Origin of the sequence: Paenibacillus segetis (assembly GCF_014639155.1) — a bacterium.
GTDB lineage: Bacteria > Bacillota > Bacilli > Paenibacillales > Paenibacillaceae > Fontibacillus > Fontibacillus segetis.
On the sequence record NZ_BMFT01000001.1, the window covers coordinates 3,375,402 to 3,433,072 of the forward strand.

The 57,671-nt window shown below is 43.0% G+C and carries 48 protein-coding genes (2 of these 48 cut by a window edge); 6 read left to right on the forward strand and 42 right to left on the reverse strand.

The window, feature by feature from the left end:
• The 6 genes from floT to IEW05_RS15860 form a co-directional block, all read right to left on the reverse strand.
• Nucleotides 1–1,008 carry the 5' portion of a flotillin lipid rafts scaffold protein FloT gene (gene floT, locus IEW05_RS15835; protein ID WP_188540902.1) on the reverse strand. The gene continues 552 nt to the left of window position 1, outside the view, so 1,008 of the gene's 1,560 nt are visible here — the first part of the coding sequence; it begins with the start codon at nt 1,006–1,008; its stop codon lies beyond the left edge, outside the window.
• Nucleotides 1,009–1,023: 15 nt separating this feature from the next.
• The gene (locus IEW05_RS15840) at nt 1,024–1,566 is read right to left on the reverse strand and encodes an NfeD family membrane protein (RefSeq protein WP_188540477.1); all 543 of its coding nucleotides are present in this window, start codon (nt 1,564–1,566) and stop codon (nt 1,024–1,026) included.
• A gap of 218 nt (nt 1,567–1,784) precedes the next feature.
• Nucleotides 1,785–2,948, reverse strand: coding sequence for an iron-containing alcohol dehydrogenase (locus tag IEW05_RS15845; protein ID WP_188540479.1), 1,164 nt, complete (start codon nt 2,946–2,948; stop codon nt 1,785–1,787).
• Nucleotides 2,949–3,109: 161 nt separating this feature from the next.
• Nucleotides 3,110–4,705, reverse strand: coding sequence for a UDP-glucose--hexose-1-phosphate uridylyltransferase (locus IEW05_RS15850; RefSeq protein WP_188540481.1), 1,596 nt, complete (start codon nt 4,703–4,705; stop codon nt 3,110–3,112).
• Between the two features lie 14 nt (nt 4,706–4,719).
• Nucleotides 4,720–5,709, reverse strand: coding sequence for a UDP-glucose 4-epimerase GalE (gene galE / locus IEW05_RS15855; RefSeq protein WP_188540483.1), 990 nt, complete (start codon nt 5,707–5,709; stop codon nt 4,720–4,722).
• A 2-nt stretch (nt 5,710–5,711) separates the two neighbouring features.
• Nucleotides 5,712–6,890, reverse strand: coding sequence for a galactokinase (locus tag IEW05_RS15860; RefSeq protein WP_188540486.1), 1,179 nt, complete (start codon nt 6,888–6,890; stop codon nt 5,712–5,714).
• Between the two features lie 176 nt (nt 6,891–7,066).
• Here IEW05_RS15860 and IEW05_RS15865 point away from each other — a divergent pair, with 176 nt between their 5' ends.
• The gene (locus IEW05_RS15865; RefSeq protein WP_188540488.1) at nt 7,067–7,921 is read left to right on the forward strand and encodes an AraC family transcriptional regulator; all 855 of its coding nucleotides are present in this window, start codon (nt 7,067–7,069) and stop codon (nt 7,919–7,921) included.
• Between the two features lie 55 nt (nt 7,922–7,976).
• Here IEW05_RS15865 and mgrA read toward each other — a convergent pair whose 3' ends face one another.
• The 3 genes from mgrA to IEW05_RS15880 form a co-directional block, all read right to left on the reverse strand.
• The gene (mgrA, locus tag IEW05_RS15870) at nt 7,977–8,981 is read right to left on the reverse strand and encodes an L-glyceraldehyde 3-phosphate reductase (protein ID WP_188540490.1); all 1,005 of its coding nucleotides are present in this window, start codon (nt 8,979–8,981) and stop codon (nt 7,977–7,979) included.
• A 101-nt stretch (nt 8,982–9,082) separates the two neighbouring features.
• Nucleotides 9,083–9,832, reverse strand: coding sequence for an NAD-dependent protein deacylase (locus IEW05_RS15875; RefSeq protein WP_188540492.1), 750 nt, complete (start codon nt 9,830–9,832; stop codon nt 9,083–9,085).
• A 68-nt stretch (nt 9,833–9,900) separates the two neighbouring features.
• Nucleotides 9,901–10,674 (reverse strand): HAD family hydrolase, encoded by a 774-nt coding sequence (locus tag IEW05_RS15880; RefSeq protein WP_229753397.1) that lies wholly within the window; start codon nt 10,672–10,674, stop codon nt 9,901–9,903.
• A gap of 225 nt (nt 10,675–10,899) precedes the next feature.
• Between IEW05_RS15880 and ilvD the strand changes: the two genes are divergently transcribed.
• Nucleotides 10,900–12,585 carry a dihydroxy-acid dehydratase gene (gene ilvD / locus IEW05_RS15885; RefSeq protein WP_188540496.1) on the forward strand — a complete coding sequence of 562 codons (1,686 nt, stop codon included), beginning with the start codon at nt 10,900–10,902 and terminating at the stop codon, nt 12,583–12,585.
• A gap of 110 nt (nt 12,586–12,695) precedes the next feature.
• Here the strand turns inward: ilvD and IEW05_RS15890 are convergent, their stop codons facing one another.
• From IEW05_RS15890 to cymR, 23 genes are all read right to left on the reverse strand, one after another.
• A complete protein-coding gene (locus IEW05_RS15890) occupies nt 12,696–14,141 on the reverse strand; it encodes a polysaccharide deacetylase family protein (protein WP_188540498.1) in 1,446 nt (481 codons plus the stop codon).
• A 160-nt stretch (nt 14,142–14,301) separates the two neighbouring features.
• Nucleotides 14,302–16,116 carry a peptidoglycan D,D-transpeptidase FtsI family protein gene (locus IEW05_RS15895; RefSeq protein WP_188540500.1) on the reverse strand — a complete coding sequence of 605 codons (1,815 nt, stop codon included), beginning with the start codon at nt 16,114–16,116 and terminating at the stop codon, nt 14,302–14,304.
• Between the two features lie 131 nt (nt 16,117–16,247).
• Nucleotides 16,248–18,419, reverse strand: a complete 2,172-nt coding sequence (locus tag IEW05_RS15900; protein ID WP_229753398.1) for a methyl-accepting chemotaxis protein — start codon at nt 18,417–18,419, stop codon at nt 16,248–16,250.
• A 239-nt stretch (nt 18,420–18,658) separates the two neighbouring features.
• The gene (locus IEW05_RS15905; protein WP_188540502.1) at nt 18,659–19,999 is read right to left on the reverse strand and encodes a peptidase U32 family protein; all 1,341 of its coding nucleotides are present in this window, start codon (nt 19,997–19,999) and stop codon (nt 18,659–18,661) included.
• A gap of 18 nt (nt 20,000–20,017) precedes the next feature.
• Nucleotides 20,018–20,953, reverse strand: coding sequence for a peptidase U32 family protein (locus tag IEW05_RS15910; protein ID WP_188540504.1), 936 nt, complete (start codon nt 20,951–20,953; stop codon nt 20,018–20,020).
• Nucleotides 20,954–20,968: 15 nt separating this feature from the next.
• Nucleotides 20,969–22,024, reverse strand: a complete 1,056-nt coding sequence (gene mltG, locus IEW05_RS15915) for an endolytic transglycosylase MltG (protein ID WP_188540506.1) — start codon at nt 22,022–22,024, stop codon at nt 20,969–20,971.
• An 86-nt stretch (nt 22,025–22,110) separates the two neighbouring features.
• Nucleotides 22,111–22,413, reverse strand: a complete 303-nt coding sequence (locus tag IEW05_RS15920; RefSeq protein ID WP_188540508.1) for a DUF1292 domain-containing protein — start codon at nt 22,411–22,413, stop codon at nt 22,111–22,113.
• On the reverse strand, nt 22,406–22,720 hold the full coding sequence (locus IEW05_RS15925) for a DUF1292 domain-containing protein (RefSeq protein WP_188540510.1): 315 nt from the start codon (nt 22,718–22,720) through the stop codon (nt 22,406–22,408). Before IEW05_RS15925 ends, IEW05_RS15920 begins: the two co-directional genes overlap by 8 nt.
• 12 nt (nt 22,721–22,732) lie before the next feature.
• The gene (gene ruvX / locus IEW05_RS15930) at nt 22,733–23,149 is read right to left on the reverse strand and encodes a Holliday junction resolvase RuvX (RefSeq protein ID WP_188540512.1); all 417 of its coding nucleotides are present in this window, start codon (nt 23,147–23,149) and stop codon (nt 22,733–22,735) included.
• A gap of 9 nt (nt 23,150–23,158) precedes the next feature.
• A complete protein-coding gene (locus IEW05_RS15935) occupies nt 23,159–23,419 on the reverse strand; it encodes an IreB family regulatory phosphoprotein (protein WP_127193925.1) in 261 nt (86 codons plus the stop codon).
• Between the two features lie 139 nt (nt 23,420–23,558).
• Nucleotides 23,559–26,183, reverse strand: coding sequence for an alanine--tRNA ligase (gene alaS / locus IEW05_RS15940; protein ID WP_188540514.1), 2,625 nt, complete (start codon nt 26,181–26,183; stop codon nt 23,559–23,561).
• Between the two features lie 422 nt (nt 26,184–26,605).
• Nucleotides 26,606–27,673, reverse strand: coding sequence for an AI-2E family transporter (locus IEW05_RS15945; protein ID WP_188540516.1), 1,068 nt, complete (start codon nt 27,671–27,673; stop codon nt 26,606–26,608).
• 220 nt (nt 27,674–27,893) lie between these two features.
• Nucleotides 27,894–29,120 carry an S-layer homology domain-containing protein gene (locus tag IEW05_RS15950; RefSeq protein ID WP_188540518.1) on the reverse strand — a complete coding sequence of 409 codons (1,227 nt, stop codon included), beginning with the start codon at nt 29,118–29,120 and terminating at the stop codon, nt 27,894–27,896.
• A 356-nt stretch (nt 29,121–29,476) separates the two neighbouring features.
• Complete coding sequence (locus tag IEW05_RS15955; RefSeq protein WP_188540904.1) at nt 29,477–29,686, reverse strand: YrzR-like zinc ribbon domain; 210 nt, start codon at nt 29,684–29,686, stop codon at nt 29,477–29,479.
• 14 nt (nt 29,687–29,700) lie between these two features.
• Complete coding sequence (locus IEW05_RS15960; protein ID WP_188540905.1) at nt 29,701–30,222, reverse strand: PRC-barrel domain-containing protein; 522 nt, start codon at nt 30,220–30,222, stop codon at nt 29,701–29,703.
• 86 nt (nt 30,223–30,308) lie between these two features.
• Nucleotides 30,309–31,460 carry a cysteine desulfurase family protein gene (locus IEW05_RS15965; RefSeq protein WP_188540520.1) on the reverse strand — a complete coding sequence of 384 codons (1,152 nt, stop codon included), beginning with the start codon at nt 31,458–31,460 and terminating at the stop codon, nt 30,309–30,311.
• A gap of 165 nt (nt 31,461–31,625) precedes the next feature.
• Nucleotides 31,626–32,975: a (Fe-S)-binding protein gene (locus tag IEW05_RS15970; protein WP_229753399.1), complete on the reverse strand. Its 1,350-nt coding sequence runs from the start codon at nt 32,973–32,975 to the stop codon at nt 31,626–31,628.
• Nucleotides 32,968–34,383, reverse strand: a complete 1,416-nt coding sequence (locus IEW05_RS15975; RefSeq protein ID WP_188540522.1) for an FAD-binding oxidoreductase — start codon at nt 34,381–34,383, stop codon at nt 32,968–32,970. The genes IEW05_RS15970 and IEW05_RS15975 overlap by 8 nt, the downstream gene beginning before the upstream one ends.
• Before the next feature lie 192 nt (nt 34,384–34,575).
• A complete protein-coding gene (locus tag IEW05_RS15980; RefSeq protein ID WP_373285839.1) occupies nt 34,576–35,412 on the reverse strand; it encodes a MurR/RpiR family transcriptional regulator in 837 nt (278 codons plus the stop codon).
• 75 nt (nt 35,413–35,487) lie between these two features.
• Nucleotides 35,488–36,540 (reverse strand): DUF871 domain-containing protein, encoded by a 1,053-nt coding sequence (locus IEW05_RS15985; RefSeq protein WP_188540526.1) that lies wholly within the window; start codon nt 36,538–36,540, stop codon nt 35,488–35,490.
• Between the two features lie 31 nt (nt 36,541–36,571).
• A complete protein-coding gene (locus tag IEW05_RS15990; protein WP_188540528.1) occupies nt 36,572–37,990 on the reverse strand; it encodes a PTS transporter subunit EIIC in 1,419 nt (472 codons plus the stop codon).
• Nucleotides 37,991–38,014: 24 nt separating this feature from the next.
• Nucleotides 38,015–38,902 (reverse strand): N-acetylmuramic acid 6-phosphate etherase, encoded by an 888-nt coding sequence (murQ, locus tag IEW05_RS15995; RefSeq protein ID WP_188540530.1) that lies wholly within the window; start codon nt 38,900–38,902, stop codon nt 38,015–38,017.
• 309 nt (nt 38,903–39,211) lie between these two features.
• Nucleotides 39,212–39,631, reverse strand: a complete 420-nt coding sequence (gene cymR / locus IEW05_RS16000) for a cysteine metabolism transcriptional regulator CymR (protein WP_188540532.1) — start codon at nt 39,629–39,631, stop codon at nt 39,212–39,214.
• A gap of 244 nt (nt 39,632–39,875) precedes the next feature.
• Here cymR and mnmA point away from each other — a divergent pair, with 244 nt between their 5' ends.
• Nucleotides 39,876–40,988: a tRNA 2-thiouridine(34) synthase MnmA gene (gene mnmA / locus IEW05_RS16005; RefSeq protein WP_188540534.1), complete on the forward strand. Its 1,113-nt coding sequence runs from the start codon at nt 39,876–39,878 to the stop codon at nt 40,986–40,988.
• A gap of 98 nt (nt 40,989–41,086) precedes the next feature.
• On the opposite strand, the gene IEW05_RS16010 is transcribed toward mnmA, so the two are convergent.
• On the reverse strand, nt 41,087–42,400 hold the full coding sequence (locus IEW05_RS16010) for a replication-associated recombination protein A (RefSeq protein WP_188540536.1): 1,314 nt from the start codon (nt 42,398–42,400) through the stop codon (nt 41,087–41,089).
• A gap of 349 nt (nt 42,401–42,749) precedes the next feature.
• Here IEW05_RS16010 and IEW05_RS16015 point away from each other — a divergent pair, with 349 nt between their 5' ends.
• Both IEW05_RS16015 and IEW05_RS16020 read left to right on the forward strand, forming a co-directional pair.
• Nucleotides 42,750–43,049, forward strand: coding sequence for a CD3324 family protein (locus tag IEW05_RS16015; protein WP_188540538.1), 300 nt, complete (start codon nt 42,750–42,752; stop codon nt 43,047–43,049).
• Between the two features lie 124 nt (nt 43,050–43,173).
• Nucleotides 43,174–43,860, forward strand: coding sequence for an HNH endonuclease (locus tag IEW05_RS16020; RefSeq protein WP_188540540.1), 687 nt, complete (start codon nt 43,174–43,176; stop codon nt 43,858–43,860).
• On the opposite strand, the gene IEW05_RS16025 is transcribed toward IEW05_RS16020, so the two are convergent.
• The 9 genes from IEW05_RS16025 to IEW05_RS16065 form a co-directional block, all read right to left on the reverse strand.
• A complete protein-coding gene (locus IEW05_RS16025) occupies nt 43,855–45,993 on the reverse strand; it encodes a HelD family protein (RefSeq protein ID WP_188540542.1) in 2,139 nt (712 codons plus the stop codon). The two genes, IEW05_RS16020 and IEW05_RS16025, sit on opposite strands and share 6 nt — an antisense overlap.
• A gap of 210 nt (nt 45,994–46,203) precedes the next feature.
• Nucleotides 46,204–46,788 (reverse strand): ArsR/SmtB family transcription factor, encoded by a 585-nt coding sequence (locus IEW05_RS16030; RefSeq protein WP_188540544.1) that lies wholly within the window; start codon nt 46,786–46,788, stop codon nt 46,204–46,206.
• Between the two features lie 92 nt (nt 46,789–46,880).
• A complete protein-coding gene (locus tag IEW05_RS16035) occupies nt 46,881–48,164 on the reverse strand; it encodes an MFS transporter (RefSeq protein ID WP_188540546.1) in 1,284 nt (427 codons plus the stop codon).
• Between the two features lie 174 nt (nt 48,165–48,338).
• A complete protein-coding gene (locus IEW05_RS16040; protein ID WP_188540548.1) occupies nt 48,339–49,094 on the reverse strand; it encodes a tRNA threonylcarbamoyladenosine dehydratase in 756 nt (251 codons plus the stop codon).
• A gap of 219 nt (nt 49,095–49,313) precedes the next feature.
• Nucleotides 49,314–51,095, reverse strand: coding sequence for an aspartate--tRNA ligase (gene aspS, locus IEW05_RS16045; RefSeq protein ID WP_188540550.1), 1,782 nt, complete (start codon nt 51,093–51,095; stop codon nt 49,314–49,316).
• Nucleotides 51,096–51,709: 614 nt separating this feature from the next.
• On the reverse strand, nt 51,710–52,957 hold the full coding sequence (hisS, locus tag IEW05_RS16050; RefSeq protein WP_188540552.1) for a histidine--tRNA ligase: 1,248 nt from the start codon (nt 52,955–52,957) through the stop codon (nt 51,710–51,712).
• Between the two features lie 620 nt (nt 52,958–53,577).
• Nucleotides 53,578–54,015, reverse strand: coding sequence for a hypothetical protein (locus IEW05_RS16055; protein ID WP_188540554.1), 438 nt, complete (start codon nt 54,013–54,015; stop codon nt 53,578–53,580).
• A 419-nt stretch (nt 54,016–54,434) separates the two neighbouring features.
• Entirely contained in the window at nt 54,435–54,884 is a 450-nt protein-coding gene (gene dtd, locus IEW05_RS16060; protein ID WP_188540557.1) for a D-aminoacyl-tRNA deacylase, read from the reverse strand.
• Nucleotides 54,885–54,929: 45 nt separating this feature from the next.
• Entirely contained in the window at nt 54,930–57,107 is a 2,178-nt protein-coding gene (locus tag IEW05_RS16065; protein ID WP_188540559.1) for a RelA/SpoT family protein, read from the reverse strand.
• Between the two features lie 263 nt (nt 57,108–57,370).
• Between IEW05_RS16065 and IEW05_RS16070 the strand changes: the two genes are divergently transcribed.
• Nucleotides 57,371–57,671 carry the 5' portion of a DUF4870 domain-containing protein gene (locus IEW05_RS16070; protein ID WP_188540561.1) on the forward strand. 47 nt of this gene lie beyond the right edge of the window, so 301 of the gene's 348 nt are visible here — the first part of the coding sequence; the start codon lies at nt 57,371–57,373; the stop codon falls past the right edge of the window.

Sequence of the window (57,671 nt, forward strand, 5' to 3'; positions counted from 1 at the left end):
CTTATCCGCCTCTGCCGCTTGCTCGACAGCATAACGATCGGCGTCAGCTTTCTTCTTCACTTCTGCATCGTATTGTTTCTCACGAACCATAATTTCTTTACCTTGCAAATCGATTTCCCGTTCCTTACGAACCAATTCAACCTTCATCTGTTCTTCTACCACAGTCTGCTTCGCACGGGCCTCTTGAATATGATAAGCCTGGTCTGCTTCGGCTTTCGCGGTATCCTGATCTCTCTTAAATGAAGCCACTTTAAGTTCTTTCTCTTTGGAAGCTTCCGCTATGTTCGTATCACGAAGCAACTCAGCTTTTTGTCCTTCCTCTTCAGCCAATGCCTTCTTAATCCGTGAATCCCTTACCGCATCCGCTTCAGCGATTTCAGCATCTCGCTTCACTGCTGCAATTCGCGGCTTACCAAGTGCTTCCAAATAACCGTGTTTGTCGCGAACGTCTTTTATGGTAAAGGAAACGATCTGTAGTCCCATCTTCTTCAGATCCCGTGCTGCAACACCTTGCACTTCCTGAGCGAACTTATCCCTGTTACGATACACTTCTTCTACGGTCATGGATCCAAGAATCGAACGAAGATGACCCTCAAGCACTTCCTGTGCTTCACCCTTAAGCGACTCGATCGGTTTACCCATAAACTGCTCAGCAGCCGTAGCGACGTCTTCAACAGAGCCACCTACTTTGATGATTGCAACTCCATCAGCCGATACGGGAACTCCTTGCTCCGTATATACCTCAGGTGTCATAACGTCTAATTTATGCGAAAGAAGCGACATGAACTCAGCTTTTTGGAAAATAGGCCAAATAAACGCCCCGCCCCCACGCACGATCTTAATTTTACGACCTGACTCATCATCGGAAATGTTTTTATTTCCCAGAAAAGATCCAGTGACGATCATAGCCTCGTCCGGGCTTACCGTTTTATAGCGAGCCCAGAAGGCTAGACCAAAAATAAGAATAACTACAATGACAATAACGGGAATCAACAAGAAATCAGGAATATCCGTAAACGACAATCACACCATCTCCTTATTATGTTCTTCTTCATAAAGCTCCGAAACTTGCACAATGCCTTCCTTCTCATCCACTACAACAACTAATGTACCGGCTGCAATTTCCCGGTGATCCCAGCTGGCTGCAATATGTAAGGTGTTGCCAGCTACAAACTTAACCATAATTTCTCCAAAACCTTGGCTTGGAATTGGCACCGTTACCTCGCCGAGTTTGCCGGGAAGCTCAGCTGCAGAGTAACCAGTCGAGTTCTCACTATTCTCCATTGGCTTGACATAAAGAAAATAAATGAGAATAGACAGGAACAGCGCTATGATGATAGCCAACGCATAAATAATGGGAGCGCCCAAATTAGTGTAACGGAACAGTAGAATACCTGCTCCTCCGAATGTCGTGATAGCCGAAGCTGAAATAATCGGCTTAAAGAAATCAACCGCGATTACATCAAAAATCCCGTCTATCCAACTTCCAATCAAGTCACCTAATACGAGGCTAACCACTGCGAATAGGCTACCGCCAACCAAACAGCCCCAGAACAACGATTCCATATCACTTCCCCCTTTCGGGCTGCCTATATCTATTATACGTAACAAATATTTCCTTGTTTCGTTTACTTTCGATTTTTAGCTTTTTGATCCGCTTAATTAAGGATTAATTTCCCCTATAAAAACAGGAACGATTCTAATTAAAAGCGACTCATAGGATATCGATCTATCCCATGAGTCGCTCTGATACAACTTTTGGCACTAGGCCTATTTAAATTTTCTTAAAGTGATTTTCGATAAATTTCTAGTACATCCTGTTTGTCCAAGGTTGCAAAATTTCCAAATGGACCAAAACGAACTGCTTTCTCGGCCATGATATCCAGCTTGCTATCATCAATCTCATAATCCGCAAGACGGCTTGGAGCGCCGATAGAATTCCAGAATGCTCGAAGCGCATCAATTCCCGCTTCTGCAATCTCAAGATCACTCTTACCCGCTGGATCAACACCAAATACACGAATAGCCAGACGTTTAAATCTGTCTACGTCGTGATGTAAATTGTGTCTCATCCAATTCGGGAACAAGATGGCAAGACCTCCACCGTGCGGAATGTCGTACACAGCTGAGACAGCATGTTCAATGTTATGTGTTGCCCAGTCGCCATTCAGCCCCATATTCAAAATACCGTTTAAAGCGAGCGTCCCGCTAAGTAGAATCGTCTCACGATGTTCGTAATTCTCTAGATCCGCGATTAGCTTTGGCGCCGTTTCTATAACAGTACGAAGAACAGACTCACAAAATTCATCCTGAACTAACGTATTCTTCTCTTTATGGAAATAGTGCTCGAAGACATGCGACATGATATCGACCATGCCATACACCGTCTGATCCTTTGGAAGGGTGAACGTATGTTCAGGATCAAGAATAGAGAAGGCAGGATAAGCAAGGATACTTCCCCAACCTAATTTTTCCTCGGTCACCTCATTAGAAATAACTGAATTCCCATTCATTTCAGAGCCTGTCGCTGCCATTGTTAGTACAGTTCCGAGAGGAAGAGCCTCTTTAGGAACTGCTTTACGTTCGGCAAAGTCCCACATATCTCCGTCATACTTAGCTCCTACCGCAATGGCTTTCGAGCAGTCAAGCACGCTCCCACCACCAACTGCAAGGATTAGCTCAATCCCATTTGTTTTGCATAGTTCCACACCTTTGTGGACCGTTGATAAACGTGGATTTGGCTCCACACCGGCTAGTTCTGTGACTTCCGTTCCAAGCTCACCAAGGATCGTAATAACTTTATCATACAGACCGCTACGCTTGATGCTTCCTCCACCGTAGACAAGAAGTATCTTACTTCCGTAACGTGGAATTTCTCTCTTCAGCGTCTCTAACTTCCCTTTGCCGAAGATCAGTTTTGTCGGATTATAAAATTCGAAATTGTTCATTCTCTAAAAACCTCCTATATCATTCAGTATTATACTTCAATATTAATAAATATCATGATCTCCCTCATTATACTTCGTTCAAGTAGACGAAACAAACCAAATACGAATTAGAAAAAATACCTTCAGGTTCACCTCGTATAGAGGGCCTGAAGGTATTCTTATTAGTTCACTTCATTTTGCTTTTCTGTATATCCAACCGAGTGTAGGAAACGGCGGAAAGCTGCTCGACCAGATTCAGTCACTTTGAACACACCTGCGTGTCCTAAGATTTCAGCGAACTTATTGCCAACTTCATTGCGCAATATAGCTTCGGCTTCTTCCTTAGGGAGAGATGTACCAAATCGGTTCACCAATTCTTTGATCCAATCACGATGAACGTCCAGGTGTGAGCCAGCTTCAGACACTGTTGCTTCGTACAACTCCACATCTCCGCTTAGTATTCCAGCGATGTCCGCTAACTCTTCCTTAAGGCGTCCTGGAAGGATTGCAAGCCCCATCACTTCGATCAAGCCGATGTTCTCTTTCTTAATATGATGCATTTCCCGATGAGGATGGTAAATCCCTTCCGGATACTGTTCATCGCACCGGTTGTTACGTAATACGATGTCCATTTCATAGCCACCATTTGCATCTCGGCGCATAATTGGAGTCACCGTATTATGTGGGATAGAGACATCATTATCCTGTGTAAAGGCAAGCACATTCGCGTCAGGATCACTGTACTTTTTCCACTTTTCATACAGATCATCTGCAGCATCAAGCACTACGGCCGGATCATGCCCATTCAGACGCAATACCGTCATTGGCCAGTTCACCATACCTACCTTAACACCCTCATATTGTTCATGCTGGAACACAGCTTCAATAGGTGCTTTCTCTAGTGGGAACGTATGTCTTCCACCCTGAAAATGATCATGAGTCAATATGGATCCACCGACGATAGGTAAATCCGCATTGGAGCCGATAAAATAGTGCGGAAACTGTGTGGTGAAGTCTAGTAGGCGTTTGAATGTATCTCTCGTCAGTTTCATAGGAACGTGATCGTGGTGAAAAACAATGCAATGCTCGTTATAGTAGACATACGGTGAATATTGGAAGAACCAGGATTCCTCGTTCAATTTAAGTGGAATAACCCGTAAGTTTTGACGCGCTGGATGGTTGATCCGCCCCGCATATCCAACGTTCTCCCGGCACAATTGACATTTTGGATATACAGGTGGGGGCAATAATTTCGCCATAGCAATCTCTTTGGGACTCTTCTCCGGTTTGGATAGGTTAATGGTTATCTCCATATCCCCATAAGCTGTAGGCTGTTTCCAATAGATATTATTAGCAACCCGGTCCATTCGAATATAATTGCTGTCTACAGAGAGTTTACAGAATGCATCTGTTGCTGCTTGAATGCCCCTCTCATTTGTCGTCTTCTGAAAAGACGCAATGACCTCCGAAGGTCGCGGTGTCAATAGTCCCATAATGCGAGCATCAAGTAAATCCCGGTAAGTATCTGTATTTTCTGGAATAAGCCCTATCGCAAATCCATAATCAATCAATACCTCAAGAGGTTGCTGTGGACTAGTTAGCGGCTCCAAATCTACAATCTCACCTATAAAAGGTTCATCCGAACCAAATAGCTCTAGCAGGAGATTACGTGAGTAATCCAAATCCCACCAATCAATTAGGCCTTGTTCCAGTGCATAATGAACGAGCTGCTCTATCGCAAGCAGTGCATCTAGTTTGTTATTCTCATTAGCTGTCACTATCGTTCACTCCCTTAATTTTCTCCATAACCGTTAGGATGATTGTTGTGCCATTCCCACGCGCTGCGAATAATGTCATCCAATTTATCTCGTTTAGGCTTCCAACCTAATACTGTTCTAGCTTTATCCGATGAAGCAATCAATACAGCGGGATCACCTGCTCGGCGCGGACTGATAACAACTGGGAAATCTCTACCTGTCACTTCACGAACCTTGGAGATAACCTCTTTCACTGAGAAGCCTTGACCATTACCTAAATTGAATACATTACTATCTCCGCCACCGATCAAATGATCAACGGCAAGTAAATGAGCATCCGCAAGATCGCTAACATGAATATAGTCACGGACACATGTACCGTCCGGTGTATTGTAATCATCACCAAATACTTGGATTGAAGGACGTTGTCCTAATGCCGCTTGTAAAATAAGCGGAATCAGATGGCTTTCTGGACGATGATCTTCACCGATCTTTCCACCCGCATGAGCTCCAGCGGCATTAAAATAGCGTAATGCTACGTATTTAATTCCAAGCACTTGATCGAACCAGGCCATCATCCGCTCCATAGTTAACTTGGTTTCACCATACACATTGGTAGGCTGAGTAAGATCCGTTTCTTCAATTGGCACTTTCTTCGGTTCGCCATACGTAGCAGCTGTGGAAGAGAAGACAATTTTGCGTACATTGGCAGCATCCATAGCTTCCAATAGACAAAGCGTACCGTAGACATTGTTATCGTAGTATTTCACAGGATTCTGCATACTTTCGCCTACCAGCGAATTTGCAGCAAAATGGATAACCGCTTCAATCTCATTCTCTGCGAACAATTTAGCTAGTAATTCTTTATCACGCAAATCGCCTTCATACAATTTACCACCTAGCAATGATTCTGCATGCCCTGATTGTAAGTTATCAATCACGACGACTTCTTTCCCTCTACTAAGTAGCTCTGCTACGGTATGGGAACCAATGTATCCTGCTCCACCTGTTACTAGAATTGCCATGGTTATTTGTCCTCCTTCATCTCATGAACTCCGTTACCTACACCACACACATAAAATTCGCCATTCAATCCTGTACGTTGTTCGTAAGCCTCACCAACATTTTGAACAAATTGCTCTACTGCATCCTCATGAACAAGGGATACCGTACAGCCACCAAAGCCAGCTCCTGTCATTCGAGCACCTAGCGTTCCTTCGATTTTACGGGCTTCTTCTACCATCACATCAAGTTCCATACAGCTAACTTCATATAAATCGCGCAGGGAATCATGAGAAGCATTCATCAATTGGCCAAAAGCCTGCAAATCGTTAGCACTCAATGCTTTTACTGACTCCAATACCCTTGCGTTCTCCTCTACGACATGCGTAGCACGTCTAACCAATATTTCATCTTCGATGGTATTCTTCAGCTGTTCAAAGCGCTCTGGCTTCAGGTGAGCCAAGTATTGCAGACTCGGTTCACTTTGCTTCAGAATCTCCAACGCCGCATCACATTGCCCGCGACGCTCATTATATTTGGAATCGACCAAACCTCTACGTTTGTTCGTATTACCAATGACAATTTTGTATGCTCCGGTCCGGAATGGTACCAGTTCGTATTCAAGTGTATCGCACATCAATAGAATAGCTTGATCTTGTGCCCCGTTCGCTACAGCAAATTGATCCATAATCCCACTGTTCACACCAACAAAGATATTCTCAGCTCGTTGAGATAAACGGGCAATTTCAACCGTATTGCATTCCTTGTCTTCCATCGAGAGTAACGCATACGCTGTAACAACTTCAATCGATGCCGACGAAGACAATCCAGCACCATTTGGGATTTCTCCATGAAATAGTAGGTCGTAACCAGAGGTCAAATTCACACCCAATTTGTTCAGTTCAACAATGACTCCAATCGGGTAATCTACCCATTCATCCATTTTGCTAGAACCAATTTCATCTAGATTTATTTCTGCACGATAAGGAAAATTAGTAGAAGCAAAAGTCACTTTCCGATCTGCACGTTTCCGAATAGCTAACGTTGTTCCGAACTCGAGCGCGGCTGGCAATACATAACCACCGTTATAGTCGATATGCTCGCCGATCAGATTAACCCGTCCAGGCGCATTAAAAATTCGTAAAAACTCATTATTTTCTCCATAACGTGATATAAACAATTGTTCCATTTCCAGCTTTTTCATTTAATTACACCCCATCATCATGGAATCTTAACTTCTTGTTCTCAGTATAAAGTTATCACTGGAATTTGGTAATGCACCTTTGCGAGTTCTATATGGATAAATGTGACTTGTCAGCGTACAATAGAATTGTAACAACGCGCGTGTTATCAAATACGATAGTAGGAGCCTAACCCATCATGCATGAATCATATAATGCCGCTGCTAACCCTGAAGTCTATGAATCAGGAGACCTGCACGTCCTATTCGTGGGCGAGAGTCAGACTCCTACCGAGCATAAATTAGGTCCTAAAGTGTATGACTATTTCCTATTACACTTTGTAGAGAATGGCAGAGGTCAATTTGTTAACGAATCCTCGGTCTATAAATTAACAAAAGGAGATTGCTTCCTTATACATCCGGAGCAACTGGTTAGTTATGCTTCCGATCCTATCGATCCTTGGCGGTACCGATGGATCGCCTTTACAGGAGATCAAGCAGCCGAACTCGTAAGACGTGCAGGATTCACACCACAGCTTCCTGTTTTCCATGCCGATCCTAGTAGCAACATTCCAGATTTGCTTCAAGGCATTCTCCAAGCCTTTAGAGGCAGTATGCCGAGTTCCCACCTGCTCTCCATCGGTTATCTCTACCAACTTATGGCCGAGGCAAAGGAGACGCTAGTCAAAGAATCTCCTCTCCCCTCCGGAGAATCTGGTGTTCAGAGAATTGTTAAGCAGATGATTCATTATATTTCCAGCCAATATGCTTATCCTGTCTCGATTGAACAAATGTGTACGAGTCTGGGATATAATCGCGCATACTTATCCCGAATCTTCAAGAAAGAGACAGGGATCACCCCTGTCACGTACTTACTTAAGCTGCGTATCGATAAATCACGCCAACTTCTACGTGGTCGTCCAGAATTATCGATTGAGCAAATTGCCTCATCCGTCGGTTTAACCGATCCGCTCTATTTCTCTCGTCAATTCCACCGATTCTACGGTGAATCACCGAGTCAATATAGGAGATCGGTAACTGGTCAGTCTAAATAACCCCAAACAGCCCCCATCCTATACTTTTGGATGGGGGTTGCTAAGTAAAATCTTTTCAATTATCCCCTTGCGTATTTAAGATCGTCTCCACACGGTTCAATTCTTCAGCGGTGAAGTCTAGCATATTAAGCGCCTGCACATTCTCTTCAATTTGACTAACACGGCTGGCCCCAATAAGTGCTGAGGTTACTTTGCCGCTACGCAGAACCCACGCCAATGCAAACTGCGCCAAGCTCTGACCACGAGCTGCTGCTAATTGATTAAGTGCATGCACTTTTCGCAACATTTCAGGCGTAATGTTCTCTTCACCGAGGAAGACACTTGCACTCTTTGCACGGGAGTCCTCAGGAATGCCATGTAAATATTTATTCGTCAGCAACCCTTGAGCAAGTGGACAGAAAGCTATACTGCCTACACCGTTATCTTCCAACACATCTTGCAATCCGTTCTCGATCCAGCGATTAAGCATGGAATAACTTGGTTGATGGATAAGAAGCGGTGTGCCCAATGACCCCAGAATAGAGATCGCTTCAGCAGTCTCCTCTGCAGTATAATTGGAAATCCCTACATACAACGCTTTCCCCGAACGCACGATATGGTCTAGGGTCATCATGGTTTCTTCTAGCGGCGTCTCTGGGTCGAAACGGTGTGAGTAAAAAATATCAACATAATCCAAGTCCATTCGTTTCAAGCTTTGGTCCAGACTTGATATCAAATATTTACGTGAACCCCATTCCCCATAAGGACCTGGCCACATATTATACCCAGCCTTAGTAGAGATGATTAGTTCATCGCGATAAGCTAACAAGTCTTTCTTCAAAATCTCTCCAAATACTTCCTCCGCTGAGCCTGGAGGTGGTCCATAATTATTGGCCAAATCAAAATGAGTAATTCCAAGATCAAAAGCTCTAGTAACCATATTCCGACCATTCTCAAATTGATTCACGCCACCAAAATTATGCCATAATCCAAGTGAAATGGCTGGAAGCTTCAGTCCCGAACGACCTACACGGTTATATTTCATCGATTGGTAACGATCTTCATTTGCGTTATATACCATACTTCTGCCCTACTTTCTGAAATAGATTATTTTACCTTTACCAAAAATATCATATCTTCTTCCAATTTTTTTAGCAAGAAGCCGTTTACTAAGCTGCATACTTATTCGTACAATAACTTATGTACTTGTCCCAGCACAGAACCAATGGGTTCTGTAATATGGAGATCGGCACGGTCATCATATGCTGTCGACGATGCATTTAAGAGAACCGTTCGTTCACCTCGGAAGTAGGTTACGAGATGTGCTGCCGGCTGAACGGTAAGAGAGGTTCCTCCAATCAGCAACAAATCAGCTGTCGCTATGGCATTAACTGTAGCCTCTATCACCTGGTCGTCCAAATTTTCCCCGTATAATACAACATCAGGTTTAACGATCCCCCCACAATTCGCACACTTTGGAACAACTTCTACACTTGCCATGATCTCTTCCAAACTATGAAATTGTCCGCACTCCATACAGAAATTCCGGTGAATTGAGCCATGAAGTTCAAGTACGTGTTGATTTCCTGCCATTCCATGCAATCCATCGATATTCTGTGTAACAATTGCTTTCAGTTTCCCGTCATTCTCCAGTTGTGCCAAGAATAGATGAGCCGCATTGGGTCTCGCTTCCGGATGAATCATTTTCGATTTATAGAAATCATAAAACACTTCGGGATGTCGGTTAAAAAAACGACGACTTAATATATCCTCAGGAGCGTACGGTGACTCCGTTTCCATTTTATATATCCCAGCTGCTGAGCGGAAATCAGGTATTCCACTCTCTGTTGAGATTCCCGCTCCACCAAAAAAAACGATGTTTCTACTCTCTTTTACCCATTCTGACAGTAGCTCAGTTTTAGAAGAAATCAACCCAATACTCCCCCTTTTATTAAGGCTCAGAATCAAAATCAGTGCTGCTTGTTATTTAATACATAAAATTAAGTTTCAACTACTATACTCCAGTAATCCTTAATTAAAATGTCTGCATCATGTAGATAGGATGCCCCATTTCCACCCGGTTCCAGACCAATCGTCATCATGACTCCCGCTTCCTTCCCCATGCTCATATCGACATTACTATCTCCAATGACTATGACATCTGCGGGGGATATTCCGAGTTCACTGCATGCTAGCGTCACCATTTCTGGATCCGGTTTTCCAAGATTCACACGATCACGCCCTACAAAGCTACCAAAATACGGAGCGAGCCCTACCCATTCCAAATGCTCTTGTGCTTCGCTTGTTCGATCTGAGGTGACTACACCCAATAAAATTCCTGCAGAGTGGCAAGACTTCAATAGTCCATCAATTCCTGCAATCGGCTTAGCCGGACGATGTTCCTTAACTTCAGCTAACGCATTAGCACTAAACTTGGCAACCAATTTCAACGCTTTATCCCAAGTAATACCGACCGAATATAACTGCCATGCTAGTAAAGCCGTAATTTCTTCTTCCGTACCCATCGCAAGGGGTCCAGTCCTGTCATAATCGACAACTCGTCCATTCACGTCATAGCTAATTCCTAACAATGTGGAGAGAGCCTCCAAGCGGCGGTTTACTATCCCTATGCTGCTCAAATAATCCTGTAATAAACCCATTAATGTCTCAGCCCATTGCCCCCATAGCTCCATGAAATCTAGTAAAGTTCCGTCCTTATCGAATAAAATGGCCTTACAGGGTATAGAGTAAGATTGAATTTTGAGCGTTGGCAACATAACACCTCCACAACTATTGAATTAACTACATTATGACATCTATCCTTAGTTCTATTGTAATGCTAAATGAGATCGTATGACAAAATACAGTAAGTTAAGCTCAATTCATCTAATTACTCTAATGATCATTGCTAGAAAAAGTAGATTACATATGATAGACTTTAAAAAAGACTTTAACGATCTAAAGCTACACAACAAAATATATATGGGGGGAATAATACCATGTCAGTCAAAAAAATGCGTTCAGATATGATCAAAAAAGGCTTTGACCGGGCACCTCACCGCAGTCTATTGCGGGCCGCAGGCGTAAAGGAGGAAGACTTCGGTAAACCTTTTATCGCGGTATGTAACTCCTATATTGATATAGTTCCTGGGCATGTGCATTTGCAGGAATTTGGTAAGATTGTTAAAGAAGCTATCCGTGAAGCCGGCGGTGTTCCATTTGAATTTAATACGATCGGTGTTGACGACGGCATTGCTATGGGACACATTGGAATGCGTTATTCACTACCGAGCCGGGAGATTATCGCTGATGCCTTGGAAACTGTTGTATCTGCCCACTGGTTTGATGGCATGGTCTGCATTCCAAACTGCGATAAAATCACTCCAGGTATGATGATGGGCGCACTTCGCGTCAACATTCCAACGATATTTGTCAGCGGTGGCCCAATGAAAGCTGGGGTAGATAGCAAAGGTAATCGTCTTTCATTAACTTCAGTCTTTGAAGGCGTTGGTGCGCACCAAGCTGGAAAAATCAATGACGCTGAACTGCTAGAGTTGGAGCAATACGGTTGTCCTACTTGTGGCTCATGCTCCGGTATGTTCACTGCAAATTCCATGAACTGCCTTGCAGAAGCTCTAGGCCTTGCTCTTCCAGGTAACGGAACAATTCTTGCCATAGCGGAAGAAAGACGCGACTTTGTAAGACAATCAGCTAAACAACTTATGGAACTTATCAAGATCGACCTCAAACCGCGTGATTTCGTGACAAAGGAATCCATTGATAACGCGTTTGCCTTGGATATGGCAATGGGTGGTTCAACGAACACGGTCCTCCACACGCTTGCATTAGCACAAGAAGCTGGAATTGACTATCCGTTAGAACGTATCAATGAAGTTGCTAACCGTGTACCGCATATTTCCAAGCTCGCTCCGGCTTCGAATTATTTCATCGAAGATGTTCACCGGGCTGGTGGTGTAAGTGCCGTACTGAACGAATTGCTTAAGAAACCAGGTGCCATTTACGGTGACTGCATGACGGTATCCGGTAAGACGATAGCCGAGAATGTTGCAGGATGTGAAATCCAGGATTTCAACGTAATCCATCCTATCGACAATCCTTATTCCGAAAGAGGCGGCCTAGCTATTCTCTACGGAAATCTTGCTCCTGAAGGCTCTGTTATCAAAGTCGGCGCTGTTGATCCTTCCGTTGGTGGATATCATAAAGGACCTGCCATCTGCTTCGATTCACAAGAAGAAGCACTCGAAGGAATTGCTAATGGAAAAGTAAAAGAAGGTAGCGTCGTTGTCATTCGTTACGAAGGACCTAAGGGTGGACCGGGCATGCCTGAAATGCTAGCACCTACTTCTCAAATCGTTGGTATGGGGCTCGGAGCTAAGGTCGGCTTAATCACAGACGGACGCTTCTCTGGAGCATCTAGAGGGATCAGTATTGGACATATTTCACCTGAAGCAGCAGAAGGTGGACCGATTGCTTTTGTTGAAGACGGGGACATTATCGAACTCGATTTGAATAATCGTATCATTCAACTTCATGTGGATGATGAAGAATTTAATAAACGTCAGGCAAATTGGAAGGGCTTCGAGCCAAAAGTAAAAACTGGTTATCTGGCTCGTTACTCCAAATTAGTTACTAATGCCAGCATGGGCGGTATCTTAAAGATTTAATCCGCAATAAGATAAAAGGGGCTATTTCACAAGTCAAACTCGTGAAATAGCCCCTTTTCTATTGCTTATTTCTTTATTTATAAGTCCAGAGTATATACATAAAGTTAAAGCTATGTCAGAGAAGTACTGAGGACAACTTCAGTTTCAGTTGCGTCTTCTGCTGATTGTAGATCCTTTTGTTGCTTCTGTTTCAAATGACGGTGAGAACCACCCTCCGAGTACCGTTCCAATAGAAGCTCAATCGGCATCACGAGCATTTTCGGAACTAGCTCTTTCGATGAAGATTGTTTCAGCCTAGCTCCCCCTTGTGGATGAATAACTTTCATCAAGAATTTCAGGTATATCGTAGTGGATTTCGCAAATAAACCTTTTGGCAGATCGGCCACCGTAAAGCCAAGTTGTTCCGTTCCACGATTAATCATCGTAACACCATAAAGTGCTTTGACATCATGAAGTTCAGGATGAGCCATGATATAACTTGCTAATTCAGGTAATGTCTTCTCCACTCCACGAATCATCCCAATTGCAACCTGGATTGAACTTCTCGAACGCATACCGATCTGGAACAATTTTTTGTTGTCGAAATGTAATTCTAACACTTGATCTCCGTGAACAAGTGGAATATCCCCCATCATTTTAACTGTATCCCCATGATATGGTCGTATCCGAAAATGAAATATCGGATCTTCTGAATTGGTTGTCTTTAGTCGGAATAGGAAATGGAATACTTTCTCCCAGAGAAACCACAATGAAACGATGCATTTCTTCATTGGAGATAAAGCGGGCTTTCCACGATGCACTGCATTCTCACCAGTTGAAGTTGAAGGAGCCGCATTACCTTTCTTCTTGAGGTTCTTCCCCATTGTGATCATCTCATCAATCCGGATACTTTGGAGTCCACGTGTTTGTGCTTCCTTAAGTACACGCTCAAGGGCTATAAGCATTTGCATAGGAGCATCCGTGTTAGCACCTAATGTAGCACCACAATCATGGAGCAAGAAAACCTCTCCGCCACCAAGCTTCTTCATCATCCGTTCAGTTAACCGATCCGCTCCGATTCTTTGACGCCAATCCCCAAACATTGCAGACCACAACACGATTTGAGTCTCATTTCTCTTCGCAAAGTCAAACAGATTAACTATACCCCAAGGTGGCCGATAGTAATGAGTTGTAACACCTGTGATGTCATGGATAATCTTTGTAGTTCTTTGAATCTGCTTCTTCACAGAAGCAGGCCACATTAACCAGTTCGTCTTATGAACATAATTATGAATGCCGATAAGGTGACCTTCTTCATGCATTCGCTTAACTAACTCAGGATATTTCTCTGCGTTAGAGCCAACGACAAAAAAAGTTGCCTTAGCGTCATACAACTTGAGCAAATCTAACAACTTTGGAGTATATACCGGATCTGGACCGTCATCAAAAGTCAGAGCAAAATGATCCTTACTTACTCCACGCCTGAAAACGCGAAAACCAAATAAACGTGTAATTAAGCCGGGTATAAAGGCATATAATGTTGAAATATAAAATAAACCCAGCAGCAAAGTCTCCATGTCGCTTTCCCCACTTTTCTATGATTCAATGACTTTGACATGCTCCTGTAACTTAGCATATCCTTTATTTTATCATACACGCACAATAATTAGCGCATTATTTTGGAAAAGAAACATGAAGTTTTGCTCAATATTTTATGTAAATTACTCAGGACTCCATTCACTTCTTAATATTTAGACTTGATTCCTCTGATGCCAGCAGATCCATAGTCCGCCGAAACAACGCTACTCCCTGATGTGGAGAGCCTAGAGGGCGATTCTGCACTAGTACGGCAACAGCATATCGTGGATTTTCGATAGGCCCATACCCAATAAACCATTGATTGTTTAATGATTTATCTCCTTTTACCACCTCAGCTGTGCCCGATTTACCTGCTAAATTCCAGCTAGCCCCCTGAAGAGAAGCCCCTGTGCCATCCGTTACCACCTCTCGCATCCATGAGAGCAACACTCCAGCGGTACGCTGTGATATTTGCCCATATGGTGACGTCATTGTCTGTACCGGAAAGTTAAACATAGACATGCCATCTTTGAAGTCAATTTCACTCACTAATCGGGGAGAAGTCACTTTTCCTCCGTGTAATAGTGTCACAACCAAATTAGCTGCCTGTAGAGGTGATACCATAACATCACGTTGACCTAGTGCCGTCTGTGCCAGAACACCGCCATCAACACTGGTATCTTTACTAAAGACAGTTCCCGCCTCTTCCTGATCAATTTGCCAGAAGCTCTCTCCATCCAAAAATGAGGTGTCATGCCACCCAATCTTTTGACCCAAGCCAAGTTTGGATGCCGTTAAGGTTATGCTTGATGCAGTAAGACGTTCTCCTAATGTAGCAAAAACAATATTACATGATTTAGCAAACCCCTCCTCTAATGTGATATCTCCATGTCCACCTTCCTTCCAACAAGATAGTCCGTATTTATCGTAATGTCCGGAACAATGAAATACTTCCTTAGGATTTGTAACCTTTTCTTCCAGTGCTGCAGCAGCTATAACCGTTTTAAAAATTGACCCTGGTACAGCTACTTTGACTGCATGATTACTCCAGTTTCCCCCTTGTAATTCAATATGCCGGGGATTATAAAATGGTCTAGAAACCATGGATACCACATCGCCTGAATTCGCATCTAGCACGACAATAGCACCCTCTTCCATGTTTGCCTCCTCTGTAAGTTTCTCAATTCCTTGCTGAATATGTTGATCAATCGTAGTTTTAATTTGCAGTGGATAATACCGACTATCTTTAGTCGTCACCCGAGTTCCGATTCCCGGTAGGGGGCGCCCTTGACCATCAACAGTAAAAGATGCTCGTGTCGATCCAATTCCACGTAAAAATTGATCAAATGTTCTTTCAAGTCCCGCAGCTCCAACTAACATGGTTAGCGGTAAAGATCGATTCTTCTTACTCCCGGCCTGCATTTTGCGAATAACATCTGGTCTTTGAGAGACGTATCCAAGCCATTGACTACCCGATGTTTCGTTACTATAACGTGAAACATACGGAAGCACTTCAAAGCCCTCCGCCTTTTCTAAGCTCCATTGTTCAGAGTCTAATTGGCTCAGTTGTAACGGAATTCCTTCCTCCTTATTCGATTCTGGCCAGATGTAGGGCTTCTTCAGTCCACTCCATTTCTGCTCTATTTGTTCTGTTGTAGTATGTAAAAGCTTAGCCATTCTCTGGAGTACAATATTCTCTGGGAGTTTATTTACAGGGAACAACACAGGCACCCAGATGACCTCACCTGTTAAGGAATGACCGTTTCGATCTACGAAATTTCCTCTTCCAGAGTCAAGCTCAATGCCCTCTTCGCGTTGGCGAACCGCCATTTCATTTATCGTTCTTCCCCCTGCTGTAATTTCCTTGAAGGCTGAACGAGATTGTATCCAGAGTATTCGGAGAGTGAACAAACCAAATACAGCTATAAAGATCATCAGAATATAGAATATGCGTTTTTTGCGTAGTAATGACATGCTATCCCTCCTCTTTATATTATTTCCGGGGATAAACAACTTCACACTCGGCTTATTTTTGAAAACAACAAAAAAAGTGGTCGTCCCTTTGAAAGGAACGACCACTTTACGACTCGTTAGCTTGAGTTTATTTATACAGAGAATTTAGACAACGATTCTTTAAGCTTACTAGACACATTCTCTAGCTTGCCAGATAGTTGAACCAATTGCTCACCAACAACTTGTTGTTCGTTACTGAGTGAGGCCACCTCTTGTGAAGTTGCCGAAGATTGTTCAGCTACAGCACTGACACTGCTCATGGCCTCTGACATTACACCTTGGCTATCATTCAATTCTTCGATTTCTATGGTTACAGCATCAAGATAATGCACAAAGCCATCCATTTTCTCCTGAACAGAAACAAATATTTGACTAGTTTCTTTCACTGAGGTGATTTGCTCTTGGAACAAAGGACTTGCCTCCGATAAGGCTTGAACTGTTTCGTCCATCTCTTGTCCGATTTTGTCTGTGATTTCACCTACCATTGTAATAGACCGTTTTGATTGATCCGCAAGCTGACGAATTTCATCGGCTACAACCATGAATCCTTTTCCAGCAGCTCCTGCACGAGCTGCTTCTATCGTAGCATTCAAAGATAAAATGTTAGTCTGTTGTGTTATCGCATGCATGACATCCAACACTTTCATAACGGAAGAAGTACTGGATTTCAGCGAATCGACCTTGGCTGTAAGTGCATTCACCATTTCTACCGTCGAGTTTGTCTTCTGGAGAAGAGTATTTAAATACTCTGTTCCCAGTTGACTTGACTGCTCGACCTCAGTAGCTGCAGCAGACATTTCTTTATTTGCAACAATAAAGCTCTCCATTTGGCGAGTGATATTGTCTGTCAATTCAGTACCTCGTTCAGCTTGGCTAGCCAAACTTGTTGCTCCACTTGCAATTTCTTCGGTCGCTACAGCGATTTCTTTGGCAGAGAGTGCTGTTTTGTTCGAAGCATCGGTTAATTCCGAAGCCGTAACCATTACATCCTGCGCCGACAGGTTGGTCTGTCTAACCAAAGTGGAAATCTGTTCCATCATCACGTTGAAACTGATAGCCAGTTGTCCGATTTCATCTTTAGATTTCATGTTGATCCGGACATTTAGATTGCCTCTGGAGCCCTCTTCCATCAAGTTCTTTAATTTGGCTAGCGGACGGGCTATCATGAATACCATCCAAATGCCAATGAGAATAGCAATCAATCCAACTACAGCAGCAGAGACATATGTAGTAATAAGTATACCTTGTGCATCCTTAGTTAATTGAGCAGTTGGAACCGCTCCCATCAGCTTCCATCCTGAGCTCGCCAATTGATTATAAACAGCCAAAACCGGGTCACCTTGAGCATCTTTAGTTCGTGTCCCACCAGAAGCTTCATTTCCAGCTTTACTAAGGTCAACTCCTGTTACTTCGCCTACATCGCCTTCCATTGAAGATGTTATGACAATATTATCTGGAGTCAATAATTGAATCGAGGAGCCTTTGCCTAAATCCATTTCGTTCAAGTAACTGGTCAGCACACTTTTTTTAACATCCGCAATCATGATATAACGGCTCATATTGTTTAAACTTTGAAACGATCTGGCCAATCTAACTACATCCGATTTTTGAGCTTCTCCTTGAATGTTAACCCACTTAGCTCTTGAAGTTTTTATTACTTCTTCAAACCAAGGCTCATCTCTAATCGAATCTACAAACGTTCGATCCACATTACCGGTAGTAATTGGGTCAATAGTTTTATCTTCACCCACCATATATACCGCGGCTATACTATCTGTTGTAAGAATCATTGAAGTCAATCGTTTTTGCATCTTATTGGATTGAACAAATCGATCATAATCCGATAAATTCGATAGCGAGGCTTCTCTTATCGCTGTTTGCATTTCATCATCAAGGAACACTTGTTGCAAGGTTGAATCATATTGATCAAGAATAATATCCAGTTTTTGTGAAGCCTGGACTACCGCCTGTAAATTCGACTTTTCCGCATTATTCTGTATTGTGTTCTTTGCCATCTGATAAGATAAAATACCTATAGCAAGCACAAAAAACATAATAGCAACGAAGAAAATCAAAAACAGACGCACACCCACAGATTTTGATGGACTAAACTGCTTGGGAAAATGATCCATAATCGATGATGTCTTTTGTTTCCAACCTCGAGGAATTGCCTTATCAGCTTGATCAGCAATTTTAACCTCTATCGTGTTGTTTTTGTCCTCTGTTTCGCGGTTCCCCTTCTCCTTCTTTGGAATCAATTTCACGTTGATCACCCACCACTCTTAGTAATTATTTCACATAAAAATAGGTTCTAGGCCGTACTTAAATCGACATTATTTAACTGCTAATATAGAATATTCGACCTATGTTAACATTCTCCTCTATAATATCGGTAAACTTCGCGAATGATTAAAGATTAAATAAAAAAAACACATAAAAACAAAAAAAAGGGCCTTTTGACCTAGTAAAAGCGCCAAAAAAGCCCTAGTTTGTTATCTGAGCATTAATTCTTTTTACGCATCATGTCAAAATATGCCACTGGGTGATCAACCTTGATCTTAATCCGTTGCAGAGGATGACGTGCCGCATCCAATTCATTACCAGCTTCATCCCAAATCTTATCGACTGTTTGCTTGAAGAAGGTGTTTCCTGGTCCGAAAAATTCAACTTCTTGTCCAGGTTTAAAATGGTTTCGTTGCTGAATAACAGCTATGCCAGTTTCTTCATCATACTCAAGTACTAGTCCTGCAAAATCATAGGGTACAGCCTTTTCTTCTGGTTCATATATGTGATCCTCATGATCAGGTGTATCATAGAAGAATCCTGTATTAAGCGGACGATTTGCCGCCTTGTTAATTTCTTCCACCCACTCCGGTTTTAAAACATAGTTCTCCGGATCAGCCATATAGGCATCGATCGCTTTGCGATAAACATTCACGACAGTCGCAACATAATGAATCGATTTCATTCTTCCTTCGATTTTGAAGCTGTCTATGCCCACATCAATCAAATCAGGAATATGGCCGATCATACATAGATCCTTGGATCCCATCGTAAAAGCATTATCCTGCTCTTCAAACAATGGCAACGCAGTTACGCCAACTTTAAATTGCGCAGAATCTCTAGCTTCTTCTGCATCTTCTGCCGAGATCCAATTTTCCTCAGCTTGAGAACGTCCATCCTCAAACAGATCGTATTTCCAACGACAAGATTGGCAACAGCCACCTCGGTTAGAATCACGGTCCGTAAAATGATTGGACAATACACAACGTCCAGAATAGGAAGAACACATAGCACCATGAATAAATGCTTCAATTTCAATATCTACATTCTGTTTGATCTCGTTGATTTCTTCCAAACTAGTCTCCCGACCCAATACAACTCTCGGTAGACCCTCTTCCTTCCAGAACTTAACGGTCTGCCAGTTTATCGTTGATTGTTGAGTGCTAAGATGAACCTCTAGTTCTGGCACTGTACGACGTGCAGTATCGATAATAACTGGATCGGCAGCAATGATTGCGGAAATTCCTGCATCGTATAAATTCCGCAAGTATTCTTCAATTCCCTCAATATCTTCGTTATGCGCATAAATATTTGTGGCTACAAAAACCTTAGCCCCATATCGCTTCGCGAACTCAACCCCTTCGCGCATTTCTTCAAAACTGAAATTATCCGCATTGGAACGAAGGCCGTATTTCTGTCCACCGATATACACGGCGTCTGCCCCATAATGAATAGCGAATTTTAACTTTTCAAGATTACCTGCCGGAGCAAGTAGCTCTGGCTTCGCCAAACGATAACGGCTACCGTTATACTTCGGAATATGTTTCTGCGCTGTTTGCATCTTCGTTCACCTCTTTAATTAATAAACTTGTTCTTTATAATAAAATCCAAAGGATAGCTCGCGTTCAGGGTCCTGCATCTGCCGCACTTCATCTAACCAAGATTCGTTAAACTCATATTCCTCTAGATCGCTGAAATAAGTGTCGATTGCTGTTCGATAAGCTTTAATAACCGCCGCATTATATTCCGGTGATTTGAGTAAAGTCTCAATCTTAAAGCTATCTACGCCAGATTCCATGAGTAAATGTAAATCCTCCAAAATGCAAACATCATCAGAACTCATAATATGGGTTCCATTGCTGTCCTCATAAATTGGAAACTTCTCATCCTGACGTTCTGCTTCAATTAGAAAAAGTCCACGCTCTCTACCTAAATCATCATTTTCCTTAAGCGGACGTCCCTGATGTGTCATGTAACTGTGTACCAGACGACGTTTGGAATGATAAATATTCGTCATGCCATGAACCTGCACTTCTGATTGAATCTGAAGATTTGGAGACATCCCTGTAATCTCATCCATGTTCAGTTCGCGTGCGAGTACTACTCTTGAAGCTCCCTTAGTGCCCCAATAATTTGCAGTCGAATAATTCGTAGATGTCATTTCAGCATTCCAATGGGCTTCGATCTGTGGAGCAATCTCCCTTAGTAATTTCAATACGGCCGGATCACCAAATTGGACCCCATCTACACCACAATCAGCGAGGCCCTTCACGTAATCAGGAAGCTTGGGTAGCAATTTGTTATCTACCAGGTTATTGATACTTACATATACCTTCGCCTCTCGGCCATGTGCATAATCAACCGCTTTGGCAATTTCAGCAAGGGTGAAATCTCCGGGTAATCTCATTGCGAATTGCTCTTCACCAATTAGAACTGCATTAGCTCCAGATTCTAGATACAATTTCACTTCTGCCAAAGAACCTGCTGGGGCTAGAAGTTCCGTTTTGTTACTCATAAATATACACCTCTGTCATTTAGCCATAGCCTTACTTTTCTCGATGTTCTTCAAATGTTCCTTATATGTCTTGGCAAATAGATGTTCACCACTGCCATCTTTCTTCGTTACATAGAATAGATACTCGGAAGACTCCGGTTCAAGCGCTGCCTCGATCGATTTGAGACTAGGTGCAGCGATTGGTCCAGGTGGTAAACCCAAATAAAGATAGGTATTATATGGACTGTCCACTTTTCTTAAGTCGGAGTTAAGAAGCCGCTCCTTCGGTTTACCGAGCAAATACTGTACCGTAGCATCAATTTCTAGCTTCATATTACCTGTAGCCAGACGATTATAAATAACTCCTGCTACAACTTTCCGTTCAGAATCAACAACAACTTCACGTTCCACTAATGAAGCTAGCGTCATAAGTTCATTCAGGGTTAATCCCCGCTGCTTCAGTTTCTCCTGAAATTGTGGGATTTGATTTAGTCGTTTATCCATTTCATCTAACATACGCTGCACAATATCTGACTCAGTACTTCCTTTTACAAGCTCATAAGTCTCAGGAAAAAGATAGCCTTCAAGACGATATGTCAGCTTCGGGTCATTCGGAATTTCTGGCAATAATGCACTATTCAAATCAGAAGGGCTCTTTGCCAATTGCAAAAAAGCATCCTTATCGACAATTCCCTCTTCAGCTAACTTGTCCGCCATTTGGGCCACCGTAAACCCTTCAGGAATCGTAAACTTGATCATCTCTGCCTTTACAACATCACCACTGTTAAGCTTTTCAATAATTTGGTCATACGTTATCCCGGGTTGCATCTCATATACTCCGGCTTGAAAACGTGTTCCTTCGGATTTCAATTTCAAATAAGATACGAATAGAAAGGAATTTTTTATAAGTCCCTGCTCCTCCAGCAAATCAGCTATGCCACTCGTTCCTACTCCAGGCTCAATTGTAAATTTCACAAGCTGCTCTGATGTCTTAACTGGTTGCATTTGTTGATAGACGTAAGCTCCAGCAGCACCAACTCCCACCACAATAACCAGAACTATCGTCAATAGCCATTTCCATATCTTCTTCAATATTTCAACCCCTTTGCAGCCAAAAAGGGCGGTTGTCCCGCCCCTCCCAGATTCATCTATAATACTCTTCGAGAATTTTTCCTGAATTATTCCGGGAAAGTTAGTTCATCGTACAATTCAGATACGTTCTCCCATTCATCATCATCATCAATCGTAACCAGCTCTAAAGTTCCTTCTAGAGAGGTTAAAATTCTGAAAATCTCAGGACCTTGAACTTCAGAGCGGTTCTCCGAAATAAGAACGGCGTAGGAATTCCCCGCCACATCGAATTCCTTCTCAATCGTATAGTACGAAATTTGTCCCTGCTCATCCGATAGCTCAACAACAGGACCAAAAGAATCATGTACTCGCGAAGTCCAAATTACTTTGTCTGCCGAGAAATCAGTCATGATCTTCCTCCCCGTCGAACTCATCGATCAAGGTATTGAACGTCTCTTCAACGATCGCCCACTCTTCATCGCTGTCGATCGTGTACAACTTCAGATCATCGCCATCTTCCTCGTAACGGAATGCGTATACCTCTTCGCTATCCTCATCAACCTCATCAGCTTCAAGAGGAACGACCATCATATACTTGGCGTCCGAACCGTCAACTTCGAATTTCATAATAACTTCGAATTCTTCTTCATTGCCCTCATCATCGGGGATATAAATAATTTCCGGTTCTTCTTCATTGCCGATACGATCTTTAGACATGTGCGATCACCCTCACTTTTTACTCTTAGAGTCCATATAATTTTGTAAAATCAAGACCGCGGCAATTTTGTCCACGACCCCTTTACGCTTCTTCCGACTGACATCAGCTTCAATTAATGTTCGCTGAGCAGATACTGTTGTCAGACGTTCGTCCCACAGATGAACCGGTAACTTCAATCTAGTTCGCAGTTCCTCTGCAAAAGCCATACATATTTCCCCACGAGGACCGATGGTACCATTCATATTCTTAGGTAAACCAACAACGAGTTCTTCAACAGCGTATTGTTCCACTAGATTGGCAATACGCTCTAGTTCAGCACCTTCCCTTAAGCGATCAATAACCTCAACGCCTTGGGCGGTCCAACCTAAGTCATCGCTAACGGCCACACCAATTCTCCGGTCCCCATAGTCTAAACCCATTATTTTCATGTTGCTCTCCTAACGGTGACCGGCCATATAGAATCTTACCAGTTCCTCGATCAGCTCGTCACGCTCTTTCTTACGGACCAGGCTTCTCGCATTGTTGTGACGCGGAATATACGCCGGGTCACCTGATAATAAATAACCGACAATCTGGTTAACAGGGTGGTAATCTTTCTCCTGTAATGCCCCATATACCGTAAGAAGAATTTCCTGCGCTGACGCTTCCTGTTCATCACCTTTGACGTTAAACTTGACCGTCTTATCCATGGAGTCCATGAAGACACCTCGCTTCTTGAGACATACACCTTCTTGGTCGCAGTTAATTTCCTCTTAACCTACCCATACTATATCATATCTAGAGTTCGATAAGGAAATTTTCAGTTAATTTGCGGCCCTATATATGGAATTAAATACATCAATTTTGTGAAGAAATCCATTGTTCTGCCAGTTTAAGGGCATCTGCAAGCTTACTTGCGTCCTTACCGCCAGCTTGAGCCATATCCGGACGACCACCGCCGCCACCGCCACATACTGCTGCTACTTCTTTAACCAATTTACCGGCATGAATACCACGTTTAACTTCCTCCCCCGGTACGGCGACAACAAAGTTCACTTTGTCCTCAGCAGTTGCTCCGAGTACTAGCACTGCATCAGGAAGTTTAACTTTAAGTTCATCAGCAAGACTCCGTAGAGCCTCCATGCTATTAGCTTGAACCTGTGCCGCAAGCAACTTAGTATTGCCAACATTAACTACCTGGCTAGTTAATTCACCAGCTTCAATGACACTAAGCTTGCTTTGCAGAGACTCATTCTCCCGTCCCAAATCCTTCAACTGCTGATAGAGAGCTTCAATCCGCTTAGGAACATCATTCACATTGGACTTAAGCAATGCAGCTGATTGTTTGAGTGTCTCAAGTTGACCATCCATATACTGATAAGCACCACGGCCGGTAACTGCTTCAATCCGGCGGACACCAGAGCCTATCCCGCTCTCGCTAACCAGTTTGAACAATCCAATTTCGGATGTATTGCTAACATGGCATCCACCGCATAATTCCAAACTGTAGCCGCCAACTTGAACAACGCGTACAACGTCACCGTACTTTTCACCAAACAGAGCCATCGCACCCATTGCTTTCGCTTCGTCGATTGGTTTGTGCTCAATAATTACATCTAATGCATTCCATATCTGCTCATTCACACGGTGCTCAATCTCTGTGAGTTCTTCAGTAGAAATGCTACCAAGGTGTGAGAAGTCAAAACGAAGTCGCTGCGGGTCTACCAAAGAACCAGCCTGATTCACATGCTCTCCTAATGTTTCTTTGAGCGCTTTATGAAGCAAATGTGTCGCTGTATGGTTTTTCACAATACTTCCGCGAAGTTCCCGATTTACTTGAGCCGTTACTTCAGTATCTACACGCAATTCACCAGAAGTCATTGTCACTTGATGAACATGTTGACCATGTGGTGCTTTGAACATCCCTTCTACCTTCGCACTGCCTAATTCACTGGTAATTGTACCTTGATCGCTGACTTGACCACCACTTTCTGCATAGAAAGGAGTTGTCTCCAGTATAACTTGTCCAGTTTCTCCGGCGGATAAAACATCCTTGAAAGTATCATCCACTACAATCGCTAGAATTTTTGTAGTTACATCAAGCTCATTATAACCAATGAATTCTGTTTTAGTCGTATAATCAGACAGAACCCCACCCTGGATTGCCATACTTGCACCTTTATGGCCAGCAGCACGTGCACGTTCACGTTGCTCCTCCATAGCTGCTTCAAAACCTTCCCGGTCTACCGTCATTCCATGCTCTAACGCAAAGTCTTCACTTAGGTCGAGCGGGAATCCATAGGTATCGTACAACTTGAATGTCTCAGCACCCGTAAGGACCGTGCGACCTTCTGCTTTGGCATCTGCACTGATCTGAGCTAGAATCGCTAATCCATCACTCAACGTTTCGTGGAAACGCTCTTCTTCCGTATGAATAACTTTCTCGATAAATTCACGCTTTGTAACGATGTCCGTGTAGTAGCTGCCCATAATTTCGCCAACTGTTTCTACCAATTCATACATAAATGGCTTGCTTAGACCAAGTACCTTACCATAACGAACAGCACGGCGGAGCAATCGACGAATAACGTAACCCCGTCCTTCGTTTGATGGCAATACACCATCAGCAACCGCGAAAGCAACCGTACGTACGTGATCCGCGATGACTTTCAATGCCACATCTACTTCTTCGCTTGTCCCATATTTCACACCAGCGATTTGAGCAGTTTTAGTGATGATCGGTTGGAATAAATCCGTATCAAAGTTAGAATTCACATCTTGCAGAATGGATGCAAAACGTTCTAGACCCGCGCCCGTATCGATATTCTTACTAGGAAGTGGAGTGAAGCTACCATCTTTATTATGATTAAATTGGGAGAATACTACATTCCATACTTCCAGGAAGCGTTCATTTTCCCCACCTGTATAACACTCTGGATCGGAGAGATCACCATAGGCATCTCCACGGTCATAGAATATTTCTGTACATGGTCCACATGGTCCTTCACCGATATCCCAGAAATTCTCCTCTAGCTTCACGATCCGCTCAGCCGGTAGACCAATCTTCTCGTTCCACAACTTGTACGCTTCTTCATCCTCAGGATATACCGTTACGGATAGACGCTCTGGATCAAAGCCGATCCATTCAGGTGACGTTAGAAACTCCCATGCCCAAGTAATTGCATCTTCTTTGAAATAATCACCGATGGAGAAGTTACCCAACATTTCAAAAAAAGTATGATGACGACGCGTTTTTCCCACGTTCTCGATATCATTTGTACGTATGCATTTCTGAGAATTAGTGAGCCTTGGATTATCAGGTTTTACCCGGCCATCAAAATAAGCTTTCAGCGGAGCCATACCCGCATTGATCCATAGCAAAGAGGGATCGTTATGCGGAACGAGCGATGCACTCGGCTCGATTTTGTGCCCTTTGCTGGCGAAGAACTGCAACCATTTTGAGCGTATTTCACTTGATTTCATATAAGTTCCCCCTAGGTTTTTATGTGTTCGGCGCTAATAATGCTACCTCTATATAAAAGCACCGAAAAATAGAAAAAACGCCCCTGATCACAGGGACGATTAACTCGCGGTACCACCCTGGTTATCGCTCCTTCATCATTCTATTTAGAATGAGATGGACGATCGCCTTGTCCGGTTCGGTAACGGGAACCATCCGGTGAATTTGGACTCACACTCCGAAATTAGCTTTCCGCCCGGTCGATCATGGGGTCCTTTCAGCCAACGCGAATACTATTAGAATGCAGTAGATGCATTTCTTATTCGCGAAGGGACACCTTCTCTGGAAAAATCAAACGTGGACGTACTTCATTTCATCACAGATTTACAACTATAGACAAATTAATTTAAGTATATAAGGCGAGTTTCCCGCTGTCAATGCGCTCCTACACCGTTTTACGCCGAACATAGTATGCATAGAAATGCTGGATGACCACTTTGCCAACGGCGAAAAAAGGAACCGCCAGAATAAGTCCCACAATACCTGCAATTTCACCACCCATAAGCAATGCGAAAATAATGAGCATGGGATGAAGATTGAGACTTTTTCCCACCACCTGCGGGGAAATGATATTACTTTCTACAAATTGGCAAATTGTATTTACAAGAGCAACGAGCAGCACCATTTTCCAAGAAATCGTAGTAGCCATGATCAGCCCAGGTGCTGCACCAAGAAACGGTCCTAAATATGGAATGATGTTGCATAACGCAACAAATCCCGCCAACAGTAAGGCAAACTGCATACCAATAATCATATAGCCGATATAGGCAAGCACACCAATAATTACACAGACGAGGAGTTGACCGCGCACATAGTTCCCTAATGCTTCATCGATTTCCTTCAGTAACGTCACAATAGATTTCCGATGTGTACGTGGTAAATATTGAAATATGAGACGTTCAAATGCTTCAAAGTCTTTAAGCATATAGAAAATCAAAAATGGAATGATAAACGCATCGAATACAACCCCAATCGTTGTTCCGATATTATCCAGAAAACTGGTTATTCCACCTGCAAGCCGATGTTCGAATTGATAGAACCAATTATTCATTCCCATCCGAATGCTACCCGGAAGTGCACTATTGTCAAAGCGGTTCAGCACTTGTTGGGTATGTATTGTCAACTCGGGCAAATGTTCTCCCAGCTCTTCAAGCTGCTCGATAAACATGGGGATCACATTCATAAGAATGACCGACAAGCTAACTAGAAATACGGCATAAATAAGCAATACAGCAATCGTTCGCGGTACTTTCCGTCCAACCAGCATGCGAACGACCGGGTTCAGCACATAGGAAATAATCATCGCAATCACAAATGGAGCAAAAATCGCCTTCAGAAATCCATAGACCAGCCCCAACATGGGTCGAATTAACCAAACAAAATAAAGAATAACTAATCCGAGCAGCAGCCAAATTCCATAGCGGAACAGCTTACTTTTATAAATGGGTTCCACAAGGTATCCCTCCTTAGGGGTCAACTGGCTATGGATAAGTATGTGTAGGGAGGGAGAAAATTATTTTAGTTCATCGAGTTTCGTGTTACGAAAATTATACATGGACAGAAAATACCTCCAGTCCCCTTTTAACCAGGCTGGAGGTATGCTTGTGTAACGGTGTACTTCACTTAAGAAATTCAATTCATACAATCTAATAAATCATCATAATATCTATAAATCACATAGTAGCAGCAATAGAGAAACTTACCGTTTTATCTTCATTATTAATTAATACATTGATTGTATCTGTTCCAAGTTTGATTTGCTTAGAAGCTAGTGGACGCCCTGCCTCAACTTCGACACAAACAGCATCAAACCATCTATGAAATGCGATCGCATTATTCCCGAAAATCTCATTACAGAACATTTCGATAGGTTCTTTGTTCCGTGCTAGCGTCCCTTCACGAAGCTGAACCGTGATACCGTAGGTATTGTAAGTTGGGTCAAGCCATAATGCCACTTCTTCTTTGGCCTTTGATTGCAGGACTGCTGTACGCTCTGCGGTATCCTTGTATAATCGCAAAGTAGTATCTAACATATCAAAATTAGTACCTCGTAATTTACCAGCTTCCAGCATCATATCATATGCATTCCACATTCTTTGGTCAGGGAATACAACGACTTTTTGTCCTCCACCTATTGTGGGAACATACCGTTGCAGACTACCAACTACAGGCTTAACGCTAATACGCTTCGTCTTATCAGTCAGACGATTCAAAATAACAAGTGATTCTGCCCTTGTTACATATTGACCCACACCAAATTTGCCGTTGGGGTATCCTTCCATGATCCCTTTAACCAATGCTTCAGACATGAATTTTTGTTGACGCTCGGAAGCACTAGTCAAATCACCATAAGCTTGGGCCACAGAATGACTAAAAGCCTCATCTTCCAAAAACTCAGTTTCTTGCAACACGTAAAATAACACCTCGGCCACATTTTCCCGAGTCATATTAGCCTGGAAATCCTCATAGCGATTCTTGTTCAGGAAATGGAGATCACTTGCCACATCAACATATGGCCTAGCCCAGTATCCTGTTTGAGCTGGTTTGAAATCGAAATACCGATAATCTTGCTTCAATATACTTTGATTCTCAACGCTCAATGAATCCAAAAAAGACTGGCGCCAGCTCCGTCCCTGATTCGAATGTTGGTCGCTGTACGACAAAATGAGCATTTTAATGAATTGATCAACGGTTACCGGTTCATTGGAACGGAAGGTTCCATCGGGGAACCCATCAAGTATACCTTGTTCAACCATACTCTCAATCGTGGTTTTTGCCCAATGCTGACTAATATCGCTAAATACTGGGGCTTTTGCCCCTTGAGCCTCCGGCGAAAGGCCGGTAAATATAGCCCCTCCAAGTAGAACGACACATAGATAACAAAATATAGAACGTTTCAACCCTATTCCTCCTCTTAGACTAATTGATCAAGCCAGCTTCATGTCTTTATCTTCATAATGTTAATATGTAATTGTGCAAAAAAAGAAAAAGCAGGACAATCAATAGATAACCATACTTCTAAAGGCTTGTGAATAGGCCGATTGACCGCAACACATCGCGCCATTGCCATGAGTAAAATAGCCTATTACTAATCTTGACTTAAGACTCTTTCACTAATGAAAACACATGACATAACAACTACAAATTATCGCTCTTCTTCAAGAAATGCCCTATTGAATCCAATGTTTAACGTAAGAAAAGCCTCTCTTCCAATGAGGAAGAAAGGCTTATAGCGACCTATGTATAAGGTCGAATCCTATGAAGATGCGTGCATTTGCGGGAAGTCTTGCGGGATTTCCTCGCCAAAAAATAAATCATCCAAGGAGCTTAGTGTTCCGTCTTCTTCTACTTGATAGACGGACATTTTCTCACCATTTACTGTTAGTTCAATAAAGCACCCCCAGCAATAAAACTGATGGGAACCTATCTTACCAATATCCTTGGAGTTGCAGTTTGGACATTTCATCATATAATTATCACCTATCCATTAACAGAATTCATGGGCTTCTCAAGCATTTGCTCACTGAGAGGGGGTACCATGATTACATTTTCCCCTTTTGTCATACCTGATGTGTAAGGTAGCATTTTACGACCTTCCATCAGATCAGAGAAAAAACCGTCACTGATTTCAATCCCTGTAATTGTGTTGCCCAATTCATGGTTAAAATAAACATCGGTGACGTGTCCTATCATGATTCCATCCGTAGTAAGTACGGAAAGTTCCTTCAACTTCCCGTTTCCAGACAAAAAAGTAAGTTGTATGTTCTCGGCTTCCAGTTTATGGACAGCCTGTTGATTACGAATCATCACAGCGTCTTCGCCGTAAGCGACAATATCATTCCAGAGCACCGCTTTGACACTGGAGGAGAACAGGGTCTTGCCCTCCAGTAGAATGCCCGTTATGGACCAATTCTCATTTAACATCATATCGAGGACTTTCCCAACCTGTTTGCCGCCTTCAACATCAAATACGGCTAAACCAATCATCTCCTGCAATCTCATCAAGGTGGGTCCCTCCTCATGGGCTGGTATTTCTAGATAAAACTAAACCATCCTCCCTTCGTAGTAGTAAATAAACAAACGCCCAGTTATCTTCTTTTACGAATTCGCTCTAGGATGGTTCCAATTTTTTGGGCTGTATACTCTATTTCTTCACTAGTATTACCCAAACCGAAACTAAATCGAATCGCCGATTTCAAAATATTTTGTGGCAAATTCATTGCTTCTAACACGTGAGATGGCTCAAGCGAACCGGAAGTACATGCCGAGCCACTTGCTACCGCAATTCCTTCCATGTCGAGATTCATTAACATGGTTTCTGTATCGCATTCAGGAAAACTAATATTCACGATATGAGTAAGCTGATTTTGTGAAGCTCCGTTCACATGAAAATACTCACTCCCTACACTTTTCTCCAAAGAATCGAGCAAGGTTCTACGTAAGAGCTCATCTTGTTGCTGTCTTTCAGGTATATTGGCTACAATCAATTCTACTGCCTTGGTGAACCCGGCAATCCCCGCTAGATTTTCTGTCCCCGCACGGCGTTTTCGTTCTTGCAATCCACCGTATAGAACCGGTTCGATATTTAGATCTTTGTGAATATATAAAGCCCCTATTCCTTGAGGGCCATTTATTTTATGGGCAGAAAAACTCATTAAATCAACCGGAAGCTTTGCACAGGAAATCGGAAGAGAGCCAAGCGTCTGCACGGCATCAACATGACAGATAATGCCCCGTTCGCGAGTAATAGAACCAATCTCTTCAATAGGTTGAATCGTTCCTACCTCATTGTTTCCATACATAACACTAACCAGGATCGTGTCCTGGCGGATTGCTTCTAGCACTTGTTCTGGATGAACCCTACCATATCGATCAACGGGTAAGTATGTCACTTCATACCCCTGTTTCTCTAATTGTTGACATGCATGTAATACCGCATGATGTTCAATAGCTGTCGTAATAATATGTCTACCTTGATCAGCTCTTGCTGCTACCGTACCAAAAATCGCTAGATTGTCGCTTTCCGTCCCCCCACTTGTGAAGACAAGCTCGTCTGAACGGCACCCCAGTGCCATCGAAAGCTTATCACGTGATCCATTAACTAATCTTTTGGCATCTCGACCAAAGGAATGGACACTTGAGGCGTTGCCGAATTGATCCCGCATAACCGACAGCATCGTTTCAGCAACTTCTGGATGGATGGGTGTCGAAGCGGCATGGTCCAAATATATTCTTCTCATCAGTATCTCCACTCTTAATGCTATTTTAAACGGAATCACCGCCCCGAATCGGGACGGCAATGAAAAGTTAATCATGTTTGATGTAAATTTTACTTTTATTGTATATTATTTTTCATAAAAAAACTATAGTAGTATGTAAAGCACTGTAACGGTCACAAAAGATTTCTATTCATCCTGTCCACACATTCGTTCATGAAGGAAATCTACAATATGAACTGCCTTCATCTGTCCATTCAGACCATGCTGGTTGATGCCATGCATCATCTGAAGTAAACATCCGGGATTGCTCGTCAGTAAATACTGCGCATCAGTTGCCCTGACATGCTCCATTTTATGATCGAGGATCTGTCCGGACATAACCGGCTGCGTTAAAGTATAAGTTCCTGCAGATCCGCAACAACGTTCTGCCTCCTTCATCTCCACAAACTCTACACCAGTAACTTGGCGCATCAAGCGGCGAGGTGCATCCGATGAACGCATCACATTACGCAAATGACAAGAATCTTGATATGTGATGCGAACACATTGATTCTCCTCGCGCTCCGAGAAAACCAGCAATCTACCCATCCGAACCAGTAAGTCACTGACGTCAATTACACGCTCAGCAAACCACATCGCATCATCCTTCCACTGCTCATCTTCATGAAGTAAATGATCATATTCCAAGAGCAGCGCTCCGCAACCACCCGCATTCGACACAATATAGTCTACACCAGCCGCTTTGAAGATAGAGATATTACTACGTGCTAACGATCTTGCTCCCTCAATTTCTCCACTATGTGCATGCATAGCACCACAGCAATTTTGCTGCTCCGGAATAACGACCTCAAAACCTGCTTCTGTAAGTAGATCCACAGTGTGAATGTTAGTGTCCGCGAATAACACATCCATCAAGCAGCCCCGGAACAACGCTACCGTAGCGATTTTCTCGCCCTTTGCCGGATGAAGTATGCCAATCTGTTCGACCACACCTTGTACAGCAACATCAGGGAGGATCTCCTCCATCTCACGCATATGCTTGGGGAACATCTTCATCGCACCTGTTTTCCGTGCTAACGTACGCATGCCCGATGTTTGATAAAACCGTAGCCCTTTGCCCATCCATCGCACACGTTTCTGATTCGGGAAAATCGTTTGAAAAGCTGTGTGTCTCACTAATTTTACCCAGCCCCGGTGAGTTTTAGTGTGATCCTCAATAGCATCCCGGGCTTGCTCAATTAACTGCCCGTATTTGACATCCGCAGGACAGGCCGGTTCACAGGCGCGACAGCCCAGACAGTGGTTCATCTGTTCCTCAAATGCCACATCAGGAGCCATAATACCGTCCTTGACCGCTTTCATCAAGGCAATTCTTCCGCGCGGCGATTCTGCTTCGATTCCAGTCTCAGCAAAGGTAGGACAAGCCGGGAGACAGAATCCGCAACGCATACAGTTCGTGAGTTGATCACCGTCTAAGCGTAACCGCAACTTCTCCGTCAGTGAATTTAACCTAACATCCTCACTCGTCTTATCCACGATCAATCACCACCCGTTTCCGTGATTCCTTAGCAAAAACTTTGCCCGGATTCAAAATATTAAACGGATCAAAAGCATGTTTAATCGCCTTCATCACTTCTATCCCACTCCTACCGATCTTCCATTCCAGAAATGGTGCCTTCACCATACCGACCCCATGTTCACCGGTAATCGTACCCCCAAGAGAAATCGCCGCCTCAAATATTTCCTCGAAAGCTGCTTCCACCCGATGAATCTCATCGGTATTACGCGCATCTGTCAAAGCTGTCGGATGCAGATTTCCATCGCCAGCATGGCCAAACGTACAAATCTGAACCTGATGTTTTGCCGCAATTCGATTAATCTCTATGATCATATCCGCGATTTTTGAACGTGGTACCGTTGCATCCTCCAAAATCGTCGTTGGCCTAAGCCGTGCTAATGCTGTGAATGCACTGCGACGTGCTGTAAGCAACCTCTCCGCTTCCTCTGCACTTTCAGCAACACTAATCTGCTCCGCCTGTTCACTATGACAAATCGCTGTAATACTCGCAATATCCCGCTCTACCGATTCTATCTCCCCGTCCTGCTCAATCAGCAGAATCGCTTCCATTTGGAGCGGCAAGCCAAGATTAGCAAAAGCGTCAACGACACGGATCGTCGAGTTATCCAGAATCTCTAAGGTAGCAGGAATGATCCGGTTCTCGATTATCTTCGACACCGTCCGGGCTGCACCGTTTAAATCTTTATACATCGCCAGCATCGTTTTTTTATACTTCGGTGGAGGGACTAGCTTAAGCGTCGCCTCCGTAATAATGGCTAGCGTTCCCTCCGATCCCACAAGTAACTTGGTCAGATCATAACCAGCTACATCCTTCATTAGTTTGCCGCCTGTGCGGATGATATCTCCATTCGCCAGAACAGCCTCCAAGCCAATAACATAATCTTTCGTCGTCCCATACTTGAGTCCACGCAAGCCGCCAGAACATTCAGCAATATTGCCACCGATAGTCGAAATCGACATGCTGCTCGGATCAGGTGGATAAAAGAGTCCTAGTTGTTCAACATGGGTCGTGAACTGTTTGGTATTGAGCCCAGGCTGTACAGAAGCCGTCAAATTCTCCATATCTACTTCAAGAATCTGATTCATCCGATGCATCACCATAACGACTCCCCCCAGAACGGGAACGGTTCCGCCACACAGATTTGTGCCCGAACCCCGCCCAATGACAGGTATACGCTGGCGGCTAAGCACCTTCATCACTTCAGAGACTTGCTGCGTATTATACGGATAAATAACTGCGTCAGGGAGCGATTGTAGCATAGGCGTACCATCATACGAATGTGTAACCCGTGACTGCATATCATCTTTAACATAAGACTCACCAAGAATGGCAATAAGTTCACATTTTACTTCTGGTTTCAACATCCCTGAACGCCCCATCCCATATTCATAATTAATTGGTCAGGTCATCTGATGACTATATAATTAAGACTTCCAATTTATACGATCTCTCGAAATTTTTCCGTAGCAAATAAACTTACCGAGACGGTAAGTTTCAAGATTTAATAAATGTATCGGGAGGAAGGGGTAGGTTACAATCAAACGTTTATCAAAACATTAATCATACAACACTTCAATCATTTGTCTCGACTTCGCTAGCTGCTCCACAGTAAAATCATACTGTGCAGAAGCATATGTGCAAAAGACAATATCCAGCACAAATAATTGTGCAAATCTAGAGCTTGTTGCCGCACTACGAAGCTTTGCTTCCGGCGCACGTGCTGTAAATAAAGAGACATCAGCAAGCTGAGAAAGCTTGTTGTTACCAGGACGAGAGAGGCTAATTGTTTTTATTCCCCGTTCTTTAGCCCGTTTTGTTAATTGAATAACCTCTCTCGTTTCTCCGCTATAAGAAATTCCCCAGAAGACGGCGTTTTCTGATTTCGTAGCCATTGCCGCTGCTAATAAATGGCGATCTGAAATAGCATAGACATTTTTGCCAAGCCGAAGCCATTTTTGTGCAGCATCTTCTGCAATAATAAAAGAGGCGCCTATCCCGTAAACATAAATAACTTCTGCCTGCTGTAACAATTTTACTGCCTGTTCAATAGCTTGCTCATCTAGTTGACTAGCCGTATTCTGGAAGGTCAATATTGTATTCGACAACGTTTTATCAATGATAGAATGCACCGATTCATTCGATTCGACATCAAAATAACCCACATGCTGCGTGTTTTCTACTTCCGCTGATAAACGGAGTTTCAGAGCGGGAAACCCTTCTATTCCTAGCGACCTGCAAAAACGAACAACCGCCGCACTACTAGCCTCCGCTTTCTTTGCTAGCTCATGTATGGTCATATGCATAACTTCTTTAGCATTTGCGATAATGTACTCTGCTACTTTTTTTTCTGATTCCGGAAGTTCATTTAATACTAGTTCAATTTGAGAAATCATACTTCCTACTACCAAGTCCTTATCTCCCCACTTAATCTATTTTCCTTATTATAACAAAGTAGAGGAGCGCAATCATTAAGAAGCCGTTGTAAAGGAAAAGCGGCATCCGCCTTTTCTGACGTGATCCAATAGAGGAATATCTTCTTCTAAAATATGACCAATCACATTAACACCTTCATGAGCCGGTAAATCCGTTAACGTAATCTGCAGCTCACCTTCATAGCGGCCATACAAATAATTATCAACGGTAATCGTTCCTCTTGGTCGATTGGTCGTAAGTGTAGGCGCAATATTTTTTCCCATGACAAAACGCGCTTCATCTGTACGTGCACTTTCTGAGCGAATGACATCGCGAGCAGCATCAAGGCGATTCCGATGAACAATATCCCATAATGCATAAGGTAGTTCCTTGGTTACTCGCAAAGGAATAATTCCTTCTGCATACATTTGAAATTGATGATAAGACCAATCTGATAGCGTTAGATCTCCAACAAAAATTTTGTCTACAGCACAATCTTTCTCGATTTCCAAGTAAGCAAGAAAAGAAGATTGATTCCGATGCTTCTCTAGTGTAGGTAAACTTTCAAATAATGGTTTTCTCTTCAGTCCGTCTCCAGGAATAAAGGCCATTGTCGTAATGCCTTCAGCTTGCAACCATTTGTTCTTCTCTATGAATGATTCTTTATCAAGCCCTGTTTCTGGACGAGGATAATAATTATGCCATGCTTCAATGTTCTCAAGACAAATATCGTGATTTTTTAATGTAGATAAAAAATCCGGTGTTAATGTGCTGGCGTTTAAGGCAATTTTCATTTTTTGCGAATAGGCGGCAATTTCATGGGCGTTAAACCCAAAATCCATCCGCAAACCTGTTACACCTGATTGTAATAAATAAGGGAATGAGAATTTCTCCAACGCTTTCCCAGAAATATCTGCCATCAAGTCCATTCCTAATTGTTTGGCAGTACTTGCAATTACCTGTAATTTCTCCTTCAATACTTCTATATCATCTTCTGGCATATGAAGTGATGTAAATATCTCGGTACAACCTGCTTTCTTCATTTCTTGCATATAATTCATGTTGTCTTCTAACGTCCGATCCGCTACAAAAATTGATATTCCCAGCACTCGAATCACCTCAGTATTTCTATCTAATACGTTATTCCTGTTCTAACATGGCATCTTTTGGTGTACCGAAGAAATAAGTTATTATGAATCCACCAATGTAAGCTGCAATCAGCCCTATTAAATATTTAAACCATAATCCATTTGCGATTAATGGAAGTAACGCGACTCCAGATGGTCCAATGGCAATCGCTCCAACGTTGCCAAATAATCCAATGACCGCACCGCCAATACCTCCGCCAAGACAAGCTGTAATAAAAGGACGACCTAACGGTAAGGTTACCCCATAAATCAATGGCTCGCCGATCCCCAGAATACCCACGGGAAGAGCACCTTTAATCATGTTCGTTAATGATTTGTTCTTCTTACAACGAATCCATAATGCAATGGATGCTCCTACTTGACCCGCTCCAGCCATTGCAAGAATCGGAAGTAATAACGTCATACCTGAACTATTGATCATCTCAATGTGAATCGGCGTCAATACCTGATGTAGTCCTAACATAACAAGCGGTAAGAACGCTGTTCCTAATACAAAACCAGAGAATGCACCACCACGTTCTAACGTCCAGTTAATAGCTCCAATTAAGTTGCTAGAAATAAATCCAGCGAATGGCATGATGAAGAATATCGTAATCAGCCCCACGACTAGTAAGGCAATTGTAGGAGTAACGATTATATCAACAGAATCAGGAATAAATTTACGTAAATATTTTTCAACCACTGACAAAATCCATACCGCGATTAGAACGCCAATAACCCCACCTTGCCCCGCTGCTAAAGGCGCACCCGTAAATATATTAAGAATGGGCAGGTCAGCCGTAACACCTGTTAGAAGGGTTACCCCACCGATAACTCCACCAAGAGCAGGAGTAGCCCCAAACTCCTTCGCTGCATTAATACCGACATAAATGACTAAGTAACTGAAAATAGCATTTTTAATTATATTTAATATAGTTACATATTGCTGCCACGTTGCAGCGTCTAAATTGCCTGCAGTAATATTGTTAGCTAGAATCGAGCCAATACCCGCGATTAAACCAGCTCCAACGAATGCAGGAATTAGGGGTACGAAAATATTTCCTATTTTTCGCAAAAAGTTTTTGAAAGGTGTATTATTCTTTTTCTTTAATTGCGCTTTCATTTGTGCGCCTTTTGCTTGTAATTGTTCAGCCGAAGATGAACTTCTCCCCCCTGCTCCACTTTCTTCTAACACTTTACCAAATTGTTCGGCTACTTTGGTCACGATCCCTGGCCCGAGAATGATTTGATAAGTTTCATCATCCACTACACCTAGAACCCCATCAATCTCCTTCAACTTGGTTTCAGCGATTCGGTTGCGATCAACAACAGTTACACGAAGACGAGTCATGCAATTGGTATATGAGGATACATTTGAACTACCACCGACAGCCTCTAATATTTGGACCGCTAAATCATGATACTTACTCATGTTCATGCCCCTCTCATACTTTAATTATTTTATCGCTTGACGTACAAAACCTTGTGATGCTTCCAAACGTTGTACAGCTTCTTCTTTAGAAAGTCCCGCAAGAATCATCACAATTGCAATTTTCGGTTTGTGATCTGCTTGTTTCAAATAGTCTTCTGCTGTTTCAGCATCACAATCAGTCGCATCCATCACAATACGTTTAGCACGTTCTACAAGCTTCTCATTGGTTAGCTGTACATCTACCATTAAATTTCCATATACTTTTCCAATACCAACCATTGAGGCTGTTGAAAGCATATTGCAAATTAACTTTTGAGAGGTCCCTGCCTTTAAACGTGTTGACCCTGTTAATACTTCCGGGCCGTTTACGACTTCAATTGCAATCTTGGCAACTTTACCAATCGCTGAATCTTTGTTGCAACTCACGGCTACAGTAGGTGTTCCAATAGAATTGGCATATTCCAATCCTCCAATGACATAAGGCGTACGGCCGCTAGCGGCAATTCCTACGACAATATCTTTGGCAGTAAGTTTTATATCTTGTAAATCTTGCACCCCCAATTGTTCATTGTCCTCTGCACCTTCGACCGCTTTAATAAACGCTCGTTCTCCACCAGCTATTAACCCAACTACTTCTTCAGGTGCTGTCCCGAATGTTGGTGGACATTCAACAGCATCTAGCAAGCCGATACGTCCACTGGTTCCAGCTCCCATGTAAATTAAGCGTCCTCCTTGTTTTATCGCCGCTGTAATTACTTCTACCGCTTTGGCAATTTGCGGAATTTCTTGTTTAACCGCGTGTGCAACTTTTTGATCTTCTTCATTCATCACTTCCAAAAATTCAAGAGGTGTTAATTCATCTAAATTCATTGTCTTCTTATTGCGAGTCTCTGTTGTCAAATGCTCCAACATGATTTTCATCATCCTTTTCCACTTATGAAATCGCTTTCTTAACTGAAGAATAACATTTATGAAATATTATTTCAATAAAATTATTTAATTATTAAAATATAGTATCAAAATACTAGAATCTATTAAAAAATAAAAGCCACTCCTACTAAAGGAAGCGACTTCACATGTGCCACAATGACCGAAAACGTCAAATGGCAAGCATCCAATAAACCGGAGGCTTGCCATCTTTTTGATTTTAGAACATTAGATTGAAGGCAAGGTTATCTCATTCTATACCTGACCCTTCCTATGTCTTCCAGAGAAATCGAATTATATGTAGAACATGTAATTCTCTTTACCGCCATGTTCTTCAAATGAGATCAAATACTCAAGTGTAGTGGAATCAATCACATCAGCGATACTATCGCGAATACGCAACCACAAGTCTCGCTTGGCTGGATCGTCTTCTTCCGTAAAATCCACTACAGAGATAGGCCCTTCCAACACACGAATAATATCTCCCGCGGTAATCTCTGCTGCTTCCCTCGCTAGGATATACCCGCCGTATGCACCGCGAATACTCTTGACCAAACCAGCGTTACGCAGTGGCGCAATCAGTTGCTCCAAATAATGCTCAGATAATTGATTCTTCTCTGCAATACTTTTTAGGGAGGTTGGTCCTTCACCAAATTTTGCGGCTAGTTCCATCATGATTGTTAAGCCATAGCGTCCCTTTGTGGAAATCTTCAAAGAAGCCACCTCTTTCAATTTTCAAGTAATATTTATATAATTGAACTTTGATCAATTAATGTTAGGATTTATAGCTCCCTATTCCTATCATTAACCTCTGCTTATCGTAACACATCACGTCTCTTTTTGGAAAGAAATCAGCAATCTGCCTCATCTTGTTCACTCAGATTCACAGCAGCAGTCAAAGGTCGTATATTGCCACAGGCTTATGATAAAATAACGATAGGAACAAAGGAGTGATATTATGTCAAAATCCAATAGTGAAACGCGGATCGTCGTTGGAATGTCAGGTGGCGTTGATTCCTCAGTTACAGCGCTATTGCTCAAACAACAAGGGTATGACGTGATTGGCATATTCATGAAGAATTGGGACGATACCGATGAGTTTGGAGTCTGCACCGCAGAACAGGACGCCGAAGATGTAAGACGCGTCTGTGAACAAATTGATATCCCTTACTATACGGTTAATTTCGAGAAAGAATACTATGATAAAGTATTTGCCTATTTTCTCGAAGAATATAAGCGCGGACGTACACCAAATCCCGATGTAATTTGTAATCGAGAGATCAAATTTGGTGAATTTCTGAACAAAGCGTTGGATTTGGGCGCAGATTACGTGGCTACAGGTCATTACGCGCGTGTTGTAGAAGATGGTAGCTTATTTAAGTTGCTACGTGGTATCGATAACAACAAAGACCAAACCTACTTTCTTAACGCGTTGAATCAGGAACAGTTGTCCAAAGCTATGTTCCCTATAGGACATCTTCCTAAGCCAGAAGTACGGCGGATTGCTGATGAAGCAGGACTATATACTGCGAAGAAGAAAGACAGTACAGGCGTATGTTTTATCGGAGAACGAAATTTCAAAGAATTCTTAAGTAATTATCTTCCTGCCCAATCGGGTAAGATGATCGACATTGTATCAGGTGAAGTTAAAGGGCAGCATGATGGATTAATGTATTACACCTTAGGACAACGACAAGGACTAGGCATCGGTGGATCCGGTTCTGGCGAACCATGGTTTGTCGCTGAGAAGGACTTAGAGAACAACATCCTGTACGTTGTACAAGGCGACAAGCATCCAAGCTTGTATTCTACAAGTCTAATCGCATCGGGCATTAATTGGATCTCTGGAGCTGATAAAATACCTGGAAAACCGTTCAAATGTACAGCCAAATTCCGTTATCGTCAACCTGATCAAGGGGTTACCTTGATCCCGCAGAAGGATGGTACACTCTTGGTACAGTTCGATGTACCTCAGAAAGCCATTACACCAGGACAAGCAGTCGTCTTCTTCAATGGTGAAGAATGTCTTGGCGGCGGTACAATTGAAGCGCCAGAGAAAGTACAAGCATAGTTTTATTTGTATCGTCTCAGGAAAAAGTACAAATTAAGCATCAACATAAAGCCAGCATTCACAATCTCTTGTGAAATGCTGGCTTTCCTGTTAAATCACTATTCTTGACGACGCCGTAATTCTTGATTGTGCTTGATCTTACTCTCGTTCCCTTGCTCCGTCGCTTCATAAAAAACCTTGTCAGCTAGATTCGCTGGCAAATAGTCCTGCTTCACATAGTGTCCAGGATAATTATGCGGATACTTATAGCCTACATGGCCCAGCTTCACTGACCCTTTGTAATGTCCATCTCTCAGGTGCAGCGGCACTTCGGCAGACTTAACATCCTCCATCGCAGACATCGCCTTTGAAATTGCTGAGACAACACCATCTGACTTCGGACTTTCGACAGCGAATAGAATCGCCTGAGCGATGTTAAGCCTCGCTTCAGGCCACCCATTGTTACGATAGGCCTCCAATGCGCTCACTGCTTGTACCATTGCCTGAGGATTCGCTAGACCTATATCTTCACTACTCGCAGCAATCAGACGTCTGATAAAGGTCATCGGATCCATTCCGAGCTTCTCAACAGCATAGAGGAACCAGAATAGTGCCGCATCACTAGACCCGCGAATACTCTTATGAAATGCTGAGAGAATATCGTATTGCGTTGATTCGTCCGCCTTCACAATGGGCCGCCGAATCGATTCTTCAGCCACGTCCAACGTAATATGAATGCTGCCGTTCTCCTGCGGAGGCGTTGTTAGGGCTGCCAATTCCAAGGCATTTAACGCCCGTCTGATATCGCCGTTAGCCATGGTTGCGATATGCATAAGTGCTTCTTCATCAACTTCCAAATTCATAAAACCCAGCCCTTTATCACGATCCTTCAGCGCGCGGGTCATCGCAATCAAAGAATGCTCCTTCGTCAATGGTTCCAGCTGGAACAGTGTTGAGCGACTCATCAAAGCGCCATTCACGTAATGGAACGGATTTTCCGTCGTGGCACCGATAAAGGTAATTGTACCTTTCTCTACCGCAGGTAATAGGGCATCCTGCCGCGAACTGTTGAAACGATGTACCTCGTCCAGGAACAGAATTGTTTTCGTCCCATAGAATGACTTATCGCTTTGTGCCTTTTGGATAACCTCCCTAACATCCTTTACTGAGGCATCCACCGCATTAAGCCTTACAAATTCGCTCTTCGTATGATTGGATATAATATGGGCTAACGTTGTTTTTCCACACCCGGGAGGTCCATATAACAAAATAGAGGACACTTGGTCCGCTTCAATGGCCCGGCGGAGTAGTTTTCCTTGGCCAAGTATAGCTTCCTGACCAATATATTCATCCAGAGAGAGGGGTCTCATCCGATCTGCTAGCAACCGTCCGGAGTGATTACTTTCTTCTTGTCCATAGGAGAATAAATCCATTTCAATCCCTTCCTTCGTATCCTCTATTTTAACATAGCATAAGTAAAAAACATTTATAATCGTTCTTTCACTTCCATCCCAACATCAGATATGAGTTAATATAGATGTCGGGCCGACAAAGTACTGGAAAGGGGGCTGATGAAAGTGATTTCAGTGAGTGAGGTGATCTCCGCATAACGCGGAGATCCATAGCTAGGGGGCTCTTTAGCCCCCTTATTTCCGTTGATGTTAATTTATGTTAAGATATATTCAAACTATTATTTAAAGCCGAAAGGGGGAGTTACGACCATGCGTACTTATCTTATCAATCCATTCAATGAAGGACAACGAAATAAGGAGGACCATGATCGTGAACTACAAAAATGGGAAGGATGTGCTTCCCCATAGGCTGCTGAAAGAACTGCAGCACTATATCCAAGGCGAGCTTCTCTACATCCCCAAGCCGGATCAAACTCGGGCCCTGTGGGGCGAACTGAGTGGATCACGGACAACTATAGCATTACGTAACAAAGAAATTTATGCTGAATATAACTCTGGACGTTCTGTTAAGGATCTGGCAGAGTCCTATCATCTGTCCGAGGAAAGTATTCGAAAGGTACTAACCAAACTTCGATCACACAGACAAGAGGTATCGTCTATTACGAAATAAGAAATAGAGCCAAGACCTTTAAGGTCTTGGCTTTTTGGTGTGTCTATGAAGTAGAGTAATGGTTGAGTATAATGATGATAATAGTGTTACAGTTATCCACTCGATTGGAAACAGAGGTGACTAAGTGACGAAAGATAACAAGACTTCTCCACAAACGGAGATCTCCCCTGAAATAAATACCAATACCAAGCTATGTGCATATTGCGGACAAAATAAACCCTTATCCCATTTCATCCGCAGAACAGGTAAACGCTCAAATAGAGGTTCTAGACGTGGAGCTTGTCGAAGCTGTCGTCAATTAAAAAAAGAACAACGTGCTATTACATCATCGGCGACAAATACTGAAATTAACCCTTCTACAGACACCACGTTCCAACCTAAACGCCTAATAAAACGTACGTTACCCGTCCCCCCACCAAGAGTAGACGGCCTGGATTTAGTTATACTCAAGCCAAACCGTCATGGATTAGTACGAATGAGGGGGCGCACAGATAACGGTCGCCGCTGGCAACAAGAAGTTGACTTCAATTTGGCTGTAATACTCGTCAAAGAGCACGCTGCTGTCGTTGTGAATAGACATACCATCCGCCGCATTTACAGCAACAAATCATTTCGACGTTATATTCTTGAGCGAGACAAACATACTTGTTTCTTCTGTGGTGAATATGGGGATACCATTGACCACCTATTGCCTCGGGCTAAGGGCGGACATACTACGCCAGCTAACTGTGTATGTGCCTGCAACTTATGCAATCAGAATAAAGCTGCCCGAAGCCTGGAGGACTTTATGGAAGATTCATCTGAACTATAACCCGTTCTCTGGAGTGTCAGTTGAAATATAATCCGGTAGTATATCTCCATGCAACAGCCAAAGCTCGTGTAATGCACGTGTACAACCGACATATAACAATTTGGCATCGCCGGGCCCATAATGGCCAGTATCTACGTCCGTCAGGATAACAGCATCGAACTCTAGACCTTTAGATAAATATACAGGGAGCACTGAGATACCTCCTGCGTATTGCCCTTTATCGCCATCAATGAGATGTACCTCGATGCCTTGGTCTATAAGGTATTCATATAGCTGCTTAGCCTCTTGTAATGTACGGGTCAGCAAGGCAGCTGTGCGGTAAGAACCGGAAAGAGCGACCTCAAGTACCTGAGAGATCGACGTTTCGCGGTGATCTCCTACAGCTGATTGCAGTCGTACGGGATCACCACTACGGAATACAGGTACGGCTAGCAATTCTGCACCCACACCCCGCTTCAAAATTTCATTAGCAAACTCAATAATTTCCATCGTCGAACGATAGCTTCGTGTGAGAGCAAAGTATGCCGTCTCCTCCGGCCGGAACAGACTCGCCATCTCATCCCAACTCTGAACCCCTTTGTAATAATGAATCCCCTGTGACAAATCACCTAGGATCGTGAACGAATGTCCTTTAACAAACCGATCTAACACTAGAACCTGAAACGGTGAGAAGTCCTGAGCCTCATCAATGACAACATGATCAAAAGTCATGTGACCCTCTATTTCATTAATGCATGTAAAAAGATATAGAAGAGCGGCTAAATCCTCTTCTTTCATCGTTTGTTTCTTTAAATAGGTCTGAGTTTCCTTCCAAATACTCTTGGGGATATACTCCGACATATCTGGGAATCCAGCATTCATGCTCTTTTTAGCGCGAAAAAGCTCCTGATATAGAGACACAGGTTCCAATTCAGGCCACTTTTTGGCGTAAGCCTTTTCTCGTTGCTGTGCTTTCTTCTTCCGCTCTTTCATCGCCGCAAGAGAAGGAGACTTCTTCAGCTCCATCTCGATCCAGCGGTGAATTCGTGACAACACTCGTTCTTTGCGTCTTGCTACCGGATAGTGCCTGTATTCGCCTTCAAACCATTGAAGGATGTCTGCATGGGAGAGAACTGCTCCTTCCCAAGGTTCAAAATCCAATGGAGGTACACAGTAAGATTCGATATTTTCTAGAAAAGCATCAAGAATTCCCTTGAATTTCAGTGAACCTTTGAACCTACCGGGTAATTCATCATCATTTAAGCGTCCTAGCTTTGTATTCGTTACATCGAACCAATGAGTTAAGGTTTCTGATCCATCTTGAGGGGGAGTGTCTAGCCCTAGAATCTGCGCAGCCCAGTCACTGTATGTACTCTGCTGAATATCCCCTACTCCTAGTTCTGGTAGAACCTCAGAAATATAATCAATAAACATGTGATTGGGTGCAAAAATAATCATTCTTTCCGCTGTGATTTGTTCCTTGTATTGATACAACAAAAAGGCCAGCCTATGCAGTGCCACGGTTGTTTTTCCACTACCGGCTACGCCTTGAATAATCAGCGCAGTATTCTTAGCCGCCCGAATAATGAGATCCTGCTCAGCTTGAATTGTCGAGACAATATCTCGCAAACGATTATCCTTGTTCTCACCGAGACGGTATACCAGGAATTCATCGGATACAGCCGGTCCTTCACTGTCCCGGTTATAGGTGTCTGCTACCCGTTCTAATATTCCTTTACGGATCACAACGTTCCGTTTCAGGTAGACAAGTCCTTCGATCATTCCTTCAGGAGCTTCGTAAGAAGCAGACTCTCCACCGGTAAATGAATAAAATAAACTAGCGAGAGGTGCACGCCAATCAATAACGATGGGCTCTTTACCTCCGGGATCACCAACTCCCAATTTTCCAATGTAATAAGGTGTTCCAGGTTTACCTTGCTCGCCAAAATCAAGACGCCCGAAATAAGGTTCTCGGAATGAACGCTCCAATTGTTCTCTTTCGGATTGACGACTTGCTTCAAGTACTTGTTCCGTGAAATCATGTCCCGTGTATTCGGGAATACTACGAAGCGCTATTAATTGCTTCTCGATTTCTTCCAAGGTACGGTCCAGCCGCGCCTTTTCTTCTTGATAGGCACTTTGAAAATCCTCCACTTTCAGTTACCTCCTAAGGTTTTGTATTCCATATTGTGCTTCGCCTCAATTCAGAAGATCCATTTCGCCGAAGTCAAAAGGAGTTTCATTATACCACCAGGAATGGAAAAAGGCGACTGCAAGGTGTGGGTTGTTATAGTCTAGGCGAAATACATATAACAACAAAAGACACTTCCTACTCCAGCGAGTAAAAAATGTCTTTAGCATACATCAAGAAGGTTCGTTGTCTTGCTCCTCTATCTCTGACACTTTGCCTGGCCCCTTGGCCAAGGATACAAAAAAATCGTATTTAGCTAAATCATCTCGTTTTTCCTCAAATGGAGCACACATTTCTCGTATCTTCTTTAGCAATCCCTCTGATTCTTCCATCGTCATGTACAGGGTAAGGTCTGCTAACTGACCAAATGGTTTTTCCGAGGTTCCCACAAATTCCAAAAACTTTGCTTTTTTTTGCTCAAATATATTATTTATAAGATTTTGGGATTCCGAAATAATCATCTTTTTAACGGGCAATTCGGCATCCGCATGCTTGATTTGTATTTCTCCATCAAAAGGAAGGTAATACTTTGCGATAATGCCCTTTATATTCTTAGTGGATACGAGTTTCAGCAGTCCTACCTTTTCTAGTTTTTTCACATGATAATGGACCTTAGCCGGAACTTCTCCCAATTCATCGGCTATTTCCTTTACGGTTGCAGGCCGATCCATATTAATAAATGTATTCATAATTTGCAGCCGATAAGGATCAGAGTATACCCTGATATCCTCCAGACTGGTCAAAATCATTTGCTCCATACTAGAACACCCCAATCAGACCTCTTCCTATCTAGAGACCCCTCTTTTCATCTATTATAAGATTTCTTGGGAGATTATACAAAGCCATTGAACTATACCTCACGAAACCCCTTATCCCACAGCCTACTGACTGCGGCAATTACAAGCAAACCACCCATGATGGTGAAAAATACCGGAACACTAATCCATTCAGCTCCTACACCAGACAATGCACTCCCCACAGGCATCGTAATCGTACAAAGTAAGCCCACCAAGGCCCCCACCTTGCCCATCATCTCCATTGGTGTAACCTCCATAATAAATGTACTAAGTGGAGTGGACGCACAAGTAGTCCCAAATCCCATACCAAAAAACAACACACCGGCTGCTCCAAGTTTAACCACCTCGGGCAAATGTGGTGGCAAACTTAGAAGAGAATAACATGCCCCTAAAATTAATAAACCACAGATGAGTAAAGTACTTTTCTTAAACCCGCTTCCTTTGTTACCAAGCCAAATTCCACCTAGAATCATGCCCAATACAAGTGAAATACTCAGTACACTCATTCCTTCAGCCCCAGTAGACAATGTGTCTTTTACATATACGGTTTGCAATACATTTAATGGAGTCAAACAAAAATTAACAAAAGCCGCTAAAATAACCGTCGTCAGAATGAGCCTGTGATGACGTACAAATTTAAAAGAAGAACTAATTTCCTGCATATATTCATGCAGCTTCCCCTTTCTTTCTGGCGCTGATTCTGACTCCTTCTTTGTTACATTGTTAAGTACAATAAAACCGATTAAGATGGCTGAGATAATAAATGTTAATGAATCCAGCAGAATAGCTCCTGACAGGCCTATGGTTGAGATGATCACCCCAACAACAGCATAACCAGCTAACTCAGAGGTTCTAGTAACAGAAGAGAGAAATGAGTTGCCGCTTAACAATGATTCTTTCTCCAACAAAGAAGGGATGATACTCATTTCAACCGGACGTGAGAAACATTCAAGTGTTGAATTCAAGAATGTAAATACAAATAGATGCCAAGTTTCAAGGAGGCCCATCGCATATAAAAAGGCAGTCAAGGCAACAACCAATCCCCGTAACATATACACTGTGAACAAAACCTTTTTCTTGTTCCAACGATCTGCTAGTACTCCCGCCGGAAGACCAAATATGACTGCGGGTATAAAATTCACGGCAAATAATGTCCCCATCAAAACCTTAGATCCTGTCAGTTCATATACCATCCAACTGTATGCAATAGCATCGACAGAATCTCCAAAACGAGAAATAGCATCACATAATAGGAATATTACATATGACCTATTGTGAAGAAGACTTCTAAATCCCGCCTGACCCTTACCCTTAGGTTTAATCAATTCCGTTTCCATGGTAGTCACCAGCTTTCATCATGATAAAATAATTTTAACGTTAAAATTATTTTATCATTGTTTAAGCAACATTCAACCCCTTCAATAAAATTTTTTTCACGTTGATGCAAAGCCTTCTTTCTGCATAAAAAAAACGCTGGATCAAGGGATCACCCTGAAGCCAGCGCTTTTAATTTATAACACGATTCCATTTATCTCAAGCAATTCTCTAACGGTTACACTAACCATGATTAAGCCGACAACAGGTGGTACAAATGAGTTACTGGCTGGTGGTTGCTTAGCCTTACGGATCGCAGGGGCATTAGCCGGTACGATCTTCTCCGTAACATCCGCACGCGGTTTCATTGGCTTCTCTGTAGAGAAGACCACTTTAACCCCTTTCTTAATACCATCTTCACGCAGCTTGGTTCGAATAATTCGCGCCATAGGGTCCATATGAGTCTTCGAAATGTCAGCCACCTGAAATTTCGTAGGATCCATTTTGTTGGCTGCCCCCATGCTAGAGAGTACAGGTATTCCCCGTTTACGGCATTCCTTGATTAAGTGGATTTTATATATAATCGTATCCGATGCATCCAGTACATAATCAAGATCGTATTTGAACAACTCTTCGTAAGTTTCATCTGTATAGAACATGTTAAGCGCGATGGTCTCACATTCCGGATTGATCAACTTCACTCGTTCACACATCAGGTCTGCCTTTTTCTGACCAACCGTCGTCGTTAACGCATGGATTTGTCGATTAATGTTCGTAATATCGACAACATCCTTATCGATAAGGATAATGCGTCCAACGCCCGTTCTTGCTAAAGCCTCAACGGCTATGGATCCAACACCACCAATACCGAGTACTGCGACGGTGCTATTCTTCATGACTTCGAGACCTTCTGCCCCAATTGCGAGCTCAGTCCGTGAAAATTGATGAAGCATGTGTATTTACCTCCCAGATATATGACCACAATCTTTAGAAATCGTACTAACCTATATGATAGGGCAAAAGAGGTATATGAATCAACATGTATAATTTCTATGCGTATTCCTTGAATTACCATTCTCAGGCACCAAACAAATGGCAGGTCAAGAGTATCCCTCTTGACCTGCCACCTTCAATTCAATATTTCCATTGGTTATGCTCTAGAAATAACAATATTACTTCTTCTCTTCCGCCAATTTCTTAAGCGCTAATTTGATATGCAACTGTTCCAATTGTGAAGCATCTACCTCGGACGGAGCGTTCATCAACAGATCCGTAGCACTTGCTGTCTTAGGGAACGCAATGGTCTCACGTAGATTGGTACGACCGGATAACAACATGACAAGACGGTCAAATCCAAAAGCAATTCCGCCGTGTGGAGGAGTTCCGTATTCAAAAGCGTCCATTAAGTAGCCAAATTTATCTTGAGCTTCTTCCTGAGACAAACCGATAGCCTCGAACATTTTCTCCTGAACTTCACGTTTGTAAATACGCATCGAACCGCCACCGACTTCATAGCCATTAAGAACAATATCATAGGCTTGAGCAAGAATTTGTCCTGGATCTGTGTCAAATAAGGCTAGATCTTCTTCACGTGGGCGTGTGAACGGATGGTGTTCCGCCACATAACGTTTCTGTTCTTCATCCCAACCAAGCAATGGGAAGTTAACAACCCAAGCGAACTTAAATACGTTATCGTCAATCAAACCAAGTTGACGACCAATTTTAAGACGAAGGTTACCAAGGACGTCAGCTACTACTTTTTTCGTGTCAGCGGAGAAGAGCAACAAGTCGCCTTCTTCAGCGCCAGTACGTTCTTTAAGAGCTTCAATTTCTTGCTCTGTGAAGAACTTAACGATCGGACCACGGAATTCTCCCTCTTTTACTTGAATCCAAGCGAGACCTTTAGCTCCATAACGAGCAGCAAACGGAGCGAGATCGTCAATTTCTTTACGGCTCCAAGTGCCACAGCCTTTAGCGTTAAGCACTTTAACTTCTCCGCCTTTTTCGATGACGGAAGCAAATACTTTAACACCACTTGTTGCCACAATGTCATTCACTTCAATCAATTCAAGCCCAAAACGCAGATCCGGCTTATCAGAGCCATATTTGCCGATAGCATCAGCATAGCTTAGACGTTGGAATGGCGTCTCCAGTTCGATTCCCTTGGTTTCTCTGAAGAGACGTACCATCAGTTGTTCCATCATACCCAGAAGCTCGTCCTGTGTCAGGAACGACGTCTCAATGTCCACTTGTGTGAATTCTGGCTGACGGTCAGCACGAAGATCTTCATCACGGAAACAACGAGCGATTTGGTAATAACGTTCTACACCACTCACCATAAGCAATTGTTTATACAATTGTGGCGATTGTGGAAGTGCAAAGAATTCACCAGGGTGAACACGGCTAGGTACAAGATAATCACGAGCGCCTTCAGGGGAACTCTTAGTCAAGATAGGTGTTTCTACTTCGATGAATCCTTCTTCATCTAGGAAATCACGGAATACCTTTGCTGCTTTGGAGCGCAACCATAGTGTCTTCTGCATTTCTGGACGACGAAGATCAAGGTAACGATATTTAAGTCGGAGGGACTCGTCTACTTCAACACCGTCTTCAATAAAGAAAGGTGGAGTTTTAGCAGCGTTCAACACTTCGATCTCAGTAATTTGCACTTCAACTTCACCTGTAGGCAAGTTCGCGTTTACTGTTTCAGCATCACGTTTAACAACTTTACCGCTAACAGCAATGACATATTCACTACGAACTTTATCGGCGATTTGCAATGCCTCTCCTGAATAAGCTGGGTTAAATACAACTTGGACAATACCGCTGCGGTCACGCAGATCGATAAAGAGTACGCCTCCCAAGTCACGGCGGGTCTGAACCCAGCCGTTTAATGTTACTGTTTCTCCAATATTTGCGGTGCTAATGGTACCGCAATGATGTGTACGTTTCATATAATATATCTCCTTTTTGAGTTTAATTAATTTTTCTCATCCCACCCAAACCCTCCCTTACCGTAAGGGAGGGCCCCAAGGGCTTGCTGCCCTTTGGATACCCGCTTCGGGAACGTGGGAGGCTTAGAGGCGCTCCTGCCCGCTGTCCCCTTGCGGGGATGCGCTGTATTTTGGTTCGTGGAACGCTTTTCCCCCTTCGGGTACGTCTCACTTTTGCTTCACCCGGGCTACCTGGAAACACGCTGGCGAATTCTGCTGCTTTCGGATCACCCGGGTATGCTACGTGCTATGAGCCGCTTGTCGTCCCTGTGGGACACGCTCTACTGCTGGCGCTCCTCATACTAAGGCGCTGAGCACTACTGCGTGCTTCAGAGCATTACTGCGTGTTGCGAGCCGCTGTCTCCTTCGGAGATGCGGCTACTTCTGAGCTTGTACCTGCTACTTGAAGATTAAGGGGAGGGGCTAGAGTGTGAAATGATTCTGAAGAAGCGTAGCGTTCGCCTTTGTTTCCGGATTTCTACTACAGCTAAATTCATATAATAAAAGAAATCTGGAAACAACAGCGATCGTAAGAACATTTCACACTTGACGCCCAATCAACCATAATCAATCACTTACTTACCCAGCTCACTTACAAGATCCGACAATTTGACGGTGCGTTGCTCGCCGCTCTCCATAGACTTGAGTGCGATTTCGCCGCGCTCTAGTTCGTCATCGCCAAGAATGGCGGTATAGCGGGCTTGCATGCGGTCAGCGGATTTCATTTGCGCCTTCATTTTACGGCCAAGATAATCACGCTCGGCGATATATCCAGCTTGGCGAAGCTTGAACAGCTGAGTTGTAACTTCCTTGTCTGCAGCTTCTCCAAGAGCAACAAGGTAAACATCAAGCGGTTTGAGGCTGCTAATTTCGATTCCTTGTTTCTCTAAAATGATAGCGATCCGTTCCAGGCCAATCCCGAATCCAATACCAGGTTGATCTGGACCCCCCACTTCCTTAACAAGACCGTTATAACGTCCACCGCCACCAATCGTGTCGATAGCGCCAATGCCTTCAGCTTTATATTCAAACGCAGTATGCGTATAATAGTCCAGTCCCCGAACGAGGCGGTGGTTGATAACATAGTTAACGTCCATCGCTGTCAGTAGCTCCTGTACCTTATTAAAATGTGTCGTACATTCTTCATCAAGACTATCTAGAATAGATGGAGCATCCCCGAACTTATCCTGATCAACTTTACAGTCTAGAACGCGCAATGGATTACGATCCATCCGAGATTGACAATCTTTACATAGAGTATCTTTCATCGGTGTCAAGAATTGAAGCAGCTTCTCACGATATACGGCACGGCTAGCCGGATTGCCTACGGAGTTTAGTTCTACCTTTACTCCTTGTAAGCCTAGCTCACGACAAAATTGATATCCGAGGGCTACGACCTCGGCATCGATCGCCGGATCTGTCGCTCCAAATGCTTCTACACCAAACTGATGAAATTGACGTTGACGTCCAGCCTGCGGCCGCTCATACCGGAACATCGGTCCGATATAATAAAGCTTACTTACATCTGGCTCCCCATAAAGTTTGTTCTCTACATAAGAGCGGACAACGCCAGCCGTACCTTCAGGTCTGAGCGTCATACTTCGTTCGCCCTTATCTAAGAAGGTATACATTTCTTTCTCGACAATATCCGTTGTTTCACCAACACCACGAGCGAACAGAGAAGTCTGTTCAAAAATCGGTGTCCGGATTTCCCGATAATTGAAGCGTAGGCATAAATCACGAACCTTCTCTTCAATATACTGCCATTTCTCGACTACGCCAGGTAGCAAATCCTGCGTTCCTGTCGGTTTTTGAAAAGCCATGTGCTCCATCCTCCATCCAATATCAGTTTTTTCTTATGCTTAATAGCTCTGAAAATAAAAAAATCCCGTCCCTGTTATTTACAACAGGGACGAGAGATTGGATTCCAAATCACCCGTGGTGCCACCCACATTCCGAATACCAACGCCGGACCAACATAACATGATTGTTATAATTTGCCCCAACAATATTATGGTATTCGCTCAAAGCGGTTAACGCCCGCCTACGCCGTATGTCTACTTTTTGAGAGAGGATTACCCTGCCCGCAAATTTCGTCAACAGTTCTCGGAGAAGTCTTTCGTTCAATCATCACCAGAATCCTTCCAGCCTGACTGTAAAAGTCGGGGATTCCTCTCTGCGGGTGTGGGGCTGAAGTACTTTGTCCCGTCATCAAATAAGTATGAAACAAATAGTATATTTCCTGATTTTAAGTAACCATTGCAACAAAGTCAAGCCCAAACCAAGAAAAAAACCTGTCACCAACGGGGTGCAGGTCCAAAAGTTAATATATTAAAAGGGGGTCATGCTGTTATTATATACAGACAATGTTAAGGGAACATGATTCTAATATTACAGTTATATTACAAACTTGAATGCGCTTTATTTATTTTAAGTCCTGTCATTACTCCGTTTGATCCACATACGCACCTTGACTTCGCAACTTTTGGACGATATTTTCGTAATCGCCCTCCTTTACTTTAGCACTAAGTACGTATTCCAAACTTCCGTAATCATCATCTCCGCTAAGATTACTGTCTACGGCGGAATCAGCTGCAATCCCTTCGTCAGTTGATCCCTCTCCTTCAATATCCCTCGCTACAACTGGAATAACACCAATGGAAGAAGTTGTTCCTGAATACCCAGCAGCAACTACATTTTCTCCAGCTTGAACACTTCCATATAAAGGAAGTATGGGATGAAGAATGTTATGGGAAATAATCCCATTATTATCGTCGAGACGTCCCACCTCTAAATGCTCGACATTCATCGTTAAGAGACTGCTCCTGGCACCCTCCGCCTCATCTTCATTCTTGAAATAAGCTTGAATGTATTGGGACATATCCATCACTCCTCATCTATTCAAATCTTTTTACTTTTCTAGGTTGTTATTACCCGAATGTCACGATTTTATAACAGCGAACTTTCGCATAAAAAAAGAGCCCTTAGGCTCTTTTATATCAAAAAATTTGTCATTTGCATTTACAATGCTTTATTTCCCATGACGAGGAAGCAATCCCCTTGAAGGTTTAACTTCTTGATGAATCAGAATAAATTCTTCGTTGTGAGCTATTCGGGCTATGATCCCCGCCTCAACCGAGCTTCCGGATGTTATAAGAGGTGAGCATTGCCATAGTCTAGACTGTATAGATTGGCGCATGGGATAGAACTCCTTTTTATTAATGAGATCATCTTTTCTAGTGGGCTTATTAAAAAGCTTGTCCACAAAAGATACTCCCTATCCCATAACTTTCATCCAATTTACGATAGTGTTGGACTATCAAGTATAATCGTTACCGGACCCCAATTGATCAGTTCAACATCCATTTCAGCACCAAACTCTCCAGTTTCAACGATCAGACCCTTATCCCTAAGCAACTCGTTAAACCGATCATACAGCGGAGCTGCAACATCTGGTTTCGCTGCCGCCATGAAATTAGGACGTTTACCTTTTCGGCAATCCGCATACAACGTAAATTGAGATACAGACAGAATAGCCCCACCTACATCCATTACGCTGTGATTTAGTTTACCTTCCTGGTCCTCAAAAATACGCAGGCCTGATACTTTTTCAGCAAGGTAAATGGCATCCTTTTCGGTATCCTCATGTGTGATTCCTACTAACAGCATAAGTCCATGATCGATGTTACCGATCACACTCCCATTTATCGTAACTTTAGCACTCTTACAACGTTGAACAACGATTCTCATGTAGCTTTTACTCCTTCATTTCTGTAAACATTCATCTCAATAACCTTATTGCATAATACGGTGTACCGTATAAACGTCCTTCACTCGTTTAATTTTCTCCACTACGGAGTGAAGATGGTCCGTGTTACGAATCAGAATCGTCATATGAATTAAAGCCATCTTGTTTTTATCCGAACGCCCTGAGACGGCTGACATATTGGTTTTGCTCTCTGATACTGCTTGCAATACTTCATTAAGGAAATTGCGGCGATCATGTCCTGTAATTTCGATATCCACGCTATAGTTGGCTTCAACCGCATTTTCCCACTCTACCTCAATCACGCGAGCTGCTTCTTCACCATCATTTGCTGAAGGAATATTAGGACAATCACTTCGGTGGACGGAAACCCCACGGCCACGAGTAATATAGCCCACAATATCATCCCCAGGTACCGGGTTACAGCATCTAGCAAAGCGCACGAGTAAATTATCAATACCTTTAACAACGACTCCGTTCGTTGGACGCCTACGTTCCTGTGCTGGTGCTGCCTTGACTTCCTTCACTTCTGAAGTAAGCTCAATATGTCCGGAATCATCCTGTTCTTTACGTAATTTCTCAGTAAGCTTTGTAACAACCTGTGCTGCCGTTATCCCGCCGAATCCAATAGCAGACAACATATCATCAATATCGTTAAAAGAGTACTTTTTGGCAGCCTCTAGAAGCTTGTCGTCCGTCATCCAAGGGGAAACCTCGATACCTGCGCGTTTCAACTCGCGCTCAATCGCTTCACGACCCTTTTCAACATTTTCTTCTCGCTTCTCTTTCTTAAACCATTGTTTAATTTTACTGCGGGCATGAGAAGACTGGGCAATCTTGATCCAATCCTGACTTGGTCCATAAGAATGTTTGGACGTCAGAATTTCTACAATATCCCCTGTTTTTAACTTATGGTCGAGCGGTACGATTCTTCCGTTCACTTTAGCACCAATCGTACGGTTTCCAACCTCTGTATGAATCCGATAAGCGAAATCAAGTGGAACTGAGCCAATAGGCAATTCTACAACTTCGCCAGACGGTGTAAATACAAACACCAAATCGGAGAAGAAATCCATTTTAAGCGATTCAACAAACTCTGATGCATCCTTCGCCTCATGCTGTAGCTCCAATATTTCGCGGAAGAATGTCATCTTATTATCTGGAGTACTAACATCGGTTCCTTCTTTGTAAGCCCAATGCGCCGCAATCCCGAATTCCGCCGTACGATGCATTTCACGTGTTCGGATCTGGACTTCTGTAGGCTCGCCCGTAGGTCCAACTACCGTTGTATGCAGAGATTGATACATATTTGCCTTCGGCATAGCAATATAATCTTTGAACCGCCCAGGCATAGGCTTCCAGAGCGTATGAATAATCCCAAGCGTCGCGTAACAATCTTTAATATTATCTACAATAATACGAATTGCGAGCAAATCATAAATTTCATTAAACTGTTTGTTCTTCGTCGTCATTTTTTTATACACACTATAAATATGTTTCGGACGTCCAGACAACTCTGCTTCTACGCCCATTTCCTCAAGTTTCTCAACGATACGGGAAATAACGCTCTTAATAAACTCCTCACGTTCTGCCCGCTTCTTGTTCATTAAATTAGCAATACGATAGTACTGCTGCGGATTCAGATAACGAAGTGCAATATCTTCCATTTCCCATTTAATCGCAGAAATACCGAGCCTGTGAGCAATTGGACAAAAAATTTCTAATGTCTCATAAGCAATACGCCGTTGACTCTCTTCCGATTGATATTTCAGCGTCCGCATGTTATGCAGACGGTCTGCTAGCTTTATGACAATGACCCGTATATCCTGTGCCATAGCAATGAACATTTTTCGGTAATTTTCATTTTGTTGCTCTTCTTTGGAACGAAACTTAATCCGCTCCAACTTGGTTAACCCATCAACCAGCAATGCACAATCGTTGCCAAACTGATCCTGTATTTCCTTTAAAGAAACGGTCGTATCCTCCACCACATCGTGAAGAAGCGCTGCAATGATTGACAGAACGTCCATCTGCATATTCACTACAATTTCTGCAACCGCTAGAGGATGCAGTATATATTGTTCGCCGGATTTGCGAGTCTGTCCGTGATGGGCCTGTTCCGCAAAGTCGTACGCTCTCCGAATGCGCTGGAGATCCTGTTCTTTTATATACGTGGACGCCTTTTCAAGTAATCGCTCTATGCCCATTGAATACTATTCGTTTCCTTTCTATGTGAAGATAAACTTGAATATAAATGAAAGAGGGCATTCGACCCCCAATTTTGATTTGCTATAATTATGACTCTTGTGTCCCCTTCCGTCAACTCTTACAGCACCAGCTATGAAATTATTTGAAAAGTGTACTGCGTTTTCGTATAAAAATAGATTGACTAAAGAAGGTATTTTTACCATACTTGACGAATAATTATATGAATAACCAATACATATTTTCAGGAGGATGTTATATTCGTATGAATGATACTAATTTAGGACCATCCTCAACTGGGTTAGACCCCAAAGTAGCCGGACTTCTCTGTTACCTGGTTGGCTTCGTTACAGGAATTATTTTCCTTATTATTGAAAAGGAAAATCGATTCATTAAGTTCCATGCCATGCAATCCATTATTGTATTTGGCTCACTAGTCGTTGTGAACATTATTCTTGGCTTTATACCGGTTATTGGCTGGATCGTAGGATTCATTCTTACTCCGTTAACCTTCATTCTCTGGATTGTCCTCATGTTATTAGCACTTCAGGGAAAAACGTTCAAAC

Coding starts and splice junctions, on each gene's coding strand:
- IEW05_RS16040 (WP_188540548.1), bottom strand. CDS start 49,094: ATGCTTCATCAATTTTCACGGACTGAGCTCGCAATTGGGGCAGAAGGT.
- IEW05_RS15860 (WP_188540486.1), bottom strand. CDS start 6,890: ATGAAAAAGCTGGAAATGGAACAATTGTTTATATCACGTTATGGAGAA.
- IEW05_RS15910 (WP_188540504.1), bottom strand. CDS start 20,953: ATGAGTAACAAAACGGAACTTCTAGCCCCAGCAGGTTCTTTGGCAGAA.
- IEW05_RS15865 (WP_188540488.1), top strand. CDS start 7,067: ATGCATGAATCATATAATGCCGCTGCTAACCCTGAAGTCTATGAATCA.
- IEW05_RS15960 (WP_188540905.1), bottom strand. CDS start 30,222: ATGAGATTGCAGGAGATGATTGGTTTAGCCGTATTTGATGTTGAAGGC.
- IEW05_RS15890 (WP_188540498.1), bottom strand. CDS start 14,141: ATGGAGACTTTGCTGCTGGGTTTATTTTATATTTCAACATTATATGCC.
- ruvX (WP_188540512.1), bottom strand. CDS start 23,149: ATGAAAATAATGGGTTTAGACTATGGGGACCGGAGAATTGGTGTGGCC.
- IEW05_RS16030 (WP_188540544.1), bottom strand. CDS start 46,788: ATGGAGCAAATGATTTTGACCAGTCTGGAGGATATCAGGGTATACTCT.
- alaS (WP_188540514.1), bottom strand. CDS start 26,183: ATGAAATCAAGTGAAATACGCTCAAAATGGTTGCAGTTCTTCGCCAGC.
- IEW05_RS15895 (WP_188540500.1), bottom strand. CDS start 16,116: ATGTCATTACTACGCAAAAAACGCATATTCTATATTCTGATGATCTTT.
- IEW05_RS15840 (WP_188540477.1), bottom strand. CDS start 1,566: ATGGAATCGTTGTTCTGGGGCTGTTTGGTTGGCGGTAGCCTATTCGCA.
- IEW05_RS15955 (WP_188540904.1), bottom strand. CDS start 29,686: ATGAAATGTCCAAACTGCAACTCCAAGGATATTGGTAAGATAGGTTCC.
- murQ (WP_188540530.1), bottom strand. CDS start 38,902: ATGTTGGAGCATTTGACAACAGAGACTCGCAATAAGAAGACAATGAAT.
- IEW05_RS15925 (WP_188540510.1), bottom strand. CDS start 22,720: ATGTCTAAAGATCGTATCGGCAATGAAGAAGAACCGGAAATTATTTAT.
- IEW05_RS15990 (WP_188540528.1), bottom strand. CDS start 37,990: ATGAGTAAGTATCATGATTTAGCGGTCCAAATATTAGAGGCTGTCGGT.
- IEW05_RS16065 (WP_188540559.1), bottom strand. CDS start 57,107: ATGGGCATAGAGCGATTACTTGAAAAGGCGTCCACGTATATAAAAGAA.
- IEW05_RS15920 (WP_188540508.1), bottom strand. CDS start 22,413: ATGACTGATTTCTCGGCAGACAAAGTAATTTGGACTTCGCGAGTACAT.
- IEW05_RS15980 (WP_373285839.1), bottom strand. CDS start 35,412: ATGATTTCTCAAATTGAACTAGTATTAAATGAACTTCCGGAATCAGAA.
- IEW05_RS15845 (WP_188540479.1), bottom strand. CDS start 2,948: ATGAACAATTTCGAATTTTATAATCCGACAAAACTGATCTTCGGCAAA.
- IEW05_RS15935 (WP_127193925.1), bottom strand. CDS start 23,419: ATGGACTCCATGGATAAGACGGTCAAGTTTAACGTCAAAGGTGATGAA.
- IEW05_RS16055 (WP_188540554.1), bottom strand. CDS start 54,015: ATGTCCCAATACATTCAAGCTTATTTCAAGAATGAAGATGAGGCGGAG.
- IEW05_RS16035 (WP_188540546.1), bottom strand. CDS start 48,164: ATGGAAACGGAATTGATTAAACCTAAGGGTAAGGGTCAGGCGGGATTT.
- IEW05_RS16010 (WP_188540536.1), bottom strand. CDS start 42,400: ATGGATTTATTCTCCTATGGACAAGAAGAAAGTAATCACTCCGGACGG.
- mnmA (WP_188540534.1), top strand. CDS start 39,876: ATGTCAAAATCCAATAGTGAAACGCGGATCGTCGTTGGAATGTCAGGT.
- mgrA (WP_188540490.1), bottom strand. CDS start 8,981: ATGGTATATAACGCAAATGAAGATCGTTACCAATCGATGAAATATAAC.
- IEW05_RS15965 (WP_188540520.1), bottom strand. CDS start 31,460: ATGAGAAGAATATATTTGGACCATGCCGCTTCGACACCCATCCATCCA.
- IEW05_RS15975 (WP_188540522.1), bottom strand. CDS start 34,383: ATGTTGAAACCAGAAGTAAAATGTGAACTTATTGCCATTCTTGGTGAG.
- dtd (WP_188540557.1), bottom strand. CDS start 54,884: ATGAGAATCGTTGTTCAACGTTGTAAGAGTGCTAAAGTTACGATAAAT.
- ilvD (WP_188540496.1), top strand. CDS start 10,900: ATGTCAGTCAAAAAAATGCGTTCAGATATGATCAAAAAAGGCTTTGAC.
- IEW05_RS15905 (WP_188540502.1), bottom strand. CDS start 19,999: ATGCAAACAGCGCAGAAACATATTCCGAAGTATAACGGTAGCCGTTAT.
- aspS (WP_188540550.1), bottom strand. CDS start 51,095: ATGAAACGTACACATCATTGCGGTACCATTAGCACCGCAAATATTGGA.
- hisS (WP_188540552.1), bottom strand. CDS start 52,957: ATGGCTTTTCAAAAACCGACAGGAACGCAGGATTTGCTACCTGGCGTA.
- galE (WP_188540483.1), bottom strand. CDS start 5,709: ATGGCAATTCTAGTAACAGGTGGAGCAGGATACATTGGTTCCCATACC.